Raw genomic sequence first — 52979 nt, forward strand, 5'->3', positions numbered from 1 at the left:
GCGGCGCGCTCGGCCGATTGTTCGAGGCGGTGGTCGACGTCGCGCTGGAGGACCAGGCGCTTGATAGCGCGCGTCTGCGCACCATATTGGCGAAATCCGGTTTTGATGCGATCGCAAGCGATTTGTTGAGAGCCGATACGATGCCCTATTCGTTCACGCAAAGCGGCGGCGACCCCGCCCGCGCCCGTGCCGACCTCGACGAAGCGATCGCCATCATGGTGGCGCGCCCCGAAGTGGACATGGCGCTCGGCGAAGCGACCGCCTCGATGCAGGCGCACTTCACCGCCGAGGCGTTCGAACGACAAGTGGCGTTGGTGAAAGAGAAACAGGGCTTGGAGCTTCGACTTGCAAATCTGGTGCAGTCGAACGAAGACGCCCGATCGTTTGGATCCGAGGGTAATTGATGGCGAAGGTTAACGGTAACGGTGGCGATGAGGGTGCGGACGTGACCGACGCGCCGCTGATCGACCTCAATGACGCCGATATCAAGAAGCTGGTCGCCCGCGCCAAGAAGCGCGGCTACATCACCTACGACCAGCTCAACGAGGCGCTGCCCCAGGATCAGATGTCGTCCGACCAGCTCGAGGACATCATGTCCGCGCTGAACGAGATGGGCGTCAACATCGTCGAGAACGAGGAAGCCGGCGAGGACGGCGACGACAAGGAGCAGGCCGAGGACGACGAGGCCGAGCCCGTCGAGGCCGACGGCGACGGCTCCGCGGCGCCCGCGCTCGAAACCAAGAAGAAAGAGACCGTCGATCGTACCGACGATCCGGTCCGCATGTACCTGCGCGAGATGGGCGCGGTCGAGCTGCTCAGCCGCGAGGGCGAGATCGCCATCGCCAAGCGGATCGAGGCGGGTCGCGACACGATGATCCTCGGCCTGTGCGAATCGCCGATCACCTTCAACGCGATCATCGACTGGTCGACCGCGCTCAACGAGGGCACGATGCAGCTGCGCGAGATCCTTGATCTCGACGCGATGCTGTCCAAGGGTCCGTCGGCCGAGCAGGTCGAGGGTGCCGAGGACGATGAATCGGGCGAGATCAGCGAGAAGACCGCCGGCGCCAGCTTCAAGGAAGAGGAAGAGCCCGAGGAGCCGTCGGCCGACGAGGACGATGAATCGGGGGAGAGCCGCACCCCGCGTCCGTCCGACGACGAGGATGAGGACAATACGCTCAGCCTCGCGCAGATGGAGGAGACGCTCAAGCCGCAGGCGCTCGAGCGGTTCGCCAACATCACCGCGCTCTACAAGAAGTTCAGCAAGATCCAGCAGGCGCGCCTCGACGCGATGCAGGCCGGCGGCGAGCTGTCCGCCGCGGACGAGCGCAAATACCAGAAGCTGCGCGAGGACCTCACTGCCGAGGTCGAGAGCGTCCAGTTCCACAATGCCAAGATCGAATATCTCGTCGACCAGCTCTATGCCTTCAACCGGCGCCTGACCGCGCTGGGCGGCCAGATGCTGCGCCTCGCCGAGCGCCACAAGGTCAGCCGCAAGGACTTTCTCGACCGTTACGTCGGCCACGAGATGGACGACACCTGGCTGCAGTCGGTCGGCAAGCTCGACAAGAAATGGACCGCCTTCGCCACCAACGAGGCCGATGCGGTCGACCGCATCCGCGGCGAGATCAGCGAGATTTCGCAGCAGACCGGCATGGCGCTCACCGAATTCCGCCGCATCGTCAACATGGTGCAGAAGGCGGAGCGCGAGGCGCGCATCGCCAAGAAGGAGATGGTCGAGGCGAACCTGCGGCTCGTCATCTCGATCGCCAAGAAATACACCAACCGCGGCCTGCAATTCCTGGATCTCATCCAGGAGGGCAATATTGGCCTGATGAAGGCGGTCGATAAGTTCGAATATCGCCGCGGCTACAAGTTCAGCACCTATGCGACCTGGTGGATCCGGCAGGCGATCACCCGCTCGATCGCCGATCAGGCGCGCACGATCCGCATCCCGGTGCATATGATCGAGACGATCAACAAGCTGGTCCGCACCAGCCGCCAGTTCCTCCACGAGCAGGGCCGCGAGCCGACGCCGGAGGAAATGGCCGAGCGGCTGTCGATGCCGCTCGAAAAGGTGCGCAAGGTGATGAAGATCGCCAAGGAGCCGATCAGCCTCGAAACGCCGATCGGCGACGAGGAGGATTCGCACCTCGGCGATTTCATCGAGGACAAGAATGCGGTGATCCCCGTCGACGCGGCGATCCAGGCGAACCTCAAGGAAACGGTCACCCGCGTCCTCGCCAGCCTCACCCCGCGCGAGGAACGCGTGCTGCGCATGCGCTTCGGCATCGGCATGAACACCGACCATACGCTCGAAGAGGTCGGCCAGCAGTTCAGCGTGACGCGCGAACGCATCCGCCAGATCGAGGCGAAGGCGCTGCGCAAGCTCAAGCACCCGAGCCGCAGCCGCAAGATGCGCAGCTTCCTCGACCAGTAACGCCGGCAACGGCAATGTCGGCAAAAGGGCCGCCGGAGACGATCCGGCGGCCCTTTTCCTATGCGCCGTTCCGACGGGGCGATCAGATAGGTGCCGTCGTCGATGAGCTGGGTGTCCAATCCCATGGCCGCCTGCCCCCAATTACAGACGTTCGGTCGCCTTTCGCCCTTGCCAGAAATTAGACATTGGCTCGGAGTTATTCAGGAAGCCGATCAGGCGAGAGCGCAGGCAATTTCAGCCAATCTGGCTCGACAGCGTAGCTCTTCCAATCGCGTATTACGGGAGTGCGAACTTCCACCTTCTCCGGATGGGTTTCACGCACCCAACGTGCAGCAGCTTTTAACTGCGGCGCAAGCTCCCCCGGCTCGATTGTAGTGGTTCCGCACCATTTGCCCTTCGCACCAGTGACTACGGCGGTGCGTATGCATCCGTCTAGCCACCGGGAGACAAGCAACTTTGCATGCTCTGCGATCACGTCTGCTTCAGCGTCCCAGAGCTCGTATGGAGCTGGATTGTGCGTCTCCCAGTATCCAAAATTCACGGTCAACTCTTCGTCCGCAGTATAGAGAACGACGGGCTCGATCTCGCTCCCTGCAACGCAGGTAATGGTGAGCAAGAGATAACCGGGGTTCCAACGGGTCCATTCACCGTCTCGGGCGACGTCCCAATCGCGAAGAGCCGAGTAGATCGCTTCAGACCAGTCATCGATGGGTCCCGCGACATTGCTCGGATACGGTACCCCAGATTCCCCAGCATCGATCATGAGTCATCAATGCCACAATGGCGGCAGCTTTCCACCTCTTGCGACTACAAAGCTGCCATTCCGTTCTCCGCCAAAAGCGGGCTCGCCGCTGACACCCACAAACGGACAGTCAGGCAGGCGAGCCGCGCCTCATCTTGTCTCGGGTTCCGGCGCTGGCTGCCACAGCTCTATTTTCATGCCGTCCGGATCGACGATCCACGCGAACTTGCCGCTTGGATCGCTGTCATCCCGCTTCAGCACCCCCACGCCTTTCACCTCGAGCCGCGCGAGGAAAGCCGCAAGGTCATCCACCGCAAAGTTCAACATGAAGTCGCGGCTGGAGGGCGCCATATAGTCGGAATCCTCCTTGAAGACGTTCAAGGTCAGTACCGGCGGATGCCCAGGCATGTCGTGAGGGAATAAAGCTCCGCCCCAAGGCTCGACGTTGATTCCCAGAATGTCTCGGTACCACGCCATCAGCGCCTTCGGGTCTTTGCTCTTGAAGAAAATCCCGCCGATGCCGGTTATCCTGCCGACGGGCTCTGCCGGGGTCGACATGGGCGCTACCGACGACATGACGGCAGGGACCGGTCAAGATTTGCGACTGGCAAACACCACATAAGCCTCTCCCATCGTTGGACGAATGCTATGGGTGGAGCGGGCCTCCTGCAATGACATTCACCTTGCGCCCAGTCTGCTGGATTGACGCCAGTCCGCTTCTCAACGTTCGGACGCCCTCTGTCCTATTCGGATCGGCGCTGTTACCTTGCATCCGTTCTTTCTCATCGCTGCAGTCTTCGCGTCCCCGCGACCCGCCGAGCAAGAGTCGCGCACTCGGGCACCAAAACGGAAACGATGATCTAGGATCGTTTCCATTCAGGTGTCCATCTTGTCCATGTTGCCGCAATTCCGCCTCATTCCGCCGGGCAAAAAAATTACGCTATTGATAGGCGTTCGCAAGACTGTCTATAAGACGCGCCATGGCCGCCCCGACGACCCTTCGATGCTGATGCAGGCGACACCGCCCTGCCCGACGCCGGCGCCGGCCGCGACGGCGCGCTGGTCGATGGTCGCCCGGTGCATCACGGCGTTGGTCGGTGGCTATGGCGCTGCGGCGGCACTCGCGACGCTGCTCGCCCGGCTGCTCCCGATCGACCGGGCCGAGGCGACCGCGCTGGGCATGATCCTTTCCGCGCTACTCTATGCGTTGATCGGCCTGTGGTGCTTCCACGAACCGCGACTCGGCCGCGTCGCCGCCCGGGTGTGGGGCACCGCGATCCTCGGCGGCGGGCTGGTCTGGCTGCTCGGGCTGCGGCCGTGAACGGCACTTTGCGGCAGAATATGGCGTGGATCCACGGCTGGCTCGGACTGGTCGCCGGCTGGATCCTGTTCGCGATGTTCCTGACCGGCACCGCGAGCTATTTCCGCCCCGAGATCACCCGCTGGATGCAGCCCGAGATCGCCGCCACCCCGGTGCCGGCCGCCACCGCCGCACGCAGCGCAGTCGCCTATCTGCAAGGCGTCGGCGCCGGCGACGCGTCCTGGTTCATCATGCTGCCCAGCGCGCGCGATGTCGTCACCCGCGTCTACGAACAGCCCAATGCGAAGGCCGTCGCCAAGCCCCGCCGCCGCGAGGAACTGGTGCTCGACGGCGCCACCGGCCGGCCCGTCGAGGGCCGCGACACCCGCGGCGGCGAGCATTTCTACCGCTTCCACTTCCAGCTGCAATTGCCCTACCCCTGGGGGCGCCTGCTCGCCGGCCTGTGCGGATTGTTCATGCTCGGCGCGATCATCTCGGGCGTGGTGACGCACAAGCGCATCTTCGCGGACTTCTTCACCTTGCGCTGGAACAAGGGGCAGCGCAGCTGGCTCGACGCGCACAACGTCTCCGCGGTGCTGGCGCTGCCCTATCATGCGGTCATCACCTACACCGGGATCATCACGCTGATCGCGATGTACATGCCGTGGCCGGTCACCGCCAATTACGCCAAGCCCGAGAATTTCTATAACGCCGCTTACGGCATACCGGCGGAACAGCCCGCCACCGGGCGCGCCGCGCCTTTGGTCGCGGTCGCACCGCTCGTCGCCGATGCCGAGCGCCGCTGGGGCGCGCCTGCCGCGCGGGTCGTCGTCACCAACCCCAATGATGCCGCCGCCACCGTCACCGTCTATCGCACGCCGCGCGCCTCGCTCAACGGCCGCGGTCCGTCGCTGACCTATGCCGGCAGCTCTGGCGAACTGATCGCGCAGGCGGGCGATCCCGGACCGGCGCTCGCCACCGCCGGGGTGATGCTGGGGCTGCACGTCGCGCAATTCGCCGGGCCGGCGCTGCGCTGGACGCTGTTCGGGCTCGGCCTGACCGGCGCGGCGATGGTCGGCACCGGCCTGTTGCTGTGGACCGCGGCGCGGCGCCGGCCGAACGCCACGCCGTTCTTCGGCCTGAAACTGGTCGAGCGGCTCAACATCGCGACGATCGTCGGCCTGCCGATCGGCATGGCCGCATTCCTGCTCGCCAACCGCTTGATTCCGGCCGACATGGCCGGTCGCGCCGAGTGGGAGGTCAAGGCGATGTTCTGGACCTGGGCGGCGGTGGCGCTCGCCCAATTCGCCCGCCCCGCCCGCCGCGCCTGGCCCGAGGGGTTCGCGCTCGCCGCTTTGGTCTTCCTCGCGATCCCCGTTGCCGACACGCTCACCACCAGCCGCGGCCTGCCCGGCTCCCTGCTCGCCGGCGACCTGCTGTTCGCCGCCTTCGACCTCGCGATGCTCGCCATCGCGCTGCTGCTCGGCGTCGCGAGCTGGCGCGCCGGCAAGCCACCGCGCCAGGTCCCCCGCCGTACCCGCCAAGCCGAGACGATCCATGCCTGAGACCATCCTGCTCTCCGCCACCGCCTGGCTGTTGTTCGCCGGCGCCTCGTTCCGCTTCCGGCGAGAGGCCGGGACGAACGGCCGCGGCGACGTCCGCCTGCTCCGCAGCGTCGCATCGGCGCTGCTCGCGGTCGCGCTGCTCCACTGCGGCGCGCCGTTGACCGGCGAACGCTGGGTCCACCTGCTGACCGGCGCCTCGATCGGCGCGGTGGTGGTCGTGCTCGCGCTGTCCGCGCAGCCGGGCCATGCGATGGCACCGGTCCGCTGGCTGCTGCTCGCCAAGCGCCGCACGATCGCCTCGGCCAAGGCGATGCTGCGGTCGCAGACCACCGCCAACGGCTGACGCAAAAAGGGCGCGGGAGGAGACCTCCCGCGCCCTGTCTGTCACCGGTAGCGGCGGATTACTCCGCGGCGACGCTGCCCTTGGCGGGACGCGTGTCGCGACGCTCGGCGATACGCGCCGACTTGCCGGTGCGGCCACGCAGATAGTAGAGCTTCGCACGACGCACGGCGCCCTTGCGGACGACGTCGATCGAATCGATGTTCGGCGAATACAGCGGGAAGACGCGCTCGACGCCCTCGCCGAAGCTGATCTTGCGCACGGTGAACGACGAGCCCATGCCCTTGTTCGAACGCGCGATGCACACGCCTTCGTAATTCTGGACGCGGGTGCGCTCGCCTTCGACCACCTTCACGCCGACCTTCAGCGTGTCGCCGGGACGGAATTCGGGGATCGCGCGCTTCGCGGTCAGCTTTTCGATCTGCTCGGCTTCGAGCTGCTGAATGAGGTTCATGTCTTCAGTCCTTCGTTCGCCGCGCGCCAGAGGGAGGCTGGACCCGAGCACCCTCATGGCGCTCCCACAGGTCCGGCCTCCGTAGCCGTGTATCGGTCTCGGCCTTCGACTTGCGCCAGGCCGCGATCCTCGCATGATCCCCCGATCGCAGCACTTCGGGGATCGTGCGCCCTTCCCAATCGAATGGTCGGGTATATTGCGGATATTCGAGCAGCCCCGTTTCGAAGCTCTCGTCCACACCGCTTGAAGCCGCGCCCATTACGCCGGGGAGCAATCGAATGCAAGCATCGAGCAGCACCAGCGCCCCCATCTCGCCGCCCGACAGGATATAGTCGCCGATCGACACCTCCTCGATCCGGCGGCCTTCGAAGATGCGCTCGTCGAACCCCTCGAACCGGCCGCACAGCACGATGACGCCGGGGCCGCCGGCGATCTCGCGCACGCGGGCCTGCGACAGCGGCCGGCCGCGCGGCGTCATCGCAAGGATCGGGCGATCGTCGGCGACGCTGTCGATCGCGGCGGCGAGCACGTCGGCCCGCAGCACCATCCCCGCGCCGCCGCCCGCCGGCGTATCGTCGACCGAGCGATGCTTGTCGGTGGCGAAGTCGCGGATCTGGACGGGTTCGCAGCGCCACCCCCCTTCGCGCAGCGCACGCCCGGCGAGCGACACGCCCAATGGGCCGGGAAACATCTCGGGATACAGCGTCAGGATCGTCGCGGCGAAGGTCATCGGGTCCAGTTTTCCACGGGCGTCATGGCGACCGCCCCGTCTCTGAGGCGCCGTATATAGATGCCCGTCCTGACATCAATGGAACCAGAGCGTGGCTGCCGCGTCCGGGGTGGCTATGGACGATTGCATCATCATCGGCGCCGGCCCTGCGGGGTTGACCGCTGCCATCTATCTGGCGCGTTTCCATCTTTCGATCCGGCTGTTCGACAGCGGGTCGAGCCGGGCGGCGATGATCCCGTGTACGCACAATCATGCCGGCTATCCCGAGGGTATCGCCGGCAAGGCGTTGCTCGGGCTGATGCTGGCGCAGGCGGAGAAATACGGCGCGCATCGTGAGGAGAAGAAGGTCACCGCGATCGAGCCCGACGGCGAGAATTTCGAGGTAGTCACCGATCATGGCCGCTATCGTGCGCGGACGGTGCTGCTGGCGACGGGGGTGGTCAATCATCGGCCCAATATCCTGCCGGACGTCCATGACCCGGCGCTGGAACGCGGCCTGTTCCGTTATTGTCCGATCTGCGACGGCTATGAGGTCACCGACAAGCGGGTCGGCGTGATCGGCACCGGGGATCACGGCACGCGCGAAGCGCTTTTCCTGCGTGGCTATACGCGCGACGTTACGCTGATCTCGCCGGAGGCGGAGCATCTGCTCGACGCGGCCTGCGCGGCCAAGCTCGACGAGGCGGGGATCGCGCGGGTGCAGGGACCGTGCGGCGGCTGGGCAATCGAAGGCGACCAATTGGCGCTCGACACCGCACGCGGGCGGATGGCGTTCGACAGCGTCTATCCGGCACTGGGATCGCGCATCCGGTCGCGGCTCGCGGTCGCCGCGGGCGCGAAGGCGAGTGAGGAAGGGTGTCTGGAGGTCGACGACCATCAGCGCACCAGCATCCCCGGGCTGTTCGCGGCCGGCGACGTGGTGAAGGGCCTCGACCAGATCAGCCACGCGATGGGCGAAGCCGGCGTCGCGGCGACGACGATCCGCAACCTGCTCAGCGAGCGGCAGCCGATCCGGCGGTAGACGACCAACATGGACAAGTTGGACACCTTAAGCGAAACGATCCACTCCTATCGTTTCCATTTTTGCGATGATCGTGAGTCGGCGATGAGAAGGAGCGACGCGGGTCATAGCAGCGCGGCGGTGTGTAGGACAGCGTGAGCGTGAGGCCGGACCGTGGGTCGCCGGCGTCGATTGAGGCTTAAATAATTCCTCCCCCGCTAGGGGGAGGTGGCGCGGCGAAGCCGTGACGGGGGGAGGTAAGCGACGACTTGCGTTCCGTGTCCTCCCCCTCCGTCATGCCTGCGGCATGCCACCTCCCCCTGGCGGGGGAGGAATTTTCTTAATCCACAAGCTGAATGTCGATGGGGTCCGGCTGGTCGAGGCCAGCGGCGTCATTCAAAACTCGTCCGGTCAAACTCCATGCAAACACCGGCGAAAACGCCGCATCACTCGACGAAGTCGGCGTTCACCACCAGCCGGTCGGCGTCCCAGTCGGGCACCGCGTCGGCGTTCATCGGGACCATGAAGCGCTTGCCGTCGGGACGCTCGATCTCGAGCACGTCGCCCGCGCCGAAATTCTCGATCAGCACGACCTGCCCGAGCGCGTCGCCGTCGGTCGACACTGCGGGCAGGTTCAGCAGATCGGCATGATAATATTCGCCCTCCGCCAGCGGCGGCAGCGCCGAGCGCGGCACGGTGAGTTCCGTGCCGCGGAGCGCCTCGGCGGCGTTGCGATCGGCGACCTCGGCGAAGCGCACGATCAGGCCGTTGTTGCCGGCCTGCGCCGACTTCAGCGTCAGCGTACCGCCGTTGAAGCTCTTGTAGCTGCCGAAATCCTCGGCGAAGACCTTGAGGCGGACCTGGCCGTTGACGCCATGCGCGCCGATCACGACCGCCAGCGTGACGCTGGGCTCAGCCCGGCGATCCGCCGTCTCCTGCTGGGGCATCATCGTTTCCCTCTGCGGGTTCGGTCGCCGACACGCCCTGGTTGGTGGCGTCGTCGGTGGCAGCGTCGTCGAGATCGTCGGCGGCGGTGCGGGGATCGGGATCGATGGCCATGATGCGTCAACTCCTTCGTACTGGAGGCGGTCAACGCACCATGGCCGGCTTTCGATGCTTACGCCTCGGTGGTCTCGGCGGTCTCGGCGTCGTCGGCCGGAGCCTCCTCGACGGCCGGGGCGGCGGCGGCGGCCGCTGCGGCCTCTTCCTGCGCCTTCAGCTTCTCGGCACGCTCCTCGGCGCGCTCGGTGGCCTTCTCGCCGGGCTTGCCCTTGTTCGGGTTCGAGCGCGCGGCGCGCTCACGGACGCCAGCGACGTCGAGGAAGCGGGCGACGCGGTCGGTCGGCTGCGCGCCGTTCGACAGCCAGTATTTGGCGCGCTCGGCGTCGAGCACGATGCGGTTCTCGGCGTCCTTGGCGAGCAGCGGGTTGTAGTTGCCGATCTTCTCGATGAACTTGCCGTCGCGGGGCGAGCGCGCATCGGCGACGACGATGCGGTAATAGGGACGCTTCTTGGAGCCACCGCGCGACAGGCGAATGCTAAGTGCCATTGTAGATATTCCTTCGTTCTAAGTCGGTTACGTTGATCTGTTATTTCTTCTTGAGAAGATTTTCGAAGCCGGGCGGCAGCTTGGGCATGCCGTCCTGGCCGCCGCCGAGGCCGGGAAGACCCTTGGGCAGACCGCCGCCGGCCCCACCCCCGGCTTTCTCCATCATCTCGCCGAGGCCGGCGCCGCCCAGGGCATTGCCGAGGCCACCCATGCCGCCCTTGCCGAGCATCGCCATCATGCCCTTGAGACCGCCCATCTTTTTGATCTTCTTCATGGCGGTCGACATTTCCTGATGCATCTTCAGGACCTTGTTGACCTCCTGCACCGTCGTGCCGGAGCCCTTGGCGATGCGGATCTTGCGTTTGGCGTTGATGAGTTCGGGCTTGGCGCGCTCCTTCAGCGTCATCGAGCCGATCATCGCTTCCATATGGATGAGCATCTTGTCGCCGCCCGCGGTGGCGAGCGCGCCTTGCGCCTTCTTCATCCCCGGCATCATGCCGGCGAGCGCGCCGAGGCCACCCATGCGGCGCATCTGTTCGAGCTGGCCGCGCAGGTCGTTCATGTCGAACTGACCCTTGGCGAGCCGCGCGGTCATCCGCTCGGCGTCTTCCTGCTGGATCGATTCGGCGGCGCGCTCGACGAGGCTGACGACGTCGCCCATGCCGAGGATGCGGCCGGCGACGCGGCTGGGGTGGAAGGCCTCGAGCGCGTCGAGCTTTTCGCCGGTGCCGGCGAATTTGATCGGCTTGCCGGTGACGGCGCGCATCGACAATGCGGCACCGCCGCGTGCATCGCCGTCCATCCGGGTCAGCACGACGCCGGTGAGCGGCACCTGTTCGGAGAAGTTCTGCGCGACGTTGACCGCGTCCTGGCCGGTCAGCGAATCGACGACGAGCAGGATTTCCTGCGGCGTGGCGATCTCCGCCACCGCCTTCATCTCGTCCATCAGCGCCTGATCGACGTGCAGGCGACCGGCGGTGTCGAGCATCAGGACGTCATAGCCCTGCAGCTTGGCGGCCTGGAGCGCGCGGCGAGCGATGTCGACCGGCTGCTGGCCGGCGACGATCGGCAGCGTCGCCACCTCGATCTGCGTGCCGAGCGTCGCGAGCTGCTCCTGCGCATTGGGGCGATTGACGTCGAGCGACGCCATCAGCACCTTCTTGCGGTCGCGTGCGACGAGGCGCTTGGCGATCTTGGCGGTGGTCGTCGTCTTGCCCGAACCCTGCAGGCCGACCATCATGATGACGGCGGGCGGCGTCACCGCCAGTTCGAGTTCGGACGCGTCGGCGCCGAGCATCTCGACCAGCGCGTCGTTGACGATCTTGACGACCTGCTGCCCCGGCGTGACCGAGCGCAGCACGTTCTGGCCGACCGCCTGTTCGGTGACCTTGTCGACGAAGCTGCGCGCCACCGGCAGCGCGACGTCGGCCTCGAGCAGCGCGACGCGCACTTCGCGCATCGCGGTCCGCACATCGGCCTCGGTCAGCGCGCCACGGCCACGCAGGCGGTCGAATACCCCGCCTAGCCGGTCGCTCAGACTGTCGAACATCGCCTCGAAACCCTCATCAAGCCACGCAACGCAAAAGACGCCGGCGGGCGAAACCTCGCCGGCCAGCGTGCACCCGTGGGCGCTTCATCGATCGCATTCCGTGGAGGAACGTGTGGGGGCCTTAGGCGAAATCGCGGCGGGGTGCAAGGTTGGTGGTTTTCGGCAGTTGGGCGATGCGAAGACAGAGCCACCGCTCTCCCTTCGTCACCCTCCCCCTTCGTCATCCTCCCCCTTCGTCATCCCGGCGGACGCCGGGACCCATGGATGCGGTGAAGTCGTCGTTGCGCGAAACCGCCTCCACATCGTGTCCATGGGTCCCGGCTTTCGCCGAAATGACGAGAGGAGGGGGTGGGATGACGAGAGGGGGTGGGATGACGAGAGGGGGACGCGTTACCAGCCCGCATCCGACTGCGCGAGATAGGCCTCCTCCGCGCCAGTCGATTCGCGCGCCAGATCGGCGTTGCGGCTGGGGAAGCGGCCGTAGCGCGCGATCACGTCGCGGTGGTTGTGGGCGAAGGCGATGTTCTCCGCGATCCCCAGCGATTCGAACTTCGCGACCGACAGGTCCTGCATCGCGATATCTTCGGCGTGCATCAGCGGCATGTAGAGGAAGACGCGGCGATCGGGCGGATAACGCTCGTCCCAGCCCTGGCCGATCGCGGTGCGGGTGAGTTCCAGCGCGAGCCCGTCCGCCGCATAAGCCTCCGCCGAACCGCGGTGCAGGTTGCGCGAGAATTGATCGAGCAGGATGATCGCGGCGAGCAAGGCATCGGGATCGTCGCGCCACCCTTCCGCCCGCGCACGCAGCACGCCGTCGCGCATCGCGCCGAACCGTTCGGCGATCGTCCGGTCCAGGGAATCGTCCTTGGCGAATTGCGCCTCGCTGGTCAGCCCGAACCAGAAGTCGAGCACCGCGGACGCCATGTCATGGACTTGGGTCCCTTCGTTGACTAAATCGCCCGCCATGTCTGCTCCCGCGCCAGAGGTGATCTCCCTCGGCTGCCGCCTCAACATCGCCGAGAGCGAAACGATCCGGACGCTCATCGCCGGGCGCGATACCGTGGTCGTCAACTCCTGCGCGGTGACCCATGCGGCGGTCAAGGCGACGCGCGTCGCGATCCGCCGCGCCCGCCGCGCACGGCCCGGCGCCGAACTGGTCGTCACCGGCTGTGCGGCGCAGCTCGACCCCGCCGGCTTCGCGGCGATGCCCGAGGTCGACCGGGTGATCGGCAATGGCGAGAAACTGCTGCCCGCGGCGTGGGACAGCCTCGCGCCCGTCGTGGTCGGCGACATCATGCAGTTGCGCGAGACCGCACCGCATCTCGCCGCGAGCTTCACCGGCCATGCCCGCGCCTTCGTCGAGGTGCAGAACGGCTGCGATCATCGCTGCACCTTCTGCGCGATCCCGTTCGGCCGCGGCCCGAGCCGGTCGGTGCCGGCGGGGGCGGTGGTCGAGCGGATCGCGGGGCTGGTCGACGCCGGTCACGCGGAAATGGTGCTGACCGGGGTCGACTTGACGAGCTACGGCCACGACCTGCCCGGCGCGCCGACGCTGGGGATGCTGGTCGAGCGGATCCTGCGCCACGTGCCGAAGCTGGCGCGGCTGCGGCTGTCGTCGCTCGATTCGATCGAGATCGACGAACGCCTGTTCGAGCTGGTTACCGGCGAGGCGCGGGTGATGCCGCATCTCCACCTCTCCTTCCAGGCGGGCAACGACCTGATCCTCAAGCGGATGAAGCGGCGGCACAGCCGCGCGCAGGCGGTGGCGACGGTGGCGCGGCTGAAGGCGGCGCGGCCGGAGCTGGCGATCGGCGCCGACCTGATCGCCGGCTTCCCGACCGAGGACGAGGGCATGTTCGCCGATACGCTGGCGCTGATCGACGACGCCGACATCGTCCACGGCCACATCTTTCCCTATTCGCCGCGCGCCGGCACGCCGGCGGCACGGATGCCGCAGGTCGATGCCGGCGCGCTCCGCGCGCGCGCCGAGCGATTGCGGGCCGCGGCGGCGCGGCGCAAGGCGGCGTGGCTGGCGGCGCAGGTCGGGTCGGTGCAGCAGGTGCTGCTCGAACGCCCCGGCGACCGCGGCCATGCGGGGAATTTCGCGGAGGTCCGCCTCGCCCCCGCCCCCGCCCCCGCCCCCGCCCGCCCCGGCGACCTCGTCGCCGTCCGCATCACCGCCGCCACCGACACCCATCTGCTAGGTACGATAATATGAGCACCACACCGACATGGCACGAGCGGCTGCTCGGCGGCTTCAAGAAGACCTCCGACCGGCTGGTCGGCAATCTGGCGGGCCTCGGCGGCGCGCGGCTCGACGATGCGACGCTCGACGAGGTCGAGGAGGCGCTGATCGCCTCCGACCTCGGCCCCGACACCGCGGGCAAGATCCGCACCCGCCTCGCCGAGGGGACGTTCGAGCGCAACATGGAAGAGCTGGGCATCCGCCTCATCGTCGCCGAAGAGGTCGAGAAGGCGCTCGCGCGCGTCGCCACCCCGCTCGAGGTGACCGCCTTCCCGCGGCCGCAGGTGATCCTCGTCATCGGCGTCAACGGATCGGGCAAGACGACGACGATCGCCAAGCTCGCGCATCTGCTGATGGAGCAGGATTACGGCGTGATGCTCGCGGCGGGCGACACGTTCCGCGCCGCGGCGATCGGCCAGTTGCGCACCTGGGCCGATCGGGTCGGTGTGCCGATCGTCACCGGGCCGGAAGGCGGCGATGCCGCCGGCGTCGTCTGGGACGCGGTCAAGAAGGCGACCGAGACCGGCATCGACGTGCTGATCGTCGACACCGCCGGGCGCCTGCAGAACAAGCGCGAGCTGATGGACGAACTCGCCAAGATCCGCCGCGTGCTCGGGCGGATCAACCCGGCGAGCCCGCATGACGTCGTGCTCGTCCTCGATGCGACGACGGGCCAGAATGCGCTGTCGCAGATCGAGGTGTTCAAGGAGGTCGCCGGGGTCACGGGGCTTGTGATGACCAAGCTCGACGGCACCGCGCGCGGCGGCGTGCTGGTCGCGGCGGCGGAGAAATACGGGCTGCCGATCCATGCGATCGGCGTCGGCGAAGGCATGACCGACCTCAGGCCGTTCGACGCCAACGAGGTGGCGCGGATCATCGCCGGTGTCGATCAGGGGGTACGCAAGTGAGCGGCGGCACGACCCAGCAATCCTCTCCCGGCCTGCGGATGGGGGTCGAATACGGCCCGCTGCTCGTCTTCTTCGCGGTCAACTTCCTCTTCCCCGCGAGCCTCGCGATGCAGATCGTCGCGTCGGGGACGGGGTTCCTCTCCGACCTCGATCGCGCCGGCGCGCTGGTGATCGCCAAGGTGATCGTCGCGACCACCGCCTTCGTCATCGCCACCGTGATCGCGATGGTGGTGTCGAAGTCGCGGCTCGGCACGATTTCGCCGATGCTGTGGATTTCCGGCGGGTTCGTCGTCGTCTTCGGCGGGCTGACCGTCTGGTTCCACGATCCCAAGTTCATCCAGATGAAGCCGAGCTTCGTCTACGGCATGTTCGCCGCGGTACTCGCCTTCGGCCTCATCACCGGGCGGCCGTTGCTGCAGGGGCTGCTCGGCACCGCCTATCCGGGGCTCAACGCCGACGGCTGGCGCAAGCTGACGCGCAACTGGGCGCTGTTCTTCGTCGGTATGGCCGCCCTGAACGAGGCGGTGTGGCGCAACACCAATTGGGATTTCTGGGTCGGGTTCAAATTGTGGGGTGCGATCCCGCTCACGTTGCTGTTCGCCTTCGCGAACATCCCGATGCTACTGCGGCACGGGCTGAATACGGAAGACCCGCAGGCAGGTATTCCGCCGGAGTAAATGTCCTCCCCGGCACGGGGAGGGGGACCGCCGGCGAAGCCGGTGGTGGAGGGGGATCGCCACGCAGCACACCGTCTGCGGAAGCCCCCCTCCACCAGCCTGCGGCTGGTCCCCCTCCCCGCCAAGCGGGGAGGAGTTGAAGGTTACGCCGCGTCGAAGCGCTTGCCGGCCTCGTCCCAGTTCACCACGTCCCACCACGCCTTGAGATAGCCCGGCCGGTCGTTCTTGTAGGTGAGGTAATATGCGTGTTCCCACACGTCGTTGCCGAGGATGGGCGTGCCCTTGTCCTTGGCGTCGTCCATCAGCGGATTGTCCTGATTGGGCGTCGAGGTGACCTTGAGCGCGCCGCTCAAATCCTTGATGACCCAGGCCCAGCCAGACCCGAACTGGCCCGCACCCTTGGTGTTGAAGTCTTCCTTCAGCTTGTCCAGCCCTCCATAGGCGTCGATCGCCTCCTTGAGCGCGCCCGACGGCTGCGTCGAGCCCTTGGGCCCCATGATCTTCCAGAAGAAATCGTGGTTCCAATAGCCACCGCCATTGTTGCGGACGAGCGGCGGCAGCGACGAGATGCGGCCGAGGATGTCCTCGATCGACAGGCCTTCGAGGCTCGAATCGGCGGCGACGCCCTCGTTGAGCTTGGCGGTATAGGCTGCGTGATGCTTGTCGTGGTGGAAGGTCATCGTTTCCTTGGAGATGACCGGTTCCAGCGCGTCATAGTCATACGGCAGCGGCGGCAGTTCGAATGCCATGGGAAAGGCTCCTCTTGGATAGGGACGATGTCGTCCCCGCGTTAACGCAAAAGCCGGCCTAACGCTCCCATGCCGTTACGCAAGCGTCACGAGCCCGTCGCGTTGATCAGTTCGTGTCGTCGCAGTGCATGGCGAAGCTGGTCGTAGCTGAGCCCCAAAGCCTCCGCCGTGGCACGCTGGTTGAAGCGATGCTCGGCGAGCGCGCGGGCGAGCAATTCGCGCTCGAAACCGGCGACGCGCGATTTGAAGTCCGACGGGCCGGCGTCGCAGGCGGCGACCGGGCTGTCCTCGGGCACCGGCCGGTCGGCGACCGGCGCATCGGCGGCGGGCGCCTTGCCCGGGCCGCCGCCGGGGCCACCCTGCGGCCGGAAGGGGGAAGCGAAGGGATCGATCTCGATCGCGTCTACCGGCCCGTCGTTCTCCCAGCGATAGACCGCGCGCTCGACCACGTTGCGCAACTCGCGGACGTTGCCGGGCCAGCGATAGTTGAGCAACTGGTCGAGCGCGCGCGGACCGAAGCCGGGCCAGCGGTCCCAGCCGATCTCCGACGCCATCCGCCGGCCGAAATGATCGGCGAGCACCGCGATGTCACCCGACCGCGCACGCAGCGGCGGCAGCGTCACCACCTCGAACGACAACCGGTCGAGCAGGTCGGCGCGGAATTCGTGACGGTCGACCTTGTCGGGCAGATGCTCGTTGGTCGCCGCGACGATGCGGACGTCGACGCGCAGCGGGCGCGACGATCCGATCCGGGTGATCTCGCCATATTCGACCGCGCGCAGCAGCCGGTCCTGCGCCGCCATCGACAGCGTCCCCAATTCGTCGAGGAACAAGGTGCCGCGATGCGCCTCCTCGAACCGGCCGGTGCGCGCCTTGGTCGCGCCGGTGAACGCGCCCGCCTCATGGCCGAACAATTCCGCCTCGATCAGCGACTCGGGAAGCGCGGCGCAGTTCATCACGACGAGCGGCTGGTCCCAGCGCGGCGACAGGCGGTGGAGACGCTCGGCGACCAGCTCCTTGCCGGTGCCGCGCTCGCCGATCACCAGCACCGGCCGGTCGAGCGCGGCGGCGCGGCTGGCCCGTTCCAGCGCGTCCAGAAAGGCCCCCGATTGGCCGATGACTTGCGAGGTGCGTTCCATCGCCAACATCTGGCGGAAAACGCCAACGTTACGCAAGCGTTCATCCGTGCCTTGCTAATCTAAGACACCGAAAATCGACGCAAATCCGCCGTTTTCGGAATTGGCACGCTCCCTGCAATGTTCCTGGCATACCGCCGCACGGTGGTGACAAGGTTCAGAAAATCAGGAGGTTACCATGTTCAAGTCCGAGATCGCCCGCAAGCTCGCCGCCGTCGCCTGCACCGTCCTGTTCAGCGCCACCTGCGTCGCTGGCGCGGTCGGCCCGGCGACGGGAGGGAGCCAGACCGTGGCGACCGCCCGCCAGACGGCGTAAAGCGGTCCCAAACCGGCGGGCACGCGTAGCGCCCCCCGGCCCGTATTCAGGAGCACCGATACCGATGGGCATTTTTTCCCGCACCCGCGACATCGTCGCCGCCAACTTCGCCGATCTGCTCGAAAAGGCCGAAGATCCGGCGAAGATGATCCGCATGATCATCCTCGAAATGGAGGAGACGCTGGTCGAGGTCCGCGCTTCCGCGGCGCGCACGATCGCCGACCAGAAGGAGATGCGGCGCCATATCAGCAAGCTGGAACAGCTTCAGGACAGCTGGACCGAAAAGGCCGAGCTGGCGCTGAGCAAGGACCGCGAGGACCTCGCCAAGGCGGCGCTGGTCGAGAAGCAGAAGGCCGCCGACATGGCCGAGCAGCTCAAGATCGAGGTCAAGGTGCTCGACGATGCGCTGCGCGCGTCCGAAGAGGATATCGCCAAGCTTCAGAAGAAGCTGACCGAGGCGCGTACCAAACAGTCGAACGTCCAGACCCGGCTGGAGAGCGCCAACAACCGCTATCGTCTGCGCGAGATGTATTCGGGGCCGAAGACGCACGAGGCGTTCAGCCGCTTCGACATCCTCGAACGCCGCGTCGACGATGCCGAGGGCCGCGCCGAGGCGCTGGGCCTGGGCGCGCCGAAGAGCCTTGAGGAGGAGATCGCCGAGCTGCGCGCCAGCGACAAGGTCGACGCCGAACTCGCCGCGCTGAAGGCACGCATGAAGAAGGAGGATTGAGATGGAAGAAGTCATTCCCTTCTTCGCGATCACGATCCTCTTCATCGGTCTGCCGTGGCTGATCTTCCACTATATCACCAAATGGAAACAGGCACCGAAGATCACCGACGAGGACGAGAAGCTGCTCGACGAGATGTTCAATCTCGCCCGCCGCCTCGAAGACCGCCTCAACACCGTCGAGCGGATCGTCGCCGCCGACAATCCGGACTTCAAGCCGGGCCTGAACGCCCCGCACCAGTCCACCCCTTATCAGATCGACCGGAGGAACTGAGATGTCCGCGCGCACCAAATTCTACGTCGACAAGCAGGAAGGCAAGTGGCTCGGCGTCTGTGCCGGGATCGCGGATTACACCGGCTTCGACATCACGCTCGTCCGCGTCGCGATGATCGTGCTGACGCTGGCGACCTCGGGCTGGGTGTTCGTCGCTTATGTCGCGGCGGGCTGGCTGGCGCCGAAGAAGCCGATCGGCCTCTACGAGACGCAGGAAGACGCGAAATTCTGGCAGGGCGTGCGGACCAATCCCAAGCGCTCCACCACCGAGGTGCGCAGCAAGTTCCGCGACATCGATCGCCGGCTCGCCGACATCGAGCTGCATTACACCAGCCGCAACAGCCGGCTGGCCGAGGAAATCGACAGCCTGCGCTGAGCAACGACTCGCGCGGCAGGTTCAGGGAGAATCACGATGGACATGGGTTGGATGGTGCCGGTCGGCGTCGTCGGTGCGATCAGTGCGCGCCACGCCTTCACCACCTGGGTCAAGGCCAAGCATGGCTACCCGATCGAGGACGAAGGCCGCCGCAGCCGCCGCCGCACGCGCGGCACCGCCGGCGAGGATATCGAAGCTGAGCGCAAGATCATGCTGCTCAGCAACGAGAACGACAAGCTGACCGGCCAGGTCAGCCGGCTGGAGGAACGGATCGCCGTCCTCGAACGCATCGCCACCGATCCCGCCGAGCGCACCGCTCGCGAGATCGAAGCGCTCCGCGACAAATAGCAAGGAACCGGCATCATGGGTCCCGATCACGTCTTCTGTATGATCCTGGGCGCGGCGATCACGCTCGCCATCCAATGGTACGGCCGCCGCAAGGTGCGCCAGGCGACCGTCGCCCCCGATCTGGAGGCGCGCCAGAACATCGACCTGCTCGACGCCGAGAACGCCCGCCGCATCGGCCAGATCGACCGGCTGCAGGAGCGGCTGGCGACCGTCGAGAGCATCGTCACCGACCGCGCGCACCGGCTCGGCCACGAAATCGACCAATTGCGCGCCAGCTGAAGGACGGACCAATGACCCCTTTGATGATCCCGATCCTCGGCATCTCCTGCGGCCTGCTCGCGATCTTCGGCGGCGTCTTCGTCAAGCCGTGGTTCGCGCTCCAGCAGCGCCGGATGGAGATCGAGGCGGACAAGGTTGCGGAAAAGGCGGCGCAATATGCCGCCCAAACCGAGCGGCTGGAGGAGCGGGTCCGCGTCCTCGAACGCATCGTCACCGATCGCGGCGCCGATCTGGCGCAGGAGATCGAGACGCTGCGCGATGCGCGGCCCGGTCGCCTGCCGATCAACTGAACACCGATACCCGCGACTACCGATATGATGGCTTCGTCCCCGTGGCGGAGCGACGCGACGAACGCGCCCGGATGGTGGCGCGCATCATCACCGACACCCGCAGCCGCCGGTCCCGACCGCGAGATCACGCGCTGCGCAACCGCCAACGGAGGCCGATCATGACCGATCCCAACGTCTATCTCACTCTCTCGCTGGTGGCGCTGGCCGGGCTGGCGATGCTCGTCACCGCCTGCCTGTCGGGCTGGCGCGGCTGGCTGGCGCTCAAACACCAGCAGCTCGACGCCCAGGCGCCGATCCCGTCCGGCCCTTCCGCTGGCTCGCGGATCGAGATCGCCGATCTGAAGGAGCGCATCCGCAAGCTGGAGGCGATCGCCGCCGGGGTGGATCTGTAGGCACCCGGATGATGGCGGTGGCGTGGGTACGGGACTGCGCTATCCCCTTCGTCATCCCGGCGAACGCCGGGACCCATGGATATGACGAGATCGGCGATAGCGCGCCCTTACCGCCCGCCCGCGACCATGGGTTCCGGCTTTCGCCGCGATGACGAAGGGGTTGAGGCTTTCCGACGGTTGCCCCTCCCCGCCCCCGCCTGTACCGCCGCCTGCATGACCAGCATCGCCGAGATCCGCGACGAATACGACTTCCTCGATGCCGACGATCGCTATCGCCTGTTGATCGATCTCGGCCGCACGCTCGAGCCGATGCCCGATGCGCTGAAGACCGAGGCGACGCTGGTGCGCGGCTGTTCGGCGTCGGTGTGGGTCTATCCAACACGGCGCGAGGACGGCACGCTCCACTTCCTCGCCGACAGCAATGCGGCGATCACCAAGGGGATCATCGCGCTGGTGCTGCTGACGGTGCAGGACGGCGCGCCGCCGGCGGTCGCCGCCGCGGACATCGAGGGCGAGCTGGCGCCGTTCGACCTCAAGAACCAGCTCAGCTCGAACCGGACGCAGGGCATTCCCAACATGATCGCGCTGATCCGCGAGACGGCAGCGCGCTACGTCTAGCGGTGCGGCTCACGCCGTCGGGGCCGGGTCCTTGGCGGCATCGTGAGACCGCGACGGCCGATGCAGCCGCGCCGCCAGTTCGGCGACATCGGCGTCCTTCGGCACCACCAGCCACGTCCCCGGCGCGCGGCCGTCGATCATCGCGACCGCGTCGCGCGGGCACAGGCCGAGGCAGCGCGTCTCGACCACGCCGAGCGTCGCCTTGCGCCCCTTCCCCACGCCGAGGATCCTGCGCAGCACCTTGGCGAGCGGCGTGCGCCGCTTCTTGCCGAAGCCGCCGTCGAGCTTCTTCGAACATTTGCCGCAGACCAGGATCGCGCCCTGCCAGGCGCTGGGCACCTGCTTCAGCGGGGGCGCCACTCGCGCCGCTCCTCCGCCGCGCGCAACACCTCATAGGCCGCCTGCACCGCCTGGAAGCGGACCGCGGCGTTGCTGTCGCCGGGGCGGATGTCCGGATGGTTCTCCTTGGCGAGCTTGCGCCACGCCGTCTTCACCGCGTCGAAATCCGCGTCGGTGTCGAGCCCCAGCGCCTCCAGCGCGTGCATCTCGTCGCGCGATCGGCTGCCGTCGCCCGACCCGCCCCAGGCGTAATGGCTGGCATTGGCGTAGCCGGACGCGGTGCTCGTCTCCGACGCCTCGCGCTGCGCCGCCTCTTCGGCGGACAACCCCTCGAAATAATTCCAGCCGCGATTGTATTCGCCCGCGTGTGTCGCGCAGAAATACCAGCGGTCAGGGCTGTTGGGCGATTTGGGCGCCGGGCAATTGCCCGGCTCGTCGCAGCCGTGGCGGTCGCAAATGCGCACCGTCGTCGTCTCGCGGCCCGAGCCATAGCCGCGCCAGCGCGGGAACCCCCAATCGTTCGAACGAGATGTGCTGCGCGCCATCGGGATCACATAAGCCTTGGACGGCGCGGCGCAACGGGGGCGTGATGTCAGAGGGTCTGTAAGCCGGGTTCTGTCCACCCCCTTGCGGGGGATAGGCGACCATTCCTCTAGGACGACGCTCGCGCGCCGCCTCCAGCAACCAACCCGGGCGACGAGCTGAAACGAAGCCCATGTGCCGCCCCTATTCGGTCTTGCTCCCGGTGGGGTTTGCCGTGCCGCCCCTGTTACCAGGCGCGCGGTGCGCTCTTACCGCACCCTTTCACCGTGGCGTGGCCGAAGCCGGCGCCGTCTGCTCTCTGTGGCACTTTCCCTGGGGTCGCCCCCGCCGGGCGTTACCCGGCACCGTCGTTTCGCGGAGCCCGGACTTTCCTCGCGTATCCCAAGGGATACCCGCGGCCGCCCGACCCTCTGACGCCGGTCGCCCTAGCGCGGGAACACGCGCTAGGGAAGCGGTGCCGGCCCGCACCCCCTGAACGCTGCTCTACCGCAGCGTTCAGCAAGATCAGTCATCCCCCTGCGGTTTGGGAAGCAGCAGCGCGAGCAGGATCATCCGGCATTCGGCGTCGATCTCGCCATCGACCAGTTCGGGGCGGTAGCGGCGCTGGAACGCCATGATCGCCGCCATCGGTTCGCTGACGTCATAGCCGAAGCGTTCGAGCGCGAGCAGGAAGCCGGCCTGCGGCCACATCGGGTCCATCAGGTTGCGCGTCGGCCGCGGCAGCGCGAGGCGCAGCTTGGCGAGGCGATACCAGGGGAACAGCTCGCCGGGATCGCGCTTGCGGGCGGGTGCGATGTCCGAATGGCCGACGATATTGCCGCGGGTGATGCCGTGGCGGTCCTTGATCGCCGCGACCAGCGGGATCAGCGCGTCGATCTGTTCCTCGGTGAACGGGCGATAGCCCCATTCGTGGCCGGGATTGACGATCTCGATCCCGACGCTCGCGGAATTAATGTCGGTGATGCCGCGCCAATGCGAACGGCCGGCATGCCAAGCGCGCATCTCCTCGGCGACCAGCCGGCAGACGGTGCCGTCCTCCTCGATCAGATAATGCGCGGACACCTTCGCCTCGGGATCGCGCAGCCGCGCCAGCGCGGACGGGCCATCCTGCATGCCGGTATAATGCAGCACGATCATGGTGATCGGCAGCGACCGCTCGTCGAAGTTCGGCGAGGGCGTGTCGAGGATTGTCATCTGCGCAGCCTAGCGAAGGCCGAACGGATGCGTAAGGGGGATCAGGCCGCCGCCGCGCGGGGGGCCTTGCCGGTGCGTTCGTAGAGGCCGCGCAGCCGGCGGCTGGGCTGGAAGGCGTCGGTCTGGCCGATCACCGTCTCGCCCGCACCGAGCGCCAGTGTGCCGCCCGGGCGGATCGCCGCCGCGAAGCGGGCGAACACCTCGCTTTTGGCCGCGGCCGAGAGGTAGAGCAGCACGTTGCGGCACAGGATCACGTCGAATGCACCGGGCGGCGGCGGTTCGGCGACGAGATTGTGGCGGCGCACCGTCACCAGCCGGGTCAGCTCGGGCTTGGCAACCCAGTCGGTACCGTCGGCATGGAACCAGCGGACCATGCGCCGGATCGGCAGACCGCGCTGGATCTCGAATTGCGTGTAGCGGCCGGCGCGGGCGCGGGTGCAGGCGGCTTCCGACACGTCGGTGGCGACGATTTCGGGCACCGCTGCGCCGCCCTCGGCACGTTCGGCGAACAGCATCGCCAGCGACAAGGGCTCCTGCCCGGTCGAACAGCCCGCGCACCAGATGCGCGGCCGGCGCCCCGCCGCCTCGGCCGCGGCGACCGCCTCCAGCACCAGATCGAAGACCGGCGCGTCGCGGAAGAAGGAGGTCTCCTGATTGACCAGGGCGTTGACGATCTGGTCGCCGACGCGCGCATCATTGCCGTCGAGCAGCAGCGTGACGAGCTGGTCGAGCGTGTCGAGCCGGCGTTCGCGCAGCAAGGGCTTGAGCGCGGTATCGATCCGCCACGAACGATAACTGGCGATCTGCTGGCCGGTACGCGCCTCAAGCAAGGCGCTGAAGACGTTGAGCGCGACCTGGGAGACGCCGGGCGAAACGGGGGGGTGCGGCGCGGCGTTCATGGCCGGCGTCGGGCCGCGGCGAGGCGGCCGATCGCGTCGGGGGGCAGCACCGCATCGGCGCTGCCGCCGTCGGCGACCGCGCCCGGCATGCCCCAGATCACCGAACTCGCCTGATCCTGCACCAGCACGCAGCCGCCGGCCTGATGGACCAGCCGCGCGCCCTCGGCCCCGTCGCGGCCCATGCCGCTCAGCACCACCGCCAGCATGCGCGCGCCGAACACCTCCGCCATCGAGGCGAACATCGGATCGACCGAGGGCGTGCAGCCGCTCGGGGCGGCATCGTGGGTCAGGCGGATCGCCGCCGATCCGTCGCCGAGCGCGACGCAGCGCATATGCGCGTCGCCGGGCGCGACGATGATCCGGCCGGGCCGCAACCGCAGCCGGTCGATCGCGACCTCGCACGGGCGGTTGCCGATCACCGCGAGCTGCGCGGCGAAATAGGGCATGAACGACGCCGGCAGGTGCTGGGTGATGAGGATCGGCAGGCGAAAGGTCGCGGGAAGCTCCGCGAGCAGCGCGCTGAGCGCATGGATGCCGCCGGTCGACGCACCGATCGCCATCACGTCATATTCGTCGGCCGCGGGGGCGGTACGCGGCATCGGCGTGGCGGCGGAGCGCAGCGGCACCACGGCGGGCGCCCGGCGGCCGTCGCAGGCGACGCTGGCGAGCCGATCGAGCTTGTCGATGAGGATCTCGCCGAACTGACCCAGCCGCTCGCCGCTCGCCGGCTTGAAAACGGTGTCGGTCGCGCCGAGCGCCAGCGCCTGCACCGTGGTCGCGGCGCCCTCGCCGGCCTGGCCGGACACAACTAGCACGTTCGCCCCCTGCCCAGCCGCGATCAGGCCGGGCAAGGCGGTGAGGCCGTCGACGCCGGGCATCTGCACGTCGAGCAGCACGAACTGGACGCGTTCGCGGGCTAGCACCGCCAGCGCCGCGGACGCGGTGCTGACGCTGGCGATCACGACATAACGGTCGGTCGCGGCGATGATCCGCTCCATCACCGCGCGCGCCACCGCCGAATCGTCGACGATGAGCACGCGCGCGGGCGCACGGCGACCCGCTGCGGCATCCGGCTGGTGAAGGGGGTGGACGGCGGTGGCCATGGCAGGGCTCCCGCCCGTCAGGCCATGCCAACGATCTGGAGTTTCGATTCGAGCGTGTCGCGATCGAACGGCTTCATCACATATTCGTCCGCCCCCGCCTCGATCGCGGCGCGGATATAGGCCATGCCGTTCTCGGTGGTGCAGAACACCACCTTGGGGCGCGAGGCGATCGGCGCCTCGCGCAGCGCGCGCAGGAAATCCATGCCGCTCATCACCGGCATGTTCCAGTCGAGCAGGATCACATCGGGCGGCGACGCCAGGCAGGCGTCCAGCGCCTCGCGGCCGTCGCACGCCTCCGCCACGGTGAAATCGAGCGTCTCCAAAATGTGGCGCGCGACCTTCCGGATCACCTTCGAATCGTCGACTACGAGGCACGTCTTCATGGATAAGCCTTTTTACCAGCGATGATCGCTGCTTGGCATGATGGCAGCGAAGCGTAAGCGTCGCGTTAAGCGGCCAGCACCTGTTGCGGGACGAGGGCGGCGAGATCGACGATCAGCAACGGTTCGCCGTCGCGCTCGACCAGCCCGACGCCGACCTCCGCCCAGCCGCGATCGAGCGCGAGGCCGGGGGACAGCGGCTGGCGATCGAAGACGGACACGTCCTCCAGCTCGTCGACCAGGATCGCATAATGATGGCCGTCGATCCGCGTGATCACCGCGCGCCGCGCCGAATCGGGCGTCGGGTCGAGGCCGAGCGCGGTGCCGGTGTCGATGACGGTGACCACCCGGCTGCGCAACGCGACCAGCCCGCGCACCGCGGCCTCCGCGCGGGGCACCGCGACGATCTCGGCAATGTCGACCACCGAATCGACCTGGCTGGTCTCGATGGCGACGCCGCGGCCGGCGATATGTGCGATCAAGAACAAGCCCATCAGCGGCCTCCCACGGCATGCGCCAGCGCGTCGAGCAGCGCCGGTCGGTCGTAGCGATAGATGCTGGCGGGATCGCCGACGTCGTGACGCTCCTGCCGCAGCCGCACGACGTTGCGCGCGTCGGCGGGGGCGATCGCGGCATCGTTCATGACGAACGCGACATCGGCGGGCCCGTCCGGTGGCGGCTGCATCACGCAGCGATAGCCGAGCGCCTCCAGCATCGGCCGCAGAAACGTCTCCATCCAGCCGCCGGCATCCGGTTGCAGCCAGCACAATCGGTCGCTGGCGGACGGCCGCAGCTCGCCGGCGAACAACGCATGCGCGTCGAGCAATTCGACCTGTTCGCCATCGATGATCACCACCCCGGCGACCGGCCCGGTGCCGCGCGCGGGCGCGATCTCGGTCGGCAGTTGGACGATCTCGACCGGTTCGTGGATCGCATAGGCGATCTCGGTGACGCCGTCGGTGAGGCGGAGCACGGGCACGTCGCGGCGATCGCCGATCGGCGCGGCGGAATAGAGCGGCACCAGGCTGCCGCCGATCGCCAGCCGCAACTGGCCACCGGTGCGGCGGATAGCGTCCGCCGAGACCGGCTCGACGCGGTCGATCGCGGCGATCGGCAGCACGCGGCGCTGCCCGTCGAGGTCCTCGAACATCAGCGCGAGCACGCCCGGCGCCGGCGCGGCGACCGCAGCGTCCTCCTCGCCGGCGAGGCCGCGCAGGAAGCGGAGCCCGGCGACGACGGCGATGCCCGATGCGTCGAGCAACAGCATCGGCAGCCCCGAATCGGGCAACGTATGGCCGGCGTAGACGCCGGTCGCCATCACCGCCGGCGCGGCGGGCTTCACCACCAATTCCTCGGTATCGATGACGTGATCGATCGCCAGCGCGTAATCGCCGTCGCGGGTGGAGACGATCGCCAGCGTCGTCTCGCCGCCGTCGCCGATGCCGAGCAGTCGGCCGAGCGACACGAGCGGCAGCCGCCGGCCGCGCACCGTCGCCACCTCGGCATCGCCGATGGTGTCGATCCGCACCGCGTCGCCGCGCACGCGCAGGATCTCGTCGACCGACTGGCGCGCAATCGCGAACCTTTGGTCGCCGACGCCGACGACGATCGTCGACATGATCGACAGCGTCAGCGGCACCGCGATGACGATCGTCAGCCCCTGCCCCGGCCGGCTGGCGAGCTGGATACGCCCGCCGATATGTTCGATGTTGGAACGCACCACGTCCATGCCGACGCCGCGGCCGGAAATGGCGGTGACGGTGTCGCGGCTCGACAGGCCGGCGTGGAAGACGAGATCGAGCCGCGCCGCGGCGTCCATGCCGGCAAGCGCGGCGTCGGTGACCAGCCCCTGCGCGCGCGCCTTGGCGGTGAGCCGGTCGACGTCGATACCACGGCCGTCATCGGCGATCTCGATCAGGATCTGGTTGCCCGACTGGCGCGCCGAGACGATGAGCCGCCCGTTTTCGGGCTTGCCCGCGGCACGGCGTTCGGCGGGCGTCTCGATACCGTGATCGACCGCGTTGCGGATGATATGGACCAGCGGATCGCGCATCAATTCGATCATCTCGCGATCGAGTTCGACATCCGCCCCGCCAATACTCAACGCGACCAGCTTGCCGAGTTCGCCCGCGGTATCGCGCACCATCCGCGGCAGCGCGGAGAAGAGCGCGTCGATCCGCTGCATCCGCGTGCGCGTGACGGTGTCGCGCATGTCGGAGACGGTGAGCGACAATCGTTCCAGCGCCGCCTCGACCAGCGGATCGACCTGTTCGTCGCGCAGCCGGCGGGCGAGTTCGTTGCGCGCCAGCACCATCTCCGACATGCCGCTCATCATCCGGTCGAGCAGATCGACGTTGAGACGGACCGAACGGCTGTTGGCGCGGACCATCGCGGCGGGCTGGACCTGCGCGACGGGCCGCGCATCCTCGGCGAGCGCGGCGATCAGCAGTTCCTCGCTGGAATCGTCGAGGGCCGCACCCGAATCGATCGCCTCGACCAGCTCGCCGATGCGATCGACGATCGCGAGCACGGCATCGACCAGCAGCGTATCGGGAACACGCTTGCCGTCACGGACCGCGGCGAGCACGTCCTCGGCGGCATGGCTGAGCCGCGCCAGCCGCGGCAGGTCGAGAAACCCGCAGCTGCCCTTCACCGTATGGACGAAGCGGAAGATCGCATCGAGCCGCGCCCGGTCGGTCGGCGCCGCCTCCCACGCGACGATCTCCCCCGAAAGCGCCTCCAGCGTCTCGCGTGTCTCGGCGATGAATTCCTGTAAAAGGTCGTCCATGGGTCCCCGGCAATTCGCACAGGCTCATGCGGGGAGACAGGTTAAGGCGGCGTTTAGTTGCTGGGTGGGCGAGCCGGCGCGGAGGCAAGGCCTCTTCGAAAGTCCGCAATGTCGGCGGATCAGCATAGTGTTCCTGCGAAAGCAGGAACACGAGTGATGTTTTGCAAAGGTCGCGCGGAGGTTTCGCCCGAACCGATGCGATGCGCCGGCGCTTACACAAAAGGCACACACAGTCCGGCTAGCCTTGCGCGGATGGGGACCACACCGCCTTGTGATGGCCGGATGCGACCGGCAGTGGCGGCGGCGCTCTCGCCCTATCTGCTTGCGCATTTCGCGAAGAGCCAATTGTGGCATGCCAGCACCTTGCTGTTCGGCTTCTTCCTCACCGAAGCCTGTGGGCTCAGCGCGGCGGCGATGAGCGGGGTGATGGCGGCGACGCTGGCGCTCAACGGCGTGGTCGATGCGGCGCTGGGGATGCGCTGGCGCGGGCGGATGGTCGGGCTCGCCGGCGCGGCGCGGTTGCAGCTTGCCGCAACGCCGGCGACCTGCCTGTTCTTCCTGTCGTTCTGCGCGACGCCGCTGGTCGGGGCGGAGGCGCGGCTGTCGTGGGCGCTGGCGACGCTGCTGGCGTTTCGCCTCGCCTATCCGTTCATCGACGTGCCGCAGAATGCGATGGTCGCGCTGGCGCCGCTCGACGAGGACGGGCGCTGTACGCTGCTCGCGCGGCGCAACGTCGCCTCGGGTCTGGCGAGCATCGCGGTGGGCGGCCTGGCCGGACCGCTGCTGATCCACGGCCATGCCGACCTGCCGTGGCTGACCTGGGCGGCGATCCTGTCTTCGCTGGTCTGCGCGACCGGCTGGTGGCTGGCGCGATCGCCGATCATCGGGATTGCGGCGCGGCCGGCGCAGCGCGACGACGACGGCGTCGCGCTGCGCTTCGCGACGATCCTCGCCGCGCTGGCGGTGATGGTGGCGGCGAGTTCGCTGTTCCGCACGCTGGAGCCCTATTACGCCGCTTATGCCGCGGGCGGCGTCGGGCTGCTGCTGTGGGCGGGGATCGGCGCGCTCGTCAGCCAGCCGGCGTGGCTCGCCTGCCGGCGCCGGGTGCGGACCAGCGGCGCCTTGGGTGCGGCGGCGCTGGTGCTGATGCTCGCGGCGCTGATCCTGCTCGGTCCGCTGCGGGCCACGGCGGCGGGGGTGATCCTCGCCGGGTTCGGCTTCGGCGCGGGGGCGAGCGGGCTGTGGCTGATGCTGTGGGCGGCGATGATGCGCCGCGCCGCGGCGGGCGGCGCGACCGGCTATGTCGGCGTCTTCACCTGCGTGTCGAAACTGGCGCAGGCGGCGGCGATGCTGCTGCTGGGCCGCGTGCTCGGCGCCTCCGCCTATCGCGACACGCTCGCCGATCCGCACTCGCCGCCGTCGCTGCTGATCGTCGCGGCGCTGGCGACGCTGGCGGCGACATGCGTCGCGCTGGCGCTCGCCTGCCGGCAGCGCGGGGCGCCGGCCGCGGGCCTGCGCGTGGGCCGCCGGAACGCGGTCAGCGGCAGCTAGGCGCCGCGGTGCCGTCGGTGCCGAACCGCCAGATCGTCGTCTGCCGATAGGTCTGGCCGGGGCGCAGGATCGTCGTCGGGAATTGCGGCTGGTGCGGGCTGTCGGAGACGTGCTGCATCTCCAGCGCGACGCCGTCGCCGGGCTGATAGACGTGGCCGCTCGGACCGGCGTCGCTGCCGTCGATATAGCCGCCGGTATAGACCTGCACCGACGGCTCCGTCGTCTCGATCGTCAGCGTCCGGCCCGATGCCGGGTCGATCAGCCGCGCCACCGGCGCGAGCGTGCCGACGGGCTTGTCGAACAGCCAGGCGTGATTGTAGCCGCGGCCCTTGAGTTCCGGGCTGGCGATCCGCTCGCCGATGCGCCGCGGGCAGCGGAAATCCATCGGCGTGTCCGCTACCGGCGCCAGCCGCCCGGTCGGGATGCCGCCCGCGTCGGTGACGATCGCGCGGTCCGCCCGCAATTGCAGCCACTGGCCGAACACGCTGCCGCTGCCCTCGCCGGCGAGGTTGAAATAGCTGTGGTTGGTGATGTTCACCGCGGTCGGCTTTGTGGTGCGCGCGCGATAATCGATGTGCAGCGCGTTGTCGGCGGACAGCCGATAGCGCACCGTCACCGTCAGGCGGCCCGGAAAGTTCTGGAAGCCGTCCGGGCTGACCAAGGTGAAGGTCGCGCGGTCGCCGCCGGACCGGTGGCGCACTTGCCAGTCCGATGTGTCGAAGCCGAACGGGCCGCCGCCGTGCAGCGCATTGGCACCGTCGTTGGCGACCAGCGTCACCGGCCGGCCGTCGATCGCGAAGCGCGCGCCGGCGATCCGCCCGGCATAGCGCCCGATCGTCGCGCCGAAGCCGTTCTTGCGGATCTTGGTCCGATAGTCCGCAGCTTTAGGATAGCCGAGCACGACATTGGCGACGCGGCCGTTGCGGTCGGGCACCTCGATCGCGGTCACGATCGCACCCTGCGGGATCAGGCGAACCGCCATGCCCCCGCCGTTGCGCAGCGTGATCGTCGGATCGGCCGGGATCGGCGCGGCGGTGGCGGCGAGGAGCGGGAGAAGCATCACCCGGCCGTTCTATGGCAGCGCTTCCATCGGCGCGAGCCTCTTTTCAGGATGCGTCGCGCGCCGATGCGAAACGATTGTTGAACATCGGATACAGCCAAGGTTCAGCGCTTATGCTTAATATCGCCATCATGATTGATTCCGATCTGCCAGCAACCGGGCCGCAGGCGATGCCCAAGATCAAGGGCGTGGCCGACGATATGGCCGCGATCTTCGGGCGGGAATTGCGCAGCGCGCCCGCGGCACTGCCGGTGCTCGCCCATCCGGAACGGCTGCGTCGCAGGCGCCGTCCGTGGCTGGCGATGCTTGCCGCCGGCGGCGTGGTGACGATGCTGACCGCGGGGATCGTCGGCGGCAGCAACGTGATGGAGGCACCGGCCGCGGCGCCGGCGAAGCGGATCGCGACCAAGCGGCCGCAACTCCTACCGCAACCGGCCGCCGTGCCCGCGGTCGCGCCGCAGCCGGTCCAGATCGCCGACGCTACCCCGTCGCTGCCGCCCTCGCCCACCGCCGTCGCGGACGACGCACCGGTGACGCCCGCGGCCCCCGAGCCGCGTCCTTACGTGTCGACGCGGGATATCGTCGCGGAGGCGCCGCCGCGCCCGGTCGCGCGCCCCGTCGAACGGCCGAGCTATGCGCCCGACCATGCCGCCGTGCTGGCCACCGCACCGACGCGCAGCGCCTGTTTCGACGAGGCGAGCTGCCTCGCGCCGCAATTGCGCAGCGCGGAACGTACCGTCGCCGTCGCCTACGACCAGGCGACGATGGCGCAGGTCCGCGCGGGCACGCTGCGCGACTATCGCGACGAATGGCTGCGCGCCCGCCGCGTCGCCGTCCGCCGGCCCCGCGAGGCGTTGCGCATCTACGGCATGATCGCCGCCGACCTGCGCGTGTTCGCCGAGGATGCGCCGGCGGAGGATCGCGTGGCGCTGCAATGATCGGCTTCCGGCGCGAGCGGCTTGCGCCGGCGGACGGCGTCCGCGCCGGGGAACAGCCGCTCTACGCGATCGGCGATGTCCACGGCCGCTACGATTTGCTGCGGGCGCTGCTCGCCGAGATCAATCGCGATGCGGCGGAACGCTATCCGGGCGTGACGCCGCTGCTGGTGCTGTGCGGCGATTATGTCGATCGCGGGCCGGCGTCCGCCGAGGTGCTCGCCGCGCTGACCTGGCTGCTGCGCTCGACCGCGGTCGAGGCGCGGCTGCTCGAAGGCAATCACGAGGCGATGCTGCGCGACTTCCTCGAACAGCCGACCGACCACGGCCGGTGGCTGGCGGTCGGCGGCGCCGCGACCGTGCGCTCCTACGGCATCGATATGCCCGAGCCGGCCGAGCTGGAACGGCCGGCGGCGCTGACCGCGCTGCGCGACAGCCTGCTCGATGCGATGCCGACCTCGCATTATCATCTGCTGCTTCGCCTCGAACTGCTGATCGAGATCGGCGATTATGCCTTCGTCCATGCCGGCGTCGTGCCCGGCGTCGCGCTCCACGCGCAGCGCCGCGACGATCTGCTCTGGATTCGCGAGGGATTCCTTGACCACCCGAAACCCGCCGCCGCGGTGATCGTCCACGGCCACACCTGGACCAGCGACCGCCCGACTATAATGCCGCACCGCATCGGCATCGATACCGGTGCCTATAAGACTGGCGTGCTCACCGCCTTGCATCTGTGCGAGGATCGCGCCGAGATCATCCAGGCGGTCGACGACACCGCCCCACGCTGACCGGGCTTACGAATAGCGTTCCTCCGTCCAGGGATCGCCGCGCATGTGATAGCCGTTGACCTCCCAGAAACCGGGCGCATCGGCGGCGAGGATGTCGATACCGCGCAACCATTTGGCGCTTTTCCACAGATAGAGATGCGGGACGAGCAGCCGCGCCGGGCCGCCGTGCGCACGCGTCAGCGGTGCGCCGTCCCAGCTATGCGCCACCATCGCCTGCTCCGCCGCGAAATCGGCGAGCGGCAGGTTGGTGGTGTAGCCGTCATAGCCGTGCAGCTTGACGAACGTCGCCGCGGCGGTCGGCTGCACCACGTCGAGCAGGTCGCGCGTGGCTACGCCCGCCCAATCGTTGTCGTAGCGCGACCAGGTCGTGACGCAGTGGATGTCCGACCGGCTGCGCGTCTGCGGCAGCGCCATGAACGCCGCCCAGTCGAGCGTCACCGGCTGCTCGACCAGCCCGCCGATGCGCAGCTCCCACCGGTCGGTGGCGATATCCGGCTGGCGCCCGAGATCGAGCACCGGCCAGTCGCGCACCAGATGCTGGCCCGGCGGCAACCGCTCGTCCTCGGGCCGCGCGTCATGGCCGGTCAGGAATTTGTGCTCGCTCGCCCAGCGCTGCTTCGAGCGGGTCAGCTTGCTGTCGGGCGGCGTCGCATCGTCGGTCATGTCGATCTCCGTTGAGCCGCATCATCCCGCATCATCGCCTGCGAAGGCAAGCGCGACGACGCCTTGCGCCCTCGGGGCGTTCCTGAAGACCAGATGAAATCCGCGTCACGATGGTGCGGCGGGGCTGCGACGCGGTTGAACGTCGCGGGGCGGCGACCGATCTTCGCGGTCGTTCACCGCGAGGACGAAGCATGACACCCGACGAACGCACCCTTCTGACGAACTTCCTCAACGAACTGGTCGCGGCGCGCGCCGTCGCCAAGGACAATGAGGCGGATACGCTGATCCGGCAGGCGCTCGCCGCCAACCCGGACGCGAGCTACGTGCTGGTCCAGCATGCGATCGTGGCGGACCAGTCGCTGCACGCCGCGCAGGCACGGATCGCGGAGCTGGAGCGGCAACTCGCCCCACCGGCGCCATCGCCCAGCTTCTTGCCGACCGACCGCGGCCCATGGGGCGGATCGCAACCCGCTTATGCGCCCCCGGCACCGGAGGCACGGCCCGGCATTCTGTCGGGCGGCGGCGGCCTCGGCAGCTTCCTGCGATCGGCCGGCACCACCGCGGCCGGCGTCGCCGGCGGCGAGATGCTGTTCAGCGGGCTCTCCGACCTGTTCGGCGGCCACCACAACGGTGGCTTCGGCGGCGGCGGCCAGGGCTTCCTCGGCGCGCCGGAAGAGAATGTCGTCGTCAACAATTACGGTGACGACGACGATGGCAACGACAGCAGCGACTGGTAGGTGCCGGCACGGGATCTCCGCCCGGTCCGCGCCGCGGATGAAGGTCGCCGAAGCGTCGCTCTTTCGTCGCCCTGGGCTCGCCCCCTGGGCTATCGCATATGGGCGTTTGTGTAATCCGGACGGGTTTCCAAAGCCGCTCCGTCACCCCGGCCTTGCGCCGGGGTCCCGCTTCTTTGGACGGTGCGAAGAAGCGGGATGCCGGATCGAGTCCGGCATGACGGGGATGGGAAAGCCGTTGCAACACCCCAATGGTCATATGCGATAGCTCCGGGCTGGACCCGGGGTGGCGGAGCGAAGGTGTCGCGGTCGCGGCGCCGATACCCGTCGATCGGCCCTGATAAAAACGTGCTTTCAAAATCTTCGGCGATGGACGATCTGGTGGGTTCACGTTTCGCTCCGCGGCGTCATGGCATCGGTGCCGTAAAGCCGGCGCGGACGGGGTCCTGCGATACACCGTGACCGCCGCGTTCCGCCGCGGTCGCCGCCAGAGAAGTCCATGCCATGAAAGCCGCCTCCACGCTCGATTTCCGCGACCTCGCCCGTCGGCGGCTGCCGCATTTCCTGTTCGAATATATCGACGGCGGCTCGTATGCCGAGGTGACGCTGCGCCGGAACATCGCCGATCTGGAGGCGATCGCGTTGCGCCAGCGCGTGCTGACCGACGTTTCGATGCTCGACCTTTCGACCACCCTGTTCGGCCGGTCGCAGGCGCTGCCGATCGCTTTGGCACCGATCGGGCTTGCCGGCCTCAACGCGCGCCGCGGCGAGGTGCAGGCGGCGCGCGCCGCGCACAAGGCCGGCATCCCCTTCTGCCTGTCGACAGTGTCCGCCTGCCCGATCGGCGAGGTCGCGGCGGCGACCGACGCACCCTTCTGGTTCCAGCTCTACATGATCCGCGACCGCGGCTTCATGCGCGAGCTGATGGCGCAGGCGCGCGATGCGGGCTGTTCGGCGCTGGTCTTCACCGTCGACATGCCGGTGCCGGGATCGCGCTACCGTGATTATCGCTCCGGACTGGCCGGCGCGTCGGGCTTGCGCGGCGCGGCGCGGCGCACCGCGCAGGCGTTGATGCGCCCGCGCTGGGCCTATGACGTCGGCGTGCGCGGGCGGCCGCATCAGCTCGGCAACGTCGCGCCGGTGCTCGGCAAGAACACCGGCCTCGAAGATTTCTTCGCCTGGATGCGCGACAATTTCGATCCGACCGTGTCGTGGCGCGACCTCGAATTCATCCGTGAGAGCTGGGATGGACCGCTCATCATCAAGGGCATTCTCGACGTCGAGGATGCGCGGGCCGCGGCGACCCTGGGCGCGGACGGCATCGTCGTCTCCAATCACGGCGGGCGCCAGCTCGACGGCGTGCCGTCGACCGCCGCCGCGCTGCCGGTGATCGCCGACGCGGTGCGCGACCGACTGACGGTGCTGGCGGATGGCGGCGTGCGCTCCGGGCTGGACGTGGTGCGGATGCTGGCGCTCGGCGCGCACGGCGTGCTGCTCGGCCGCGCCTGGGTCTATGCGCTCGCCGCGGCGGGCGAACAGGGCATCACCCACATGCTGCAATTGGTCGAGGCGGAGATGCGCGTCGCGATGGCGCTGACCGGCCGGACGACGATCGCGCGGCTCGATGCCAGTGCGCTGGTGCGATGACGCCTTCGGTCGGGCCGGCCCTGTAGCGATCGGGCGAAATACGCGGCGGTCGAACCGGCGATCTGCACCCGAATGGGACGGTCGGGGGTTGGGTGTCGTACAGATCGTGAGAACAGGAGCCCGGTGATGACCACCCAGATCGTCGTTGCGCTGGCCGGCTCGGTGTCCTTCTCGGCGCTGGTGACGCTCTCCTTGGCGAGATGGTGCGCGACGCCTGTCGCGCGCTGAGCTTTCGGCCGGGCGCCGTCACTTCCTGCTCGGCCCCGGTCGCACGCTGGTGTAGCGGTGCGTGCGACATCGCCCGGCGCGGGCGCACGATCGAGGCAGACGCATGGCCCGCAAGCACGGCAAATACCGGTATGACGACGACCTCCCGACCGAGGAGGAGGCAGCCGCACCGGTGCCGCCGTGCTGGCTGTGCGGCCGGCCGACGGGCAAGACGATCGTCTGGCACCATCCCGTTCCCAAGAGCCGTGGCGGCCGTGACGTCGTGCCGATGCACCCGATCTGCCAGCAGACGGTGACCGCCAATTTCACCAATTCCGAGCTACAACGCCACGGCATGAACGCCGAGGGGCTTCTCGCCGACCCGGCGACGCGCAAGTTCGTCGACTGGGTGGCGAACAAGGACCCGGACTTCACCGCGACCATCACCAAGAAGCAGCGCTGACCGCAGGCTAGCGCGATGCGAGCGGCACGCCCTGCCGCGCAGGCAGGTCGGCGATGTCCGACGAATCCGACCAGATGTTGATCCCGCCATCCGCAGCGGCGGCATCGATCGCGGCGAGCTCGTCCTCGGAAAACGCCTGATTGTTCAGCGCGTCGAGCGAATCGTCGAGCTGCGCGACCGACCGCGCGCCGATCAGCGCGGAGGTGACGCGGGGATCGCGCAGCACCCAGGCGATCGCCATCTGTGCGAGCGTCTGGCCGCGCTCGCGCGCGATCCCTTCGAGGGTGCGGATCGCCGCCACATTCGCCTCCGTAAGCAACGTCTGCGACAGCGAACCCTCGCGGCTGGCCCGCGCATCGGCGGGTACGCCATCGAGGTATTTTGCGGTGAGCATACCTTGTGCGAGCGGCGAGAAGGCGATGCAGCCGGTACCCAGGTCGTTTAGCGTCGCGAGCAGCTCGCGTTCGATCCAGCGGTTGAGAATCGAATAGCTCGGCTGGTGGATGAACAGCGGCACCTTCTCCTCGGCGAGGATCGCCGCCGCCTGCCGGGTCAGACCCGGTTCGTAGGAGGATATGCCGACGTACAGCGCCTTGCCCTGGCGGTGGAGCTGCACCAGCGCGCCCATCGTCTCCTCCAGCGGCGTCGCCGGATCGACGCGGTGCGAATAGAAGATGTCGACGTAATCGACGCCCATGCGCTTGAGGCTCTGGTCGCAACTGGCGATCAGATACTTTTTCGAGGAGCCGATATCGCCATAGGGGCCGGGCCACATGTCCCACCCCGCCTTGGTCGACAGGATCAGCTCGTCGCGATGCGCCCTGAAGTCGGTCGCCAGCACGCGGCCGAAATTCTCCTCCGCCGATCCGTAGGGCGGGCCGTAATTGTTGGCGAGGTCGAAATGGGTGACGCCGCGGTCGAAGGCGCGGCGCAGCACCGCGCGGCCGGTCTCGAAGACGTCGGTCCCGCCGAAATTCTGCCACAGTCCCAGGCTGATCGCCGGCAGGCGCAGGCCGCTGCGGCCGGTGCGGCGATAGGACATGCCGGCATCGTAGCGACCGGCAGCGGCGGTATAAGGTTCGGGAAAGGCCATGGAAAATCCTCGATCACGCATCCTGGGCGACACCATGCAAAGCAACCGCCCGGGCAAAAGGTTGCCGCAGCCCGCGCGACTACATCGCCAGCGGCCTGTCGTAGCCGGTCAGCTCCAGATAGCCGCGCCCGCCCGGCGTGCGCACCGCCCCCTCCCAATAGACCGGCAGGCCGCTGCGCCGCGCGTCCAGCTCCTGCGCGGCGAACAGCGGCGTCAGCCGCCGCGTCGTGACCTTGCCATCGACGCGGATGGCGAGATCCTGCATCACCGGATAGACCGCGCCGGTGGCGCGGCTGCGCCAGGTGGCGATCGGCCGGAAGGCGACGTCGCCCGGCCCCAGCACCGTCGTCCGCCCGTCGGGGCGGCGCAGCGATCCGCCCGCCCAGAGCGTCCCGCCGCCCTTGCGCCGGATGCGGAAGGCCATCAGCGCCGATCCGTCGTCGAGGTTGAGGCCGGTCCAGTCCCAGCCCTGCGCCGCCGGCGCGAGGTAATCGGACGACCATTCGCGGTCGAGCCACGCCTCGCCGGTCACCGCGACGGGCCGCCCGGCGATCCGCACCTGTCCGGCGACGCGCAGATGCGGAATCGAATAATAATAGCTCGCCTCTTCGGGGCGCGGCCCCTTGCGGCTGTAGCCGCCGCGGCCCTGCGGCAGCGGCGGCTGCGTCGGCCGGAACGCCAGCGCCAGCCGGAAGCCGTCCGCAGCCACCGCGGTCTGCCAGCGCCCGTCCAGCGCCCGCCGCAACCGCCAGTTGCGGATCGCCACGTCGGCGTCGTCGGTCCGCGCCGAGGCGAGACCGAAGCCCTGCCGCGCGGAGCGCTCGCCGTGCAACAGCCGCCCGGTGGCGGGATCGGACAGCGCGGCATGCGCGAACAGCACCTGCCCGGCGGCGAAGCGGCTGGGGTTGCGTGGATCGACCGGCGGACGGGTGCGGAAGAAGGTGACCTGGAAGCCGAGGTCGCGCCCCTCGGCGGTCTTCAGCCAGCCGGTGACGTACCACCATTCGGTACGGAACGCAGGGTGCGCGCCATGATCGGCGGGAAAGCGCAGCACGATGCCCGGCCGCACCTGCGGATAGGGCGTCGCCGCCGGTGCCGCCACCGCGACCGCCGCCAGCCAGCCCGTCATCGTCGCCAACGGCTTCATCACCAATCCTCCCGTACCGAGGTGATCGCGCTGCGTGCCGTCGCGCGCCGCCCGGCGAGCACCGCCGTCACCGCCGCCGCCCCGGTCAATGCCGCGGCGACGCCGACCAGCGTGCCGACCGGGATGCGCGTTGTCATCGTCCAGTTGAACGACTGCGGGTTGATGACGTGGATCAGCACCTGCGCCAGCAGCAGCCCAAGGCCGATGCCGGCGAGCGCCCCGGTCAACCCAACGATCGCGCCCTCGATCCCGAGCATCGCGGTCAGCTGGCGGCGCGTCAGGCCGAGGTGGCGGAGCATGCCGAATTCGCGCTCGCGAGCGATGGTCTGCGCGGACATCGTCGCCGCCACCCCCGCCAGCCCGACGAGGATCGCCACCGCCTCGAGCAGATAGGTCACCGCGAAGCTGCGGTCGAACAGCGTCAGCGCCAGCCGCCGGAGCGTCGCCGGCCGGGTGATCTCGACCTGTCCATTGAGATCGGCGGGCAGCCGCGCGGTGAGAGCGGCGGCGACGCGGCCGGCGTCCTGCCCCGGCGTGAGCATCACCGATATCTCGTCGCGTCCGTCATCGCCGGTCAGCCGCTGATAATCGCGCTCGTCGACCAGCACCGCGCCCGCCTGCCGCCCGTAATCGCGCCAGACGCCGGCGACGACGAAGCGGGTGCGGCCGGCGATCGGCAGCTCGATCGTCTCGCCGGGATCCCAGCCGTACAGGCGCTGCGCCGGCTCCGACACCCAGACCGGCAGCGCTCCGCGCGGCAGCGACGGCGCGCGGTCGATCAGCACCAGCAGCGGATCGCGGCCGCCCCGCTCGGGCCGCGCGATCAGGCTGACCGGCGGGCGGTCGGCAGCGATCGTCAGCGGCAATTGCCGGCTGAACGCCACCGTCGCGATACCCGGCGTCGCCGCCAGCCGCGCGCGCGTCGCGGGATCGAACGACGCCCCCGCGGTGGTGCGGGCGTAGAGATCGGCGCCGAGCACGTCGCCGAGCCAGTCGTCCACCGCGCCGCGGAAGCTCGTCACCATCGTCGCCATCGCGATCATCAGCGCGGTCGATGCGACGATGCCGCACAGGGCGGTCGCCGCCTCGCCCGGCGCGCCATGCAGGTGCCGCACCGCGAGCAGGCGCGGCACGCCGCCGCCGCCGCGACGCGCGAGCGGCGCCAGCAAGGTGCGGGCGAACCACGGCACGCCCGCCACCCCGCCCGCCAGCATCAGCGCCATGCCGACGAAGCCGAACAGCGGCAGGCCGGCGACCGCGGGTAACAGCGCCGCCGCCGCGCCCGCGGCGAGCAGGGCCGCGGCGGGCCACCAGGCGACCGGCCGGCGCGGATCGAGCACGTCGCCCGCGTTCTTCAGGGCCGCCGCCGGCGCCGCCCGCGCCGCGACGCGTGCCGGCAGGGCGCTGCCGAGGATCGCCGCGGCGAGACCGAGGGCGAAGAAGCCGACGGCCGCCGCGGGCTGGAAGACGACATGCGCCCGACCGCCGCCGAAATAGCCCGCGCCGAGATCGCCGCCGAACCAGTGCAGCGCCGCCCAGGCGAGGCCGTAGCCGGCGAGCAGCCCGGCGGCGGCACCGACCAGCCCGATCGCGACGCCCTCCACCACCACCGCGGCGATCACCCCGCCGCGCGGCATGCCGAGCGTCCGCAGCAAGGCGAAGGCGCGCTGCCGGCGGACCACCGACAGCGATTGCGCCGAATAGACGAGGAAGCCGCCGGTCAGCAGCGCGATTAGCGCCAGCATGTCGAGATTGACGCGATAGGCGCGCGACAGCGCATCGCCCTGCGCGTTCTGCGACGCCGGGCTGGACAGCACCGCGTCGGCGGGCAGCAGCGCGCGCAACGCCGGCTCGGCCGCGTCGCGATCGGACAGAGCGAGATCGAGCCGGTCGATCCGGCCCAGCCGGCCGAACCGCCATTGCGCCGCGGCGATGTCGATCGCGCCGACGGCGGCCTCATCCGCACCCGGCAGCGTCCCCGCGACCCGCAGCGGCACCGTCCGGCCGTTGGCGGTGACCTGCACGATCGCGCCGACCCGTGCCTTCGCCTGTGCGAGCGCGCGGCGGGAGAGGAACAGCGCCGCCTCGTCGAAGACGCCGTCGTTGCCGGTATCGGGGCCGGCGGGGCGGATGCCGATCAGCGACGGCGTCACCGCCGCGGCGCGGATCACGTCGATGCCCAGCAGCGTCAGGCGCGTGCCGCCGATCCGCGCGTCGAGGCTGACGACCGGACTGGCATCGGCGACGCCCCGCGCCGTCGCCACGCGCGGATACAGCACCTCGTCGAACCCGAGGGGGCTGGTCGCGCGCACCGACAGTTCGGCCGCGCCGCTGACGCCGCGCATCGCGCCGTCGAACGACGCCAGCGCCGATCCGTTGACGAGATGCACCGCGAAGCCCAGCGCGACGCCGACCGCGATCGCCACCGCCGTCGTCAGGAAGCGCGCCGGATGGAAACGCCATTCGCCGCCGATCAGCCAGCCGAGCGCCAGCCGTCCCCGGATCAGCCCGGCGCGCTCAGCCACGCCGATCGACCAGTCCATCCGCGCCGAGCGTCAGCACGCGGTCGGCGATCGCCGCGCTCGCCTCGGAATGCGTCACCATCACGCCGGCGGCACCATGGCCGCGCACCGCCGTGGCGAACAGCGCCAGCACCCGCGCCGCGGTATCGGGATCGAGATTGCCCGTCGGTTCGTCGGCGAGGATCAGCGCCGGGCGGTGGACCAGCGCCCGCGCGATCGCGACCCGCTGCAACTCGCCGCCCGACAGATCGCGTGCATACCCGCCGCCGCGCCCGTCCAGCCCGACCGCATCGAGCATCGCATCGGCGCGCGAATCGGCCTCGGCCGCGTCCGGCGAGACCAGCGCCAGCGGCAGGGCAACGTTCTGCCGCAGCGTCAGATAGGGCAGGATATGAAAGGCCTGGAAGACGAAGCCGATCCGCTCGCGGCGCAGCCGCGTGCGCGCCGTCTCGTCGAGCGTACCGAGATCGATGCCGTCGATCGCGACGCTGCCCTCGTCGGCATCGTCGAGCCCGGCGAGGATGTTGAGCAGCGTCGACTTGCCGACACCGGATTCGCCGATGATCGCAACCAGTTCCCCCGCCGCGACCGACAGGTCGAGTCGACGGAACAACCGTCGCGGTCCGGGCACCGATTTGCCCAGCGCGCGCACTGCGAGCAGCGGCCGCGCGCCGGGTCCTTCGCTCAAGCTCATCGTTCCGCCCCTCCCGCGCGCACCGCAGGCTGCGCCGGCACCCTGTCGGTACATCTGGTCGCCCATTCGGTTCCCGAGGGCGTCCATGGCGCGCCGCGAAACCCTCGATGTACCCCGAGGCTATCGCAAACGGCGGCGGTGATCGCGAGGCTCGATCGGTTTCTCCGTCAGGTCCGTCACCCCGGTGACGGAGTGAAAGGGGAAAGCGGGCGACCAGCATGAACGGTCACATGCGATAGATCCCAGCCGAGATGCGAAAGCCGGTCCACAACACACCAGACTTGTACCCCGGCGAAGGCCGGGGCCCAGTGGGGCGGACCTTCGTCATGACTCATGACGGCCTTCCCAACTGAGCCCCGGCCTTCGCCGGGGTACATCGCTGATCTGCAACGAGCGAAGGTTTCGCAGCCGCCTCGCCACGCGGCGCTTGCGCTCGACCGCCATCCTCCCGCACCACGAGCGGATGGTCATCGCCACCGTCCCCGCCCCGTGAGCCGGCATCGTCCCCCACCGCCGGCGCTGGCGCCGGGGCGGATGGCGGCGCCGGTGGCGCTGCACCCGGTGCGTCCGCGCTTCTATCGTGCCGGGCGGCTCGGCCCGCTGACCACGCTGGCGATCCGCGCCGCCGCGGTGCTGCTGCTCGTCGGCATCGCGCTCGGCGGTCACTGGATCGACCGGGCGGGACTGCGCGACAATACCGACGGCGCGGTCAGCTTCCTCGACATCGTCTATTTCACCGTCATCACGGTGACGACGGTCGGCTATGGCGACATCGTGCCGGTGAGCGATTCGGCGCGGATGTTCGATACGTTCGTCGTCACGCCGATCCGCATCTTCGTGTTCCTCATCTTCCTGGGAAGCGCCTACAGCTTCATGCTGCGGCAGGGATGGGAGCGGTGGCGCATGGGACTGGTCAGGCACGAACTGAAGGATCACGTCATCGTGTGCGGCTTCGGCCGCTCCGGCTCGGCGGCGGTCGGCGAACTGATCGAACGCGGCCACCCGCCGGAGCGGATCGTCGTGGTCGACGCCGACGCCGAGCGGCTGCGCCGCGCCGAGGCATGGGGCGTCGCCACCGTCGAGGGCGATGCAACGCACAATAGCGTCCTCGAAACCGCCAAGGTCGGCGCCGCGCGCACCGTCATCATCTGCCCCGGGCGCGACGACACCGCGGTGCTGATCATCCTCACCTGCCGCCGCCTCGCGCCGCATGCCGGCATCGCCGTCTCGATCGCGGCGATCGAGAACGAGCTGCTGGCGCGCGACGCCGGTGCGAGCATCATCGTCAACCCGGTGAGCTTCGGCGGCCAGTTGCTCGCGCAATGCACCGCCGGTCCGCACGTCGCCGACTATGTCGCCGACCTCGTCACCCGCGGCGGCCAGATCGAATTGCGCGAGCGCCCGGTGCGTGCCGACGAGATCGGCACCGCGCCGCGCGACGGCACCGACGGCCAGATCGTCCGCATCTATCGCGACGACCGGGCGATCGGCGTCCTGCAACCCGAAGCGCGGCAGTTGCTGGCGGGGGACTGGGTGATCGAGCTTGTGCAGGCCGGCGATGCGGCCAAGCCTTAAGCGCGGCCATGCAGGAATTGACCCTCGCCATCGTCGGCATCAATTTCGCCAATGCCGACGGCAGCAATCGCCGCTCCGAAGCGATGATGACGCTGCCCGGCGAGCCCGTCGCCTTGCTGCCCGAACCGAAGAACAAGCACGACGGCAACGCCATCGCGATCGTCAGTCCGCGCGGCGTGCAGCTCGGCTATGTCAGCGCCGAGCGCGCGCCCTATATCGGCACGCGGCTGGGTCGCGGCGAAGAGGCGGCGGCGATCTTCCAGGGCATGGCCGGCGGCTCGGCCTATATCCGGCTGCGCTTCGGCGGCGGCCAGCCCACCTTGCCGGTGCCGTCCGCGCCGGCGCCGCGCACCGAACCCGATGACCCCCACGCCTTCTACCCCGATGACGACGGGCCGGAATGGGGTGCCTGACCGCCTTAGCGCAGGCCGAAGCCGGTGGAGCTGTTCTCGCCATCGTCGGTGCGCTCGCGCCCGGCGAGGATATTCTCCAGCTCGGCGAGCGTATGCGGCACGTCGAGATGCTGGGCGCCGAGGAACAGGCGACTGCCCTCGCCCTCCGGCACAGCATGGGTCAGTTTGTCGATATCGACCAGCGCCTTGCCCGTGGGCAATATCTCGATCTGCACGAACCGCATCGTCTTCTCCCTTTCGCGCCGCAACGGGCCGATGGCGGTGGAAACGAACCACCGCGACGAAAGACGCGTAGGCGGAAACCGTCATCGGGCGTTATACCCGCTCGACCCGCGCAGGAGCTGCCATGCCAAGACCCGTTATCCTTCGACCGCGCCATCACGGCGAGCCGCGCTGATCCATGGCGGAGGTGGTAATCAGCCCGAGCGGGCCGGGCGCGATGGAAGCCGGCCTGATGATCGACGAGACCGGCACCCGCTTCGTGGTGCTGACCTTCAACGAACCCGACGCCGATCCGGTGCTCGTCACCTTCACGGTGCCGATCTTCCAGGATTACGTCCGCCATCTCGCCAAGACCGCCGAGGCGGCGGCGGACGAGCTCAACTGGGTGGTGCCGGACTGACCCGCCGCGCCGCCGACCGCTTGCTATTGTCCGAGGAGACGACCGATCGCCCATGCCAGCAACGTCGTCCATTGCGACGGCCCCAACAGCCCGCACGCCTTCGACATCATCGCGCTGCAACCGCGCAACGGCACGCTCGATGCGAAATGCCCGATCTGCCACGGTTACGGCCAATGGAACGTCGAGATCGACCTCGTCAGCTTCCGCTGCAAGCGCGCGATCTGCGACACGTGTCACGGTGCCGGCTGGGTCGAAACGGGCAACGACCCCGTCGGCCATGCCGACATCGTGATGGCACCCGACGGCTATCCGCAATGGGTGGTCGCCTTCGACCAGCCGCAGGAAGCAGGCCCGGCGCCAAGCGACCCCGCCGCGCCGCTGTCGCCGGAATGATGTCGTTACCTTGAGATTGCCGTCACCAGCGGCAGACCGGACATCGCCGGTTGCGCTGCTGGTGACCCCTACGGGAATCGAACCCGTGCTTCAGCCGTGAAAGGGCCGCGTCCTAACCGCTAGACGAAGGGGCCAGCGAGGGGTGCTGCTAGAGGGGGGTCGGCGATCGGTCAAGGGGTTGTGATGCATCAATTCGCCCAAGCGGCGTCTTCGAGGTGCAATTCCGCCGCCGGGCGGCTGCCCCAATCGTCGATCTTGGCGCGACCGGCGAGCCACAGGCGGCGGTGCGGCGCCGCGGCGAGCAGCGCCTGCCCCAGGGCGGTGTCGGCGGCGCGGAACGCCACCGCCTTGAAGCTGCGGCCGTCGTCGCCCGCCACTACCGCGCGGACATGGCCGTTGCCGACCACGTCCGCTTTGATGATCCGCACCGGACCGGCAGCGATCCGCGGCGCCGGCCAGCCCATGCCGTAGGGACCGCCGACATCAAGCGATTCGACCAGCAGCGGGTTGATCCCGCCGGGCGCGAGCACCGCATCGACCAGCAACGCCCGCTCGCCGATCGCCCGGTCGACGCCCGCCGCCAGCCGCTCTTCGAGGAAATCGGCGAAGGCGGCGATGCCGTCGGCGGCGATCGTCAGCCCCGCCGCCATCGCATGGCCGCCGCCCGCCACGAGCAGGCCGTGCTCCTTGGCGGCGAGCACTGCCGCGCCGAGGTCGACGCCCGAGATCGACCGGCCCGAGCCCTTGCCGAGCCCGTCCTCGCCGATCGCGATGACGATCGCCGGCCGGCCGAGCTTCTCCTTGAGGCGGCCGGCGACGATGCCGATTACGCCGGGGTGCCAGCCCTCGCCGGCGACGACGACGACGCGGCGGCGGTCGTTGGCGAGCAGTTCGGCGGCCTGCTGCACGCCCACCTCGATCAGCCGGCGCTCCTCGTTGAGCCGGTCGAGTTCCTCGGCGATGCCGCGCGCCTCGTCGGGATCGCGCGTGGTGAGCAGCCGCACGCCGAGATCGGCGCGACCGACGCGCCCGCCGGCGTTGATCCGCGGCCCGAGCGCGAAGCCCAGGTCGCTGCACGTCGGCGCGCGGGTCAGCCGCGACGCCTCGATCAGCGCGGCGAGGCCGACGTTGCGGCGCTGCGCCATCACCTTGAGCCCCTGCGCGACGAAGGCGCGGTTGAGGCCGCGGAGCTGCGCGACATCGGCGACGGTACCGAGCGCGACGATGTCGAGATGGTGGATCAGGTTCGGCTTGGGCCGGTCGGCGAAGAAGCCGCGTGCTTCCAGCGTGCGCAGCAGCGCCGCGGCGAGCAGGAAACAAACGCCGACCGCGGCGAGATGGCCGTGCGCCGCGCCCTCGTCCTCGTCGAGCCGGTTGGGATTGACCAGCGCATGCGCCAGCGGCAGCGCCGCGGCACATTTGTGGTGATCGACGACGACGACGTCGACCGGGTGCGCATGAGCCATCGCCAGCGCCTCGAACGCCTGCGCGCCGCAATCGACGGTGACGATCAGCGACGCCCCCTCCCCCGCCAGCCGAACCAGCGCGTCGCCCGACGGGCCGTAGCCTTCGAGCAGCCGGTCGGGGATGTACGGCCGCGCCTCGAGCCCGAGATCGCGCAGCACGAGGATCATCAGCGCCGCCGAGGTCGCGCCATCGACGTCGTAATCGCCGAACACCGCGACGCTCTCGCCCGCCTGCACCGCATCGGCGAGCCGCACCGCGGCGCGGTCCATGTCGCGGAACACGGAGGGGTCGGGCATGAAGGCGCGAATCGACGGCGTGCGATGCTGGTCGAGCGTCTCGCGCTCGGCGCCGCGGGCGAGCAGCAACTGGGTGACGAGATCGTCGGCGCCGAAGCCGTCGCGCGCGTCCGCGGCGAGGCTACGCCAATGCCAGGGCTGGCCGAGAATCGAATGGGATACGCCGAGAACGGGGGTCATGATTGGCAGCGGGTTCCGGGATGGGCGCGGAGGGCGCCGGTGTCTCCTAGGCGTTCGGCAGGATAGGGTAAACCGATGAGGGCCATCGCTACTGCCAGCCTGTACCCCGGCGAAGGCCGGGGTACATCGGGACTGTTACTCAAAATCTGGACTGGTGCACGATGACGGCATGGAAGTCCGTCCCGCATGCGCCTTCGACACTGCGCCCCCGCACCCCTATATGAAAGCCAATGGCCGATTCCTTTGACCTGGGCGAACCACCGCAGCCGGCGGCGAAGGCGAACCCCTATCGCGTGCTCGCGCGCAAATACCGTCCGCAGACCTTTTCCGAGCTGATCGGGCAGGATGCGATGGTCACCACGCTCGGCAATGCGATCAAGCGCGACCGGCTGGCGCATGCGTTCCTGATGACCGGGGTGCGCGGGGTCGGCAAAACCTCGACCGCGCGGCTGATCGCCAAGGCGCTCAACTGCGTCGGTCCCGACGGCAATGGCGGGCCGACGATCGATCCGTGCGGCGTCTGCGAACCGTGCCGCGCGATCGCCGAAGGGCGCCATATCGACGTCATCGAGATGGACGCCGCCAGCCATACCGGCGTCGACGACGTGCGCGAGATCATCGACGCGGCGCGCTATGCGGCGGTGTCGGCGCGCTACAAGATCTACATCGTGGACGAGGTCCACATGCTCTCCAAGAACGCCTTCAATGCGCTGTTGAAGACGCTGGAAGAGCCGCCCGCGCACGTCAAATTCCTGTTCGCCACCACCGAGGTGAACAAGGTGCCGATCACCGTGCTGTCGCGCTGCCAGCGCTTCGACCTGCGGCGCATCTCGGCGGACCAGCTCGCCGCGCATTTTGCCTTCGTCTGTAGGCAAGAAGGCGTCGAGGCCGATCCCGAGGCGCTGATGCTGATCGCGCGCGCCGCGGAAGGATCGGCGCGCGACGGCCTGTCGATCCTCGACCAGGGTATCGCGCATGCCGGGCTCGAGGGTGGCCCAGAAGGACCGGGCGTGACGGCGGCGGCGGTGCGGCAGATGCTCGGCCTGTCCGATCGCGGCGCGGTGCGCGACCTGCTCGGGCTGGTGCTCGCGGGCGATGCGGCGGGGGCGCTCGCCAGCCTGCGCCGCCAGTACGACTATGGCGTCGATCCGCAGTCGGTGCTGCGGTCGATGCTGGAGAGCGTGCACGGCATCACGCTCGCCAAGGTCGGCACCGCCGACGATTCGGCGCAACCGGTCGAGGAGCGCAACGCGCGCGCCGAATGGGCCGAGAAACTATCCTTCCCTGCCCTGCACCGGCTGTGGCAGCTCTTCCTCAAGGGACATGACGAGGTCGCCAAGGCGGCGCTGCCGATCGAGGCGGCGGAGATGGCGCTGCTGCGTGCGATCCATGCCTCGACGCTTCCCGATCCCGGCGAGCTGGCGCGGCAGATCGCCAGTGGCAAGCTCGGCGCGCCGGCGGCACCCGCCGCCGCGCCCCCGGCTGCGCTGTCCGCGCCGGTTGCTCCCGTCGCCGCCGAACGCCCCGGCGCGCCCGCCGATTTCCCCGGCCTCGTCGCGCTGCTGGAAGACAACGGTCATTTCGCCGTCGCCGCGCAGCTCAGCCACGGCGCGCGCGTCGTCCGCTACGAGGCACCCGAGCTGATCCTCAGCGGATCGCGGCCGATGTCGGCGGATACGCTGCGCGACGTCGCCGAGGCGCTCAAGAAAGCGACCGGCCAGGTTTGGAAGATCGCCTTGGAGGATGCGCCCGGCGCGCCTACCTTGCGCGAGAAGGCCAAGGCGGATGAAGAGGCGTCGCGTCAGGCGATCCTCGCCACGCCGCTGGTAAAGGCGGCATTCGCGGCCTTTCCGGAAGCGGAACTGGAAGCCTGGCCGGGCAAACGGAGCAACGCATGAAGAACATCGACGAAATCCTCGCCATGGCGCAGAACGTCCAGAACGAATTGCAGAAGGCGCAGGACCAGCTCGACACGATCGAGGTCGAGGGCGTCTCGGGCGGCGGCCTCGTCAGGGTCAAGGCGAGTGCCAAGGGCCGGATCATCAACATCGCGATCGACGATTCGCTGATCGAAGTGTCCGAAAAGCAGATGCTCGAAGACCTGCTCGCGGCGGCATTCAACGACGCGCGGACCAAGGCGGATGCGGTGTCGGGCGCGGAAATGTCGAAGATGACCAGCGGCCTGCCCCTCCCGCCGGGCTTCAAGCTGCCGTTCTGAGCCTAACTCCTCCCCCGCCAGGGGGAGGTGGCACGGCGAAGCCGTGACGGAGGGGGAGGACAGGGCGGGAGCTTACTAATCGAACTCCCGTCCTGTCCTCCCCCTCCACCACTCGGCTGACGCCGAGCGGTCCCCCTCCCCCTGGCGGGGGAGGAATGAGCCTATCGCAAACACCCATCCAGCCCGCCGCGCCGCACTACGCCGACATACCGCGACAGCGCGTTGCCGTGGCGGCGGACGAAGCCGTGCGGATCGATCGCCGCGCGCTTCTTGGGCAGCGGCAGGACCGCGGCGATCCGGCCCGCCTCGGTCGGCGACAGATGCGAAGCGTCGTGGTGGAAATAGCGCAGCGCCGCGGCATTGGCGCCATAGGTGCCGATCCCCGTCTCGGCGACGTTGAGATAGACCTCCATGATCCGCCGCTTGCCCCACAAGGTCTCGATCAGCACGGTGAAATAAGCTTCGAACGCCTTGCGCACATAGCCGCCGCTCTGGAACAGGAAGACGTTCTTCGCGGTCTGCTGGCTGATCGTCGAGCCGCCGCGCAGCCGCTTGCCCTGCGCGTTGCTATACGCGGCACTGGCGATCCCCTTCCAGTCGAAGCCGTGATGTTCGCAGAAGCGCGCATCCTCGCCGGCGATCGCGGCGCGCGGCATGTCGGGGTCCATCTCGGACAGCGGCATCCAGTCCTTGGTGACGCTGCGTCCGCCGATCAGGTCCCCCGCCATCGTCCAGGTGAACGGCACCGGCACGAAGCGGTAGATGCCGACCCACAACACGCTGATCGCGACGAAGACCAGACCGGCCTTGAATAGGAGGAGGAGGATGCGGATCATCCCCGCTCCTTACGGGCGCGGCGCGGCCCCCTTCAAGTGCAGGATCGCCGCGGCGGCGTCGATGCCGGTCTGATAGGCGCCATGCGCGGTGGAGAAATCGTGGCGCGAACATGCCTCGCCGGCGAAGAACAGGCGATCGTCGACCGGCGTGGCGAGGATCGCGCGGGCGCCGGCATGACCAACGCGGGCGTGGCTGTAGCTGCCGTGGATATATGCCTGCCCACGCCAGTGCGTCGCATGCAGCGGCGCGAGCCGCTTGCGCCAATCCGAGCCGAGCAGGCCGACCAGTTCCCCGATCGCGAAGTCGCTCGCGGCGCGGGCGTCGGGCATCGCCTCGGCGCAGGCCCCGCCGAGGAAGCTCTCGACGAGCGGCAGGCCGAGCGGGGACAGCCGGTGGCTCGCGGTACAGGCGCGGTGCGGATCGCCGATCAGATGCGCCTGCGCCGGCCATTCGGGACGATCGACCGCGAGGAACACCTTGTCGGCAAGCCCCAGCGGCAATGCCGCCGCAGCCGCCTGCTTGTCGGGCAGCGGCGGATCGAAGACGATCCCCTCATAGGCGGTGGTCGGGATGCCGAGGATGACGCTGTCCGCCTCGATCGTCCCGGCGGGGGTGTCGAGACGGATCGTCCGCCCGCGATGATCGATCCGCGTCACCGGCGTGTTCAGCCGGACCGGCACGTCGCCGGCATGGTGGACGATCAATGTGCCATAGCCCGCCGGCAGCGACCAATTGTCCTCGGTCGCCGCATCCTCATACGCCGCCCAATCGTGCAGCGAGACGCGATCGAGCGGCGCGCCATTGGCATAGCCGGAGATCGCATCGATCATCGGCCGCCACGGCTCGTCCCCGGCGGCTATGAAATCGGACAGCGGCCGATCAGCGCCGCCGAGCGCGGCATGCGCCGCCTCGTCCCAACGATCGTAAGCGGCGCGGAATGCCCGCTGGTCTTCGCGGGGATAGCCGAGATCGCGCCATTGCACGCCCCAATTGGGCAAGGAGCGGTCGATGGAAAAGCCGTCCCGCTCGGCGATCGCAGTCCACGGATTGCGTCCGGCGGAATGGAGCCAGCCGCAGCCGGCATCGACCGCCAGAGCCTTTCCCCCATCCGTGAGGGCTGGGTCTGCCGAAGTCCGCGACTGCTGTGGCGAGTAGCCCGTCGACAAGCTCGGGGCGAACGGCGGTGCGGCAAACAAATCCGTGAGGGGAACACTCCGTGCCCGCCCGCCGGGCCGGTCCCCCGCCTCGACCAGCAGCACGTCCTCGCCGGCATCGCGCAACCGCCGCGCCGCCGCGATCCCGGCCGCACCGCCGCCGACGACGACGATGAGGCCGGGACTGCTGATCATTTTACGCGGCGAGCAGGCGCTTTTCGCCGGCGATCCGCATCATCGCCTTTTGCAGCTTCTCGAACGCACGCACCTCGATCTGCCGCACGCGCTCGCGCGACACGCCATAGACCTGCGACAGCTCTTCGAGCGTCTTCGGGTCGTCGGTCAGCCGCCGCTCGGTCAGGATATGCTTCTCGCGGTCGTTGAGGTCGTCCATCGCCGACACGAGCATGCCGTGGCGGACGTCCGCCTCCTGCGCCTCGGCGACGACGGTGTCCTGCAGCGGCGCATCGTCCTGCAGCCAATCCTGCCACTGGCCCTCGCCGTCCTCGCGCATCGAGACATTGAGCGACGTGTCGCCGCCCATAGCCATGCGGCGGTTCATGCTGATCACGTCGCTCTCGGCGACGCCGAGATCGGTGGCGATCTTGGTGATATGCTCGGGCCGCAGGTCGCCGTCCTCGAACGCGTCGAGCTTCGACTTCATGCGCCGCAGATTGAAGAACAGTTTCTTCTGCGCCGCGGTGGTGCCCATCTTCACGAGGCTCCACGAGCGCAGGATATATTCCTGGATCGAGGCGCGGATCCACCACATCGCATAGGTGGCGAGGCGGAAGCCGCGATCGGGCTCGAACTTCTTCACACCCTGCATCAGGCCGATATTCCCCTCGGAGATCAGCTCCGAGGTCGGCAGGCCATAGCCGCGATAACCCATCGCGATCTTGGCGACGAGCCGCAGGTGCGACGTGACGAGCTGCGCCGCCGCATCGGTGTCGCCATGCTCCTGGAAGCGCTTGGCGAGCATGAATTCCTGCTCGGGAGCCAGGATGGGAAATTTCTTGATCTCGGACAGGTAGCGGTTGAGGCTCTGCTCCCCGCCGAGGGCAGGAATCGTCGCGGGGACGTTGCTGCGGGCTGCCATGATCTCATCTCCCTTTCTGCGGAGGCGTTCATCCCGCACTGCGGTGAAGAACGACTCAAATCTATACGTGAAGCTCGGTGAACAGTTCCTGCATATCGGCAGGCATAACGCTATCGAACGCCAAAGCGGTGCTTTTCACCGGATGGATGAACCCCAGATGCGCCGCATGCAAGGCCTGACGGCGGAAACCGAGGGTTTCGAGCAGCGCCTTTTGAGCACCCTTTGTTCTACCATAGACCGGGTCGCCCAGCAAGGCGTGGCCGATCGACGCCATATGCACGCGCACCTGATGCGTCCGCCCCGTCTCCAGCCGGCATTCGACCAGCGCCGCATCGCGCAGCACCTGCATCGTCGCGAAATGCGTCACCGCGCGCTTGCCGCCCTGGACGATCGCGATCTTCTTGCGGTTGGTCGCCGAGCGCGCGAGCGGCGCGTCGACCTTGCCCGCCGCCGGCCGCGGCACGCCGCCGATTATCGCGCGATAGCGGCGGTCGATACTGTGGTCGTGGAACTGGCGCGCCAGCCCCTCGTGCGCACGGTCGGTCTTGGCGGCGACCATCAGCCCCGACGTATCCTTGTCGATGCGATGGACGATGCCCGGCCGCGCGACGCCGCCGATCCCCGACAGCGATCCCTCGCAATGATGCAGCAGCGCGTTGACCAATGTCCCGTCGAGATTGCCCGCGGCGGGATGGACGACCAGCCCGGCAGGCTTGTCGATGACGATTAGATGCTCGTCCTCATAGGCGACGACGAGCGGAATATCCTGCGCCTCGTTGTGCGGCAGCGTCGGCACCGGCACCGCGACGAGCAGCCGGTCGCCGGCCGCCGCCTTCTTGGCGGCATCGCGCACCATCAGCCCGTCGCGAGTCACCGCGCCGCTGGCGATCAGCACCTTGAGCCGCTCGCGCGACAACGTCGGCACCGCATCGGCAAGCGCCCGATCCAGCCGCCAGCCGTCCGCCGCCGGC

Annotated in this window: 60 protein-coding genes, 1 tRNA gene and 1 other RNA gene (2 of these 62 only partly in view); 29 read left to right on the plus strand and 33 right to left on the minus strand. The window is 68.7% G+C overall.

What is annotated here, in order from left to right:
* Window positions 1–404, plus strand: partial view of a DNA primase gene (dnaG, locus tag ACLBWH_RS04055; protein ID WP_447796962.1) — the 3' end only. The gene continues 1477 nt to the left of window position 1, outside the view; only the last 404 of its 1881 coding nucleotides appear in the window; the start codon falls outside the window, past its left edge; its stop codon occupies window positions 402–404.
* Complete coding sequence (gene rpoD, locus ACLBWH_RS04060) at window positions 404–2440, plus strand: RNA polymerase sigma factor RpoD (RefSeq protein WP_322847563.1); 2037 nt, start codon at window positions 404–406, stop codon at window positions 2438–2440. Before dnaG ends, rpoD begins: the two co-directional genes overlap by 1 nt.
* 196 nt (window positions 2441–2636) lie before the next feature.
* Here the strand turns inward: rpoD and ACLBWH_RS04065 are convergent, their stop codons facing one another.
* A complete protein-coding gene (locus tag ACLBWH_RS04065) occupies window positions 2637–3203 on the minus strand; it encodes a hypothetical protein (RefSeq protein ID WP_447796964.1) in 567 nt (188 codons plus the stop codon).
* 129 nt (window positions 3204–3332) lie between these two features.
* Window positions 3333–3740, minus strand: coding sequence for a VOC family protein (locus tag ACLBWH_RS04070; RefSeq protein WP_447796965.1), 408 nt, complete (start codon window positions 3738–3740; stop codon window positions 3333–3335).
* A gap of 451 nt (window positions 3741–4191) precedes the next feature.
* On the opposite strand from ACLBWH_RS04070, the gene ACLBWH_RS04075 reads away from it, so the two are divergent.
* From ACLBWH_RS04075 to ACLBWH_RS04085, 3 genes are read left to right on the plus strand one after another with little or no spacing between them, the layout of a single operon-like run.
* Entirely contained in the window at window positions 4192–4503 is a 312-nt protein-coding gene (locus ACLBWH_RS04075; protein ID WP_447796967.1) for a hypothetical protein, read from the plus strand.
* Window positions 4500–6047: a PepSY domain-containing protein gene (locus ACLBWH_RS04080; protein WP_447796968.1), complete on the plus strand. Its 1548-nt coding sequence runs from the start codon at window positions 4500–4502 to the stop codon at window positions 6045–6047. Before ACLBWH_RS04075 ends, ACLBWH_RS04080 begins: the two co-directional genes overlap by 4 nt.
* The gene (locus ACLBWH_RS04085; protein ID WP_447796970.1) at window positions 6040–6390 is read left to right on the plus strand and encodes a hypothetical protein; all 351 of its coding nucleotides are present in this window, start codon (window positions 6040–6042) and stop codon (window positions 6388–6390) included. Before ACLBWH_RS04080 ends, ACLBWH_RS04085 begins: the two co-directional genes overlap by 8 nt.
* Window positions 6391–6448: 58 nt before the next feature.
* On the opposite strand, the gene rplS is transcribed toward ACLBWH_RS04085, so the two are convergent.
* Both rplS and trmD read right to left on the minus strand, forming a co-directional pair.
* Entirely contained in the window at window positions 6449–6841 is a 393-nt protein-coding gene (gene rplS / locus ACLBWH_RS04090) for a 50S ribosomal protein L19 (protein WP_038660889.1), read from the minus strand.
* 4 nt (window positions 6842–6845) lie between these two features.
* The gene (gene trmD / locus ACLBWH_RS04095) at window positions 6846–7571 is read right to left on the minus strand and encodes a tRNA (guanosine(37)-N1)-methyltransferase TrmD (protein ID WP_322847557.1); all 726 of its coding nucleotides are present in this window, start codon (window positions 7569–7571) and stop codon (window positions 6846–6848) included.
* 115 nt (window positions 7572–7686) lie between these two features.
* On the opposite strand from trmD, the gene ACLBWH_RS04100 reads away from it, so the two are divergent.
* Window positions 7687–8592 (plus strand): NAD(P)/FAD-dependent oxidoreductase, encoded by a 906-nt coding sequence (locus tag ACLBWH_RS04100; RefSeq protein WP_447797477.1) that lies wholly within the window; start codon window positions 7687–7689, stop codon window positions 8590–8592.
* Between the two features lie 425 nt (window positions 8593–9017).
* On the opposite strand, the gene rimM is transcribed toward ACLBWH_RS04100, so the two are convergent.
* From rimM to ACLBWH_RS04125, 5 genes are all read right to left on the minus strand, one after another.
* A complete protein-coding gene (rimM, locus tag ACLBWH_RS04105; RefSeq protein WP_447796972.1) occupies window positions 9018–9521 on the minus strand; it encodes a ribosome maturation factor RimM in 504 nt (167 codons plus the stop codon).
* Window positions 9484–9630 (minus strand): hypothetical protein, encoded by a 147-nt coding sequence (locus ACLBWH_RS04110; protein WP_322847553.1) that lies wholly within the window; start codon window positions 9628–9630, stop codon window positions 9484–9486. Before ACLBWH_RS04110 ends, rimM begins: the two co-directional genes overlap by 38 nt.
* 58 nt (window positions 9631–9688) lie before the next feature.
* Window positions 9689–10120 carry a 30S ribosomal protein S16 gene (rpsP, locus tag ACLBWH_RS04115; RefSeq protein ID WP_447796974.1) on the minus strand — a complete coding sequence of 144 codons (432 nt, stop codon included), beginning with the start codon at window positions 10118–10120 and terminating at the stop codon, window positions 9689–9691.
* A 40-nt stretch (window positions 10121–10160) separates the two neighbouring features.
* Complete coding sequence (ffh, locus tag ACLBWH_RS04120) at window positions 10161–11669, minus strand: signal recognition particle protein (RefSeq protein ID WP_447796976.1); 1509 nt, start codon at window positions 11667–11669, stop codon at window positions 10161–10163.
* Between the two features lie 390 nt (window positions 11670–12059).
* Window positions 12060–12593: a DUF924 family protein gene (locus tag ACLBWH_RS04125; RefSeq protein ID WP_447796978.1), complete on the minus strand. Its 534-nt coding sequence runs from the start codon at window positions 12591–12593 to the stop codon at window positions 12060–12062.
* Window positions 12594–12633: 40 nt separating this feature from the next.
* Here ACLBWH_RS04125 and mtaB point away from each other — a divergent pair, with 40 nt between their 5' ends.
* From mtaB to ACLBWH_RS04140, 3 genes are read left to right on the plus strand one after another with little or no spacing between them, the layout of a single operon-like run.
* The gene (mtaB, locus tag ACLBWH_RS04130; RefSeq protein WP_447796980.1) at window positions 12634–13887 is read left to right on the plus strand and encodes a tRNA (N(6)-L-threonylcarbamoyladenosine(37)-C(2))-methylthiotransferase MtaB; all 1254 of its coding nucleotides are present in this window, start codon (window positions 12634–12636) and stop codon (window positions 13885–13887) included.
* A complete protein-coding gene (gene ftsY / locus ACLBWH_RS04135) occupies window positions 13884–14822 on the plus strand; it encodes a signal recognition particle-docking protein FtsY (RefSeq protein WP_322847548.1) in 939 nt (312 codons plus the stop codon). The genes mtaB and ftsY overlap by 4 nt, the downstream gene beginning before the upstream one ends.
* A 38-nt stretch (window positions 14823–14860) precedes the next feature.
* On the plus strand, window positions 14861–15499 hold the full coding sequence (locus ACLBWH_RS04140; protein WP_447797479.1) for an inner membrane-spanning protein YciB: 639 nt from the start codon (window positions 14861–14863) through the stop codon (window positions 15497–15499).
* A 143-nt stretch (window positions 15500–15642) separates the two neighbouring features.
* Here ACLBWH_RS04140 and ACLBWH_RS04145 read toward each other — a convergent pair whose 3' ends face one another.
* Together ACLBWH_RS04145 and pspF are read right to left on the minus strand one after the other, a co-directional pair.
* Window positions 15643–16248: a superoxide dismutase gene (locus ACLBWH_RS04145; protein WP_447796981.1), complete on the minus strand. Its 606-nt coding sequence runs from the start codon at window positions 16246–16248 to the stop codon at window positions 15643–15645.
* Window positions 16249–16334: 86 nt separating this feature from the next.
* Window positions 16335–17387: a phage shock protein operon transcriptional activator gene (gene pspF / locus ACLBWH_RS04150; RefSeq protein WP_447796983.1), complete on the minus strand. Its 1053-nt coding sequence runs from the start codon at window positions 17385–17387 to the stop codon at window positions 16335–16337.
* A gap of 175 nt (window positions 17388–17562) precedes the next feature.
* On the opposite strand from pspF, the gene ACLBWH_RS04155 reads away from it, so the two are divergent.
* The 9 genes from ACLBWH_RS04155 (at window position 17563) to ACLBWH_RS04195 (ending at window position 21004) form a co-directional block, all read left to right on the plus strand.
* Window positions 17563–17700: a hypothetical protein gene (locus tag ACLBWH_RS04155; protein ID WP_322847546.1), complete on the plus strand. Its 138-nt coding sequence runs from the start codon at window positions 17563–17565 to the stop codon at window positions 17698–17700.
* Between the two features lie 64 nt (window positions 17701–17764).
* Window positions 17765–18430: a phage shock protein PspA gene (pspA, locus tag ACLBWH_RS04160; RefSeq protein ID WP_322847545.1), complete on the plus strand. Its 666-nt coding sequence runs from the start codon at window positions 17765–17767 to the stop codon at window positions 18428–18430.
* A 1-nt stretch (window position 18431) separates the two neighbouring features.
* On the plus strand, window positions 18432–18701 hold the full coding sequence (gene pspB, locus ACLBWH_RS04165) for an envelope stress response membrane protein PspB (RefSeq protein WP_447796985.1): 270 nt from the start codon (window positions 18432–18434) through the stop codon (window positions 18699–18701).
* 1 nt (window position 18702) lies between these two features.
* Window positions 18703–19077, plus strand: a complete 375-nt coding sequence (pspC, locus tag ACLBWH_RS04170; RefSeq protein WP_447796987.1) for an envelope stress response membrane protein PspC — start codon at window positions 18703–18705, stop codon at window positions 19075–19077.
* 42 nt (window positions 19078–19119) lie between these two features.
* Complete coding sequence (locus ACLBWH_RS04175; RefSeq protein ID WP_322848043.1) at window positions 19120–19425, plus strand: hypothetical protein; 306 nt, start codon at window positions 19120–19122, stop codon at window positions 19423–19425.
* Between the two features lie 15 nt (window positions 19426–19440).
* Window positions 19441–19704 carry a hypothetical protein gene (locus ACLBWH_RS04180; RefSeq protein WP_322847543.1) on the plus strand — a complete coding sequence of 88 codons (264 nt, stop codon included), beginning with the start codon at window positions 19441–19443 and terminating at the stop codon, window positions 19702–19704.
* Window positions 19705–19715: 11 nt separating this feature from the next.
* A complete protein-coding gene (locus ACLBWH_RS04185) occupies window positions 19716–19994 on the plus strand; it encodes a hypothetical protein (protein WP_322847542.1) in 279 nt (92 codons plus the stop codon).
* Between the two features lie 158 nt (window positions 19995–20152).
* Window positions 20153–20386, plus strand: a complete 234-nt coding sequence (locus ACLBWH_RS04190) for a hypothetical protein (protein WP_447796990.1) — start codon at window positions 20153–20155, stop codon at window positions 20384–20386.
* Between the two features lie 213 nt (window positions 20387–20599).
* Window positions 20600–21004 (plus strand): SufE family protein, encoded by a 405-nt coding sequence (locus tag ACLBWH_RS04195; protein WP_322847540.1) that lies wholly within the window; start codon window positions 20600–20602, stop codon window positions 21002–21004.
* Between the two features lie 9 nt (window positions 21005–21013).
* Here the strand turns inward: ACLBWH_RS04195 and ACLBWH_RS04200 are convergent, their stop codons facing one another.
* The 9 genes from ACLBWH_RS04200 to ACLBWH_RS04240 form a co-directional block, all read right to left on the minus strand.
* The gene (locus ACLBWH_RS04200) at window positions 21014–21364 is read right to left on the minus strand and encodes a (2Fe-2S) ferredoxin domain-containing protein (RefSeq protein WP_447796992.1); all 351 of its coding nucleotides are present in this window, start codon (window positions 21362–21364) and stop codon (window positions 21014–21016) included.
* On the minus strand, window positions 21349–21888 hold the full coding sequence (locus ACLBWH_RS04205) for a J domain-containing protein (RefSeq protein WP_447796994.1): 540 nt from the start codon (window positions 21886–21888) through the stop codon (window positions 21349–21351). The genes ACLBWH_RS04200 and ACLBWH_RS04205 overlap by 16 nt, the downstream gene beginning before the upstream one ends.
* Window positions 21889–21931: 43 nt before the next feature.
* Window positions 21932–22300, minus strand: an RNA gene (gene rnpB / locus ACLBWH_RS04210) — RNase P RNA component class A.
* Between the two features lie 90 nt (window positions 22301–22390).
* Window positions 22391–23080 carry an N-acetylmuramoyl-L-alanine amidase gene (locus ACLBWH_RS04215; RefSeq protein ID WP_447796996.1) on the minus strand — a complete coding sequence of 230 codons (690 nt, stop codon included), beginning with the start codon at window positions 23078–23080 and terminating at the stop codon, window positions 22391–22393.
* 41 nt (window positions 23081–23121) lie between these two features.
* A complete protein-coding gene (locus tag ACLBWH_RS04220; RefSeq protein WP_447796997.1) occupies window positions 23122–23979 on the minus strand; it encodes a CheR family methyltransferase in 858 nt (285 codons plus the stop codon).
* Window positions 23976–25082, minus strand: coding sequence for a chemotaxis-specific protein-glutamate methyltransferase CheB (gene cheB, locus ACLBWH_RS04225; protein WP_447796999.1), 1107 nt, complete (start codon window positions 25080–25082; stop codon window positions 23976–23978). Before cheB ends, ACLBWH_RS04220 begins: the two co-directional genes overlap by 4 nt.
* 17 nt (window positions 25083–25099) lie before the next feature.
* Complete coding sequence (locus tag ACLBWH_RS04230) at window positions 25100–25465, minus strand: response regulator (RefSeq protein WP_038660946.1); 366 nt, start codon at window positions 25463–25465, stop codon at window positions 25100–25102.
* Window positions 25466–25530: 65 nt separating this feature from the next.
* Window positions 25531–25956 (minus strand): chemotaxis protein CheW, encoded by a 426-nt coding sequence (locus ACLBWH_RS04235; RefSeq protein WP_322847534.1) that lies wholly within the window; start codon window positions 25954–25956, stop codon window positions 25531–25533.
* Complete coding sequence (locus ACLBWH_RS04240; RefSeq protein ID WP_447797001.1) at window positions 25956–28250, minus strand: chemotaxis protein CheA; 2295 nt, start codon at window positions 28248–28250, stop codon at window positions 25956–25958. The genes ACLBWH_RS04235 and ACLBWH_RS04240 overlap by 1 nt, the downstream gene beginning before the upstream one ends.
* 282 nt (window positions 28251–28532) lie before the next feature.
* On the opposite strand from ACLBWH_RS04240, the gene ACLBWH_RS04245 reads away from it, so the two are divergent.
* Complete coding sequence (locus ACLBWH_RS04245) at window positions 28533–29801, plus strand: MFS transporter (RefSeq protein ID WP_447797003.1); 1269 nt, start codon at window positions 28533–28535, stop codon at window positions 29799–29801.
* Here the strand turns inward: ACLBWH_RS04245 and ACLBWH_RS04250 are convergent.
* Window positions 29788–30861 carry an aldose epimerase family protein gene (locus ACLBWH_RS04250; protein WP_447797005.1) on the minus strand — a complete coding sequence of 358 codons (1074 nt, stop codon included), beginning with the start codon at window positions 30859–30861 and terminating at the stop codon, window positions 29788–29790. The two genes, ACLBWH_RS04245 and ACLBWH_RS04250, sit on opposite strands and share 14 nt — an antisense overlap.
* Before the next feature lie 131 nt (window positions 30862–30992).
* Between ACLBWH_RS04250 and ACLBWH_RS04255 the strand changes: the two genes are divergently transcribed.
* Window positions 30993–31799, plus strand: a complete 807-nt coding sequence (locus tag ACLBWH_RS04255) for a hypothetical protein (RefSeq protein ID WP_447797007.1) — start codon at window positions 30993–30995, stop codon at window positions 31797–31799.
* On the plus strand, window positions 31796–32584 hold the full coding sequence (locus ACLBWH_RS04260) for a metallophosphoesterase (protein ID WP_447797009.1): 789 nt from the start codon (window positions 31796–31798) through the stop codon (window positions 32582–32584). The genes ACLBWH_RS04255 and ACLBWH_RS04260 overlap by 4 nt, the downstream gene beginning before the upstream one ends.
* 6 nt (window positions 32585–32590) lie before the next feature.
* On the opposite strand, the gene ACLBWH_RS04265 is transcribed toward ACLBWH_RS04260, so the two are convergent.
* Window positions 32591–33247: a sulfite oxidase-like oxidoreductase gene (locus ACLBWH_RS04265; protein ID WP_447797010.1), complete on the minus strand. Its 657-nt coding sequence runs from the start codon at window positions 33245–33247 to the stop codon at window positions 32591–32593.
* Window positions 33248–33438: 191 nt separating this feature from the next.
* Between ACLBWH_RS04265 and ACLBWH_RS04270 the strand changes: the two genes are divergently transcribed.
* The 3 genes from ACLBWH_RS04270 to ACLBWH_RS04280 all read left to right on the plus strand — a co-directional run bounded on the left by ACLBWH_RS04270 (window position 33439) and on the right by ACLBWH_RS04280 (window position 36298).
* A complete protein-coding gene (locus ACLBWH_RS04270) occupies window positions 33439–33984 on the plus strand; it encodes a DUF2076 domain-containing protein (protein ID WP_447797012.1) in 546 nt (181 codons plus the stop codon).
* Between the two features lie 501 nt (window positions 33985–34485).
* Entirely contained in the window at window positions 34486–35628 is a 1143-nt protein-coding gene (gene lldD / locus ACLBWH_RS04275; protein WP_447797014.1) for an FMN-dependent L-lactate dehydrogenase LldD, read from the plus strand.
* A gap of 331 nt (window positions 35629–35959) precedes the next feature.
* Window positions 35960–36298, plus strand: coding sequence for a hypothetical protein (locus ACLBWH_RS04280; RefSeq protein ID WP_322847525.1), 339 nt, complete (start codon window positions 35960–35962; stop codon window positions 36296–36298).
* Between the two features lie 7 nt (window positions 36299–36305).
* Here the strand turns inward: ACLBWH_RS04280 and mgrA are convergent, their stop codons facing one another.
* From mgrA to ACLBWH_RS04300, 4 genes are all read right to left on the minus strand, one after another.
* Entirely contained in the window at window positions 36306–37391 is a 1086-nt protein-coding gene (gene mgrA / locus ACLBWH_RS04285; RefSeq protein ID WP_447797016.1) for an L-glyceraldehyde 3-phosphate reductase, read from the minus strand.
* A gap of 79 nt (window positions 37392–37470) precedes the next feature.
* Entirely contained in the window at window positions 37471–38538 is a 1068-nt protein-coding gene (locus ACLBWH_RS04290; protein ID WP_447797018.1) for a lipocalin-like domain-containing protein, read from the minus strand.
* Window positions 38538–41063: an FtsX-like permease family protein gene (locus ACLBWH_RS04295; RefSeq protein WP_447797020.1), complete on the minus strand. Its 2526-nt coding sequence runs from the start codon at window positions 41061–41063 to the stop codon at window positions 38538–38540. Before ACLBWH_RS04295 ends, ACLBWH_RS04290 begins: the two co-directional genes overlap by 1 nt.
* Entirely contained in the window at window positions 41056–41754 is a 699-nt protein-coding gene (locus tag ACLBWH_RS04300) for an ABC transporter ATP-binding protein (protein ID WP_447797022.1), read from the minus strand. The genes ACLBWH_RS04295 and ACLBWH_RS04300 overlap by 8 nt, the downstream gene beginning before the upstream one ends.
* 489 nt (window positions 41755–42243) lie before the next feature.
* On the opposite strand from ACLBWH_RS04300, the gene ACLBWH_RS04305 reads away from it, so the two are divergent.
* On the plus strand, window positions 42244–43329 hold the full coding sequence (locus tag ACLBWH_RS04305; protein WP_447797024.1) for a potassium channel family protein: 1086 nt from the start codon (window positions 42244–42246) through the stop codon (window positions 43327–43329).
* 8 nt (window positions 43330–43337) lie between these two features.
* Window positions 43338–43742, plus strand: coding sequence for an HIRAN domain-containing protein (locus ACLBWH_RS04310; protein WP_447797026.1), 405 nt, complete (start codon window positions 43338–43340; stop codon window positions 43740–43742).
* A gap of 5 nt (window positions 43743–43747) precedes the next feature.
* On the opposite strand, the gene ACLBWH_RS04315 is transcribed toward ACLBWH_RS04310, so the two are convergent.
* A complete protein-coding gene (locus ACLBWH_RS04315) occupies window positions 43748–43966 on the minus strand; it encodes a hypothetical protein (protein ID WP_322847519.1) in 219 nt (72 codons plus the stop codon).
* A gap of 176 nt (window positions 43967–44142) precedes the next feature.
* On the opposite strand from ACLBWH_RS04315, the gene ACLBWH_RS04320 reads away from it, so the two are divergent.
* The gene (locus ACLBWH_RS04320; RefSeq protein ID WP_447797028.1) at window positions 44143–44364 is read left to right on the plus strand and encodes a hypothetical protein; all 222 of its coding nucleotides are present in this window, start codon (window positions 44143–44145) and stop codon (window positions 44362–44364) included.
* A 452-nt stretch (window positions 44365–44816) separates the two neighbouring features.
* Here ACLBWH_RS04320 and ACLBWH_RS04325 read toward each other — a convergent pair.
* Both ACLBWH_RS04325 and recJ read right to left on the minus strand, forming a co-directional pair.
* A tRNA-Glu gene (locus ACLBWH_RS04325) sits at window positions 44817–44891 on the minus strand.
* 54 nt (window positions 44892–44945) lie between these two features.
* Window positions 44946–46700, minus strand: a complete 1755-nt coding sequence (recJ, locus tag ACLBWH_RS04330) for a single-stranded-DNA-specific exonuclease RecJ (RefSeq protein WP_447797030.1) — start codon at window positions 46698–46700, stop codon at window positions 44946–44948.
* A 230-nt stretch (window positions 46701–46930) separates the two neighbouring features.
* On the opposite strand from recJ, the gene ACLBWH_RS04335 reads away from it, so the two are divergent.
* Window positions 46931–48598 carry a DNA polymerase III subunit gamma/tau gene (locus tag ACLBWH_RS04335; protein ID WP_447797032.1) on the plus strand — a complete coding sequence of 556 codons (1668 nt, stop codon included), beginning with the start codon at window positions 46931–46933 and terminating at the stop codon, window positions 48596–48598.
* Entirely contained in the window at window positions 48595–48918 is a 324-nt protein-coding gene (locus ACLBWH_RS04340) for a YbaB/EbfC family nucleoid-associated protein (protein ID WP_447797034.1), read from the plus strand. Before ACLBWH_RS04335 ends, ACLBWH_RS04340 begins: the two co-directional genes overlap by 4 nt.
* 161 nt (window positions 48919–49079) lie before the next feature.
* Here the strand turns inward: ACLBWH_RS04340 and mtgA are convergent, their stop codons facing one another.
* From mtgA to ACLBWH_RS04360, 4 genes are all read right to left on the minus strand, one after another.
* Window positions 49080–49754 (minus strand): monofunctional biosynthetic peptidoglycan transglycosylase, encoded by a 675-nt coding sequence (gene mtgA, locus ACLBWH_RS04345; RefSeq protein ID WP_447797035.1) that lies wholly within the window; start codon window positions 49752–49754, stop codon window positions 49080–49082.
* A gap of 9 nt (window positions 49755–49763) precedes the next feature.
* Window positions 49764–51104 (minus strand): flavin monoamine oxidase family protein, encoded by a 1341-nt coding sequence (locus tag ACLBWH_RS04350; protein WP_447797037.1) that lies wholly within the window; start codon window positions 51102–51104, stop codon window positions 49764–49766.
* Between the two features lies 1 nt (window position 51105).
* Window positions 51106–52008 carry an RNA polymerase sigma factor RpoH gene (rpoH, locus tag ACLBWH_RS04355; RefSeq protein ID WP_322847513.1) on the minus strand — a complete coding sequence of 301 codons (903 nt, stop codon included), beginning with the start codon at window positions 52006–52008 and terminating at the stop codon, window positions 51106–51108.
* Window positions 52009–52069: 61 nt separating this feature from the next.
* Window positions 52070–52979: the 3' portion of an RluA family pseudouridine synthase gene (locus ACLBWH_RS04360; RefSeq protein WP_447797039.1), read on the minus strand. It continues 38 nt past the right edge of the window; the window shows 910 of its 948 coding nt (coding positions 39–948); the start codon falls outside the window, past its right edge; the stop codon is at window positions 52070–52072.

The sequence above is a fragment of the Sphingomonas sp. M6A6_1c genome (assembly GCF_053345135.1).

What these genes read in the sequence shown, in the direction of transcription:
- rpoD (WP_322847563.1), top strand. Translation starts at nt 404, where the DNA reads ATGGCGAAGGTTAACGGTAACGGTGGCGATGAGGGTGCGGACGTGACC.
- ACLBWH_RS04065 (WP_447796964.1), bottom strand. Translation starts at nt 3,203, where the DNA reads ATGATCGATGCTGGGGAATCTGGGGTACCGTATCCGAGCAATGTCGCG.
- ACLBWH_RS04070 (WP_447796965.1), bottom strand. Translation starts at nt 3,740, where the DNA reads ATGTCGACCCCGGCAGAGCCCGTCGGCAGGATAACCGGCATCGGCGGG.
- ACLBWH_RS04075 (WP_447796967.1), top strand. Translation starts at nt 4,192, where the DNA reads ATGCAGGCGACACCGCCCTGCCCGACGCCGGCGCCGGCCGCGACGGCG.
- ACLBWH_RS04085 (WP_447796970.1), top strand. Translation starts at nt 6,040, where the DNA reads ATGCCTGAGACCATCCTGCTCTCCGCCACCGCCTGGCTGTTGTTCGCC.
- rplS (WP_038660889.1), bottom strand. Translation starts at nt 6,841, where the DNA reads ATGAACCTCATTCAGCAGCTCGAAGCCGAGCAGATCGAAAAGCTGACC.
- trmD (WP_322847557.1), bottom strand. Translation starts at nt 7,571, where the DNA reads ATGACCTTCGCCGCGACGATCCTGACGCTGTATCCCGAGATGTTTCCC.
- ACLBWH_RS04100 (WP_447797477.1), top strand. Translation starts at nt 7,687, where the DNA reads ATGGACGATTGCATCATCATCGGCGCCGGCCCTGCGGGGTTGACCGCT.
- rimM (WP_447796972.1), bottom strand. Translation starts at nt 9,521, where the DNA reads ATGATGCCCCAGCAGGAGACGGCGGATCGCCGGGCTGAGCCCAGCGTC.
- ACLBWH_RS04110 (WP_322847553.1), bottom strand. Translation starts at nt 9,630, where the DNA reads ATGGCCATCGATCCCGATCCCCGCACCGCCGCCGACGATCTCGACGAC.
- rpsP (WP_447796974.1), bottom strand. Translation starts at nt 10,120, where the DNA reads ATGGCACTTAGCATTCGCCTGTCGCGCGGTGGCTCCAAGAAGCGTCCC.
- ffh (WP_447796976.1), bottom strand. Translation starts at nt 11,669, where the DNA reads ATGTTCGACAGTCTGAGCGACCGGCTAGGCGGGGTATTCGACCGCCTG.
- ACLBWH_RS04125 (WP_447796978.1), bottom strand. Translation starts at nt 12,593, where the DNA reads ATGGCGTCCGCGGTGCTCGACTTCTGGTTCGGGCTGACCAGCGAGGCG.
- mtaB (WP_447796980.1), top strand. Translation starts at nt 12,634, where the DNA reads ATGTCTGCTCCCGCGCCAGAGGTGATCTCCCTCGGCTGCCGCCTCAAC.
- ftsY (WP_322847548.1), top strand. Translation starts at nt 13,884, where the DNA reads ATGAGCACCACACCGACATGGCACGAGCGGCTGCTCGGCGGCTTCAAG.
- ACLBWH_RS04140 (WP_447797479.1), top strand. Translation starts at nt 14,861, where the DNA reads ATGGGGGTCGAATACGGCCCGCTGCTCGTCTTCTTCGCGGTCAACTTC.
- ACLBWH_RS04145 (WP_447796981.1), bottom strand. Translation starts at nt 16,248, where the DNA reads ATGGCATTCGAACTGCCGCCGCTGCCGTATGACTATGACGCGCTGGAA.
- pspF (WP_447796983.1), bottom strand. Translation starts at nt 17,387, where the DNA reads ATGGAACGCACCTCGCAAGTCATCGGCCAATCGGGGGCCTTTCTGGAC.
- ACLBWH_RS04155 (WP_322847546.1), top strand. Translation starts at nt 17,563, where the DNA reads ATGTTCAAGTCCGAGATCGCCCGCAAGCTCGCCGCCGTCGCCTGCACC.
- pspA (WP_322847545.1), top strand. Translation starts at nt 17,765, where the DNA reads ATGGGCATTTTTTCCCGCACCCGCGACATCGTCGCCGCCAACTTCGCC.
- pspB (WP_447796985.1), top strand. Translation starts at nt 18,432, where the DNA reads ATGGAAGAAGTCATTCCCTTCTTCGCGATCACGATCCTCTTCATCGGT.
- pspC (WP_447796987.1), top strand. Translation starts at nt 18,703, where the DNA reads ATGTCCGCGCGCACCAAATTCTACGTCGACAAGCAGGAAGGCAAGTGG.
- ACLBWH_RS04175 (WP_322848043.1), top strand. Translation starts at nt 19,120, where the DNA reads ATGGGTTGGATGGTGCCGGTCGGCGTCGTCGGTGCGATCAGTGCGCGC.
- ACLBWH_RS04180 (WP_322847543.1), top strand. Translation starts at nt 19,441, where the DNA reads ATGGGTCCCGATCACGTCTTCTGTATGATCCTGGGCGCGGCGATCACG.
- ACLBWH_RS04185 (WP_322847542.1), top strand. Translation starts at nt 19,716, where the DNA reads ATGACCCCTTTGATGATCCCGATCCTCGGCATCTCCTGCGGCCTGCTC.
- ACLBWH_RS04190 (WP_447796990.1), top strand. Translation starts at nt 20,153, where the DNA reads ATGACCGATCCCAACGTCTATCTCACTCTCTCGCTGGTGGCGCTGGCC.
- ACLBWH_RS04195 (WP_322847540.1), top strand. Translation starts at nt 20,600, where the DNA reads ATGACCAGCATCGCCGAGATCCGCGACGAATACGACTTCCTCGATGCC.
- ACLBWH_RS04205 (WP_447796994.1), bottom strand. Translation starts at nt 21,888, where the DNA reads ATGGCGCGCAGCACATCTCGTTCGAACGATTGGGGGTTCCCGCGCTGG.
- ACLBWH_RS04215 (WP_447796996.1), bottom strand. Translation starts at nt 23,080, where the DNA reads ATGACAATCCTCGACACGCCCTCGCCGAACTTCGACGAGCGGTCGCTG.
- ACLBWH_RS04220 (WP_447796997.1), bottom strand. Translation starts at nt 23,979, where the DNA reads ATGAACGCCGCGCCGCACCCCCCCGTTTCGCCCGGCGTCTCCCAGGTC.
- cheB (WP_447796999.1), bottom strand. Translation starts at nt 25,082, where the DNA reads ATGGCCACCGCCGTCCACCCCCTTCACCAGCCGGATGCCGCAGCGGGT.
- ACLBWH_RS04230 (WP_038660946.1), bottom strand. Translation starts at nt 25,465, where the DNA reads ATGAAGACGTGCCTCGTAGTCGACGATTCGAAGGTGATCCGGAAGGTC.
- ACLBWH_RS04235 (WP_322847534.1), bottom strand. Translation starts at nt 25,956, where the DNA reads ATGGGCTTGTTCTTGATCGCACATATCGCCGGCCGCGGCGTCGCCATC.
- ACLBWH_RS04240 (WP_447797001.1), bottom strand. Translation starts at nt 28,250, where the DNA reads ATGGACGACCTTTTACAGGAATTCATCGCCGAGACACGCGAGACGCTG.
- ACLBWH_RS04245 (WP_447797003.1), top strand. Translation starts at nt 28,533, where the DNA reads ATGCGACCGGCAGTGGCGGCGGCGCTCTCGCCCTATCTGCTTGCGCAT.
- ACLBWH_RS04250 (WP_447797005.1), bottom strand. Translation starts at nt 30,861, where the DNA reads ATGCTTCTCCCGCTCCTCGCCGCCACCGCCGCGCCGATCCCGGCCGAT.
- ACLBWH_RS04255 (WP_447797007.1), top strand. Translation starts at nt 30,993, where the DNA reads ATGATTGATTCCGATCTGCCAGCAACCGGGCCGCAGGCGATGCCCAAG.
- ACLBWH_RS04260 (WP_447797009.1), top strand. Translation starts at nt 31,796, where the DNA reads ATGATCGGCTTCCGGCGCGAGCGGCTTGCGCCGGCGGACGGCGTCCGC.
- ACLBWH_RS04265 (WP_447797010.1), bottom strand. Translation starts at nt 33,247, where the DNA reads ATGACCGACGATGCGACGCCGCCCGACAGCAAGCTGACCCGCTCGAAG.
- ACLBWH_RS04270 (WP_447797012.1), top strand. Translation starts at nt 33,439, where the DNA reads ATGACACCCGACGAACGCACCCTTCTGACGAACTTCCTCAACGAACTG.
- lldD (WP_447797014.1), top strand. Translation starts at nt 34,486, where the DNA reads ATGAAAGCCGCCTCCACGCTCGATTTCCGCGACCTCGCCCGTCGGCGG.
- ACLBWH_RS04280 (WP_322847525.1), top strand. Translation starts at nt 35,960, where the DNA reads ATGGCCCGCAAGCACGGCAAATACCGGTATGACGACGACCTCCCGACC.
- mgrA (WP_447797016.1), bottom strand. Translation starts at nt 37,391, where the DNA reads ATGGCCTTTCCCGAACCTTATACCGCCGCTGCCGGTCGCTACGATGCC.
- ACLBWH_RS04290 (WP_447797018.1), bottom strand. Translation starts at nt 38,538, where the DNA reads ATGAAGCCGTTGGCGACGATGACGGGCTGGCTGGCGGCGGTCGCGGTG.
- ACLBWH_RS04300 (WP_447797022.1), bottom strand. Translation starts at nt 41,754, where the DNA reads ATGAGCTTGAGCGAAGGACCCGGCGCGCGGCCGCTGCTCGCAGTGCGC.
- ACLBWH_RS04310 (WP_447797026.1), top strand. Translation starts at nt 43,338, where the DNA reads ATGCAGGAATTGACCCTCGCCATCGTCGGCATCAATTTCGCCAATGCC.
- ACLBWH_RS04315 (WP_322847519.1), bottom strand. Translation starts at nt 43,966, where the DNA reads ATGCGGTTCGTGCAGATCGAGATATTGCCCACGGGCAAGGCGCTGGTC.
- ACLBWH_RS04320 (WP_447797028.1), top strand. Translation starts at nt 44,143, where the DNA reads ATGGCGGAGGTGGTAATCAGCCCGAGCGGGCCGGGCGCGATGGAAGCC.
- recJ (WP_447797030.1), bottom strand. Translation starts at nt 46,700, where the DNA reads ATGACCCCCGTTCTCGGCGTATCCCATTCGATTCTCGGCCAGCCCTGG.
- ACLBWH_RS04335 (WP_447797032.1), top strand. Translation starts at nt 46,931, where the DNA reads ATGGCCGATTCCTTTGACCTGGGCGAACCACCGCAGCCGGCGGCGAAG.
- ACLBWH_RS04340 (WP_447797034.1), top strand. Translation starts at nt 48,595, where the DNA reads ATGAAGAACATCGACGAAATCCTCGCCATGGCGCAGAACGTCCAGAAC.
- mtgA (WP_447797035.1), bottom strand. Translation starts at nt 49,754, where the DNA reads ATGATCCGCATCCTCCTCCTCCTATTCAAGGCCGGTCTGGTCTTCGTC.
- ACLBWH_RS04350 (WP_447797037.1), bottom strand. Translation starts at nt 51,104, where the DNA reads ATGATCAGCAGTCCCGGCCTCATCGTCGTCGTCGGCGGCGGTGCGGCC.
- rpoH (WP_322847513.1), bottom strand. Translation starts at nt 52,008, where the DNA reads ATGGCAGCCCGCAGCAACGTCCCCGCGACGATTCCTGCCCTCGGCGGG.